At 32.0% G+C, this 57671-nt stretch carries 65 protein-coding genes and 1 riboswitch (1 of these 66 cut by a window edge); of the genes, 10 read left to right on the forward strand and 55 right to left on the reverse strand.

The window, feature by feature from the left end:
- Nucleotides 1-59: 59 nt before the first annotated feature.
- The 7 genes from LQ679_RS01095 to LQ679_RS01125 all read right to left on the reverse strand — a co-directional run bounded on the left by LQ679_RS01095 (nt 60) and on the right by LQ679_RS01125 (nt 8020).
- Complete coding sequence (locus LQ679_RS01095) at nt 60-1334, reverse strand: dihydrolipoamide acetyltransferase family protein (protein ID WP_204252624.1); 1275 nt, start codon at nt 1332-1334, stop codon at nt 60-62.
- An 11-nt stretch (nt 1335-1345) separates the two neighbouring features.
- Nucleotides 1346-2329: an alpha-ketoacid dehydrogenase subunit beta gene (locus tag LQ679_RS01100; RefSeq protein ID WP_048539745.1), complete on the reverse strand. Its 984-nt coding sequence runs from the start codon at nt 2327-2329 to the stop codon at nt 1346-1348.
- Nucleotides 2322-3320, reverse strand: coding sequence for a thiamine pyrophosphate-dependent dehydrogenase E1 component subunit alpha (locus LQ679_RS01105; protein ID WP_239761952.1), 999 nt, complete (start codon nt 3318-3320; stop codon nt 2322-2324). Before LQ679_RS01105 ends, LQ679_RS01100 begins: the two co-directional genes overlap by 8 nt.
- A 14-nt stretch (nt 3321-3334) precedes the next feature.
- Entirely contained in the window at nt 3335-4747 is a 1413-nt protein-coding gene (gene lpdA, locus LQ679_RS01110; protein ID WP_239761953.1) for a dihydrolipoyl dehydrogenase, read from the reverse strand.
- Nucleotides 4748-4758: 11 nt separating this feature from the next.
- A complete protein-coding gene (buk, locus tag LQ679_RS01115) occupies nt 4759-5820 on the reverse strand; it encodes a butyrate kinase (RefSeq protein WP_239761954.1) in 1062 nt (353 codons plus the stop codon).
- Complete coding sequence (locus tag LQ679_RS01120) at nt 5820-6920, reverse strand: Glu/Leu/Phe/Val dehydrogenase dimerization domain-containing protein (RefSeq protein ID WP_025904931.1); 1101 nt, start codon at nt 6918-6920, stop codon at nt 5820-5822. Before LQ679_RS01120 ends, buk begins: the two co-directional genes overlap by 1 nt.
- A 209-nt stretch (nt 6921-7129) precedes the next feature.
- On the reverse strand, nt 7130-8020 hold the full coding sequence (locus LQ679_RS01125) for a phosphate acyltransferase (protein ID WP_239761956.1): 891 nt from the start codon (nt 8018-8020) through the stop codon (nt 7130-7132).
- Between the two features lie 120 nt (nt 8021-8140).
- On the opposite strand from LQ679_RS01125, the gene LQ679_RS01130 reads away from it, so the two are divergent.
- On the forward strand, nt 8141-8398 hold the full coding sequence (locus LQ679_RS01130) for a DUF2627 family protein (protein ID WP_025904933.1): 258 nt from the start codon (nt 8141-8143) through the stop codon (nt 8396-8398).
- A 2-nt stretch (nt 8399-8400) separates the two neighbouring features.
- Here LQ679_RS01130 and LQ679_RS01135 read toward each other — a convergent pair whose 3' ends face one another.
- The 13 genes from LQ679_RS01135 to LQ679_RS01195 form a co-directional block, all read right to left on the reverse strand.
- Entirely contained in the window at nt 8401-9105 is a 705-nt protein-coding gene (locus LQ679_RS01135; RefSeq protein WP_025904934.1) for a response regulator, read from the reverse strand.
- A 23-nt stretch (nt 9106-9128) separates the two neighbouring features.
- Nucleotides 9129-10805 (reverse strand): DNA repair protein RecN, encoded by a 1677-nt coding sequence (recN, locus tag LQ679_RS01140; protein ID WP_239761960.1) that lies wholly within the window; start codon nt 10803-10805, stop codon nt 9129-9131.
- Nucleotides 10806-10822: 17 nt separating this feature from the next.
- Entirely contained in the window at nt 10823-11275 is a 453-nt protein-coding gene (gene ahrC / locus LQ679_RS01145; RefSeq protein ID WP_025904936.1) for a transcriptional regulator AhrC/ArgR, read from the reverse strand.
- 148 nt (nt 11276-11423) lie between these two features.
- Nucleotides 11424-13292: a 1-deoxy-D-xylulose-5-phosphate synthase gene (gene dxs / locus LQ679_RS01150; RefSeq protein WP_239761963.1), complete on the reverse strand. Its 1869-nt coding sequence runs from the start codon at nt 13290-13292 to the stop codon at nt 11424-11426.
- 56 nt (nt 13293-13348) lie between these two features.
- A complete protein-coding gene (locus LQ679_RS01155; protein ID WP_126477500.1) occupies nt 13349-14227 on the reverse strand; it encodes a polyprenyl synthetase family protein in 879 nt (292 codons plus the stop codon).
- Complete coding sequence (gene xseB / locus LQ679_RS01160) at nt 14208-14399, reverse strand: exodeoxyribonuclease VII small subunit (protein ID WP_153653573.1); 192 nt, start codon at nt 14397-14399, stop codon at nt 14208-14210. Before xseB ends, LQ679_RS01155 begins: the two co-directional genes overlap by 20 nt.
- 32 nt (nt 14400-14431) lie before the next feature.
- Nucleotides 14432-15757: an exodeoxyribonuclease VII large subunit gene (gene xseA / locus LQ679_RS01165; RefSeq protein WP_239761967.1), complete on the reverse strand. Its 1326-nt coding sequence runs from the start codon at nt 15755-15757 to the stop codon at nt 14432-14434.
- Between the two features lie 12 nt (nt 15758-15769).
- Complete coding sequence (gene nusB / locus LQ679_RS01170; RefSeq protein ID WP_025904941.1) at nt 15770-16162, reverse strand: transcription antitermination factor NusB; 393 nt, start codon at nt 16160-16162, stop codon at nt 15770-15772.
- 56 nt (nt 16163-16218) lie between these two features.
- Nucleotides 16219-16578: an Asp23/Gls24 family envelope stress response protein gene (locus LQ679_RS01175; RefSeq protein ID WP_025904942.1), complete on the reverse strand. Its 360-nt coding sequence runs from the start codon at nt 16576-16578 to the stop codon at nt 16219-16221.
- A 12-nt stretch (nt 16579-16590) separates the two neighbouring features.
- On the reverse strand, nt 16591-17949 hold the full coding sequence (accC, locus tag LQ679_RS01180) for an acetyl-CoA carboxylase biotin carboxylase subunit (protein WP_025904943.1): 1359 nt from the start codon (nt 17947-17949) through the stop codon (nt 16591-16593).
- Between the two features lies 1 nt (nt 17950).
- Nucleotides 17951-18400 (reverse strand): acetyl-CoA carboxylase biotin carboxyl carrier protein, encoded by a 450-nt coding sequence (accB, locus tag LQ679_RS01185; RefSeq protein ID WP_037588238.1) that lies wholly within the window; start codon nt 18398-18400, stop codon nt 17951-17953.
- Between the two features lie 181 nt (nt 18401-18581).
- Nucleotides 18582-19139, reverse strand: a complete 558-nt coding sequence (gene efp / locus LQ679_RS01190) for an elongation factor P (protein ID WP_025904945.1) — start codon at nt 19137-19139, stop codon at nt 18582-18584.
- 25 nt (nt 19140-19164) lie between these two features.
- A complete protein-coding gene (locus LQ679_RS01195; protein WP_159315620.1) occupies nt 19165-20220 on the reverse strand; it encodes a M24 family metallopeptidase in 1056 nt (351 codons plus the stop codon).
- Nucleotides 20221-20319: 99 nt separating this feature from the next.
- Here LQ679_RS01195 and LQ679_RS01200 point away from each other — a divergent pair, with 99 nt between their 5' ends.
- Together LQ679_RS01200 and LQ679_RS01205 are read left to right on the forward strand one after the other, a co-directional pair.
- Nucleotides 20320-20910: a hypothetical protein gene (locus tag LQ679_RS01200; RefSeq protein ID WP_204255288.1), complete on the forward strand. Its 591-nt coding sequence runs from the start codon at nt 20320-20322 to the stop codon at nt 20908-20910.
- Between the two features lie 55 nt (nt 20911-20965).
- The gene (locus LQ679_RS01205) at nt 20966-21178 is read left to right on the forward strand and encodes an SA1362 family protein (protein WP_025904948.1); all 213 of its coding nucleotides are present in this window, start codon (nt 20966-20968) and stop codon (nt 21176-21178) included.
- A gap of 27 nt (nt 21179-21205) precedes the next feature.
- On the opposite strand, the gene LQ679_RS01210 is transcribed toward LQ679_RS01205, so the two are convergent.
- On the reverse strand, nt 21206-22036 hold the full coding sequence (locus tag LQ679_RS01210) for a lipoyl protein ligase domain-containing protein (protein WP_204255289.1): 831 nt from the start codon (nt 22034-22036) through the stop codon (nt 21206-21208).
- A gap of 120 nt (nt 22037-22156) precedes the next feature.
- Here LQ679_RS01210 and LQ679_RS01215 point away from each other — a divergent pair, with 120 nt between their 5' ends.
- Nucleotides 22157-22537: a rhodanese-like domain-containing protein gene (locus LQ679_RS01215; RefSeq protein ID WP_025904950.1), complete on the forward strand. Its 381-nt coding sequence runs from the start codon at nt 22157-22159 to the stop codon at nt 22535-22537.
- 239 nt (nt 22538-22776) lie between these two features.
- Here LQ679_RS01215 and gcvPB read toward each other — a convergent pair whose 3' ends face one another.
- The 10 genes from gcvPB to comGA form a co-directional block, all read right to left on the reverse strand.
- Nucleotides 22777-24252, reverse strand: coding sequence for an aminomethyl-transferring glycine dehydrogenase subunit GcvPB (gene gcvPB / locus LQ679_RS01220; RefSeq protein WP_037588250.1), 1476 nt, complete (start codon nt 24250-24252; stop codon nt 22777-22779).
- A complete protein-coding gene (gene gcvPA, locus LQ679_RS01225) occupies nt 24245-25588 on the reverse strand; it encodes an aminomethyl-transferring glycine dehydrogenase subunit GcvPA (RefSeq protein WP_191835608.1) in 1344 nt (447 codons plus the stop codon). The genes gcvPB and gcvPA overlap by 8 nt, the downstream gene beginning before the upstream one ends.
- Nucleotides 25589-25599: 11 nt before the next feature.
- Nucleotides 25600-26688, reverse strand: a complete 1089-nt coding sequence (gcvT, locus tag LQ679_RS01230) for a glycine cleavage system aminomethyltransferase GcvT (protein WP_196307540.1) — start codon at nt 26686-26688, stop codon at nt 25600-25602.
- Between the two features lie 80 nt (nt 26689-26768).
- A riboswitch (glycine riboswitch) is annotated at nt 26769-26864 on the reverse strand.
- A gap of 16 nt (nt 26865-26880) precedes the next feature.
- Nucleotides 26881-27369: a shikimate kinase gene (locus tag LQ679_RS01235; protein WP_037588260.1), complete on the reverse strand. Its 489-nt coding sequence runs from the start codon at nt 27367-27369 to the stop codon at nt 26881-26883.
- Between the two features lie 234 nt (nt 27370-27603).
- Nucleotides 27604-28038, reverse strand: a complete 435-nt coding sequence (locus tag LQ679_RS01240) for a competence type IV pilus minor pilin ComGF (protein ID WP_239761971.1) — start codon at nt 28036-28038, stop codon at nt 27604-27606.
- Nucleotides 28013-28294 (reverse strand): competence type IV pilus minor pilin ComGE, encoded by a 282-nt coding sequence (gene comGE, locus LQ679_RS01245; protein ID WP_037588271.1) that lies wholly within the window; start codon nt 28292-28294, stop codon nt 28013-28015. Before comGE ends, LQ679_RS01240 begins: the two co-directional genes overlap by 26 nt.
- A complete protein-coding gene (gene comGD, locus LQ679_RS01250) occupies nt 28278-28727 on the reverse strand; it encodes a competence type IV pilus minor pilin ComGD (RefSeq protein WP_204258647.1) in 450 nt (149 codons plus the stop codon). The genes comGE and comGD overlap by 17 nt, the downstream gene beginning before the upstream one ends.
- Nucleotides 28705-29022, reverse strand: a complete 318-nt coding sequence (comGC, locus tag LQ679_RS01255) for a competence type IV pilus major pilin ComGC (protein WP_037588275.1) — start codon at nt 29020-29022, stop codon at nt 28705-28707. Before comGC ends, comGD begins: the two co-directional genes overlap by 23 nt.
- A 15-nt stretch (nt 29023-29037) precedes the next feature.
- Entirely contained in the window at nt 29038-30078 is a 1041-nt protein-coding gene (gene comGB, locus LQ679_RS01260; protein ID WP_239761987.1) for a competence type IV pilus assembly protein ComGB, read from the reverse strand.
- Complete coding sequence (comGA, locus tag LQ679_RS01265) at nt 30068-30970, reverse strand: competence type IV pilus ATPase ComGA (protein WP_239761992.1); 903 nt, start codon at nt 30968-30970, stop codon at nt 30068-30070. Before comGA ends, comGB begins: the two co-directional genes overlap by 11 nt.
- Before the next feature lie 153 nt (nt 30971-31123).
- On the opposite strand from comGA, the gene LQ679_RS01270 reads away from it, so the two are divergent.
- The gene (locus tag LQ679_RS01270) at nt 31124-31372 is read left to right on the forward strand and encodes a DUF2626 family protein (RefSeq protein ID WP_025904960.1); all 249 of its coding nucleotides are present in this window, start codon (nt 31124-31126) and stop codon (nt 31370-31372) included.
- Nucleotides 31373-31407: 35 nt separating this feature from the next.
- Here LQ679_RS01270 and LQ679_RS01275 read toward each other — a convergent pair whose 3' ends face one another.
- Nucleotides 31408-32040 (reverse strand): MBL fold metallo-hydrolase, encoded by a 633-nt coding sequence (locus LQ679_RS01275; protein WP_037588281.1) that lies wholly within the window; start codon nt 32038-32040, stop codon nt 31408-31410.
- A gap of 97 nt (nt 32041-32137) precedes the next feature.
- Here LQ679_RS01275 and LQ679_RS01280 point away from each other — a divergent pair, with 97 nt between their 5' ends.
- Nucleotides 32138-32377 carry a DUF2759 domain-containing protein gene (locus tag LQ679_RS01280; protein ID WP_016911885.1) on the forward strand — a complete coding sequence of 80 codons (240 nt, stop codon included), beginning with the start codon at nt 32138-32140 and terminating at the stop codon, nt 32375-32377.
- A gap of 29 nt (nt 32378-32406) precedes the next feature.
- Here the strand turns inward: LQ679_RS01280 and LQ679_RS01285 are convergent, their stop codons facing one another.
- The 13 genes from LQ679_RS01285 to LQ679_RS01345 form a co-directional block, all read right to left on the reverse strand.
- Nucleotides 32407-32721: an MTH1187 family thiamine-binding protein gene (locus LQ679_RS01285; protein ID WP_048539720.1), complete on the reverse strand. Its 315-nt coding sequence runs from the start codon at nt 32719-32721 to the stop codon at nt 32407-32409.
- A complete protein-coding gene (locus LQ679_RS01290; protein WP_239761993.1) occupies nt 32721-33692 on the reverse strand; it encodes an ROK family glucokinase in 972 nt (323 codons plus the stop codon). Before LQ679_RS01290 ends, LQ679_RS01285 begins: the two co-directional genes overlap by 1 nt.
- Nucleotides 33689-33880 carry a YqgQ family protein gene (locus LQ679_RS01295; RefSeq protein WP_078099923.1) on the reverse strand — a complete coding sequence of 64 codons (192 nt, stop codon included), beginning with the start codon at nt 33878-33880 and terminating at the stop codon, nt 33689-33691. The genes LQ679_RS01290 and LQ679_RS01295 overlap by 4 nt, the downstream gene beginning before the upstream one ends.
- A gap of 4 nt (nt 33881-33884) precedes the next feature.
- Nucleotides 33885-35333, reverse strand: coding sequence for a rhomboid family protein (locus LQ679_RS01300; protein ID WP_239761994.1), 1449 nt, complete (start codon nt 35331-35333; stop codon nt 33885-33887).
- The gene (locus tag LQ679_RS01305; RefSeq protein ID WP_239761995.1) at nt 35334-35888 is read right to left on the reverse strand and encodes a 5-formyltetrahydrofolate cyclo-ligase; all 555 of its coding nucleotides are present in this window, start codon (nt 35886-35888) and stop codon (nt 35334-35336) included.
- 149 nt (nt 35889-36037) lie between these two features.
- A complete protein-coding gene (gene rpmG / locus LQ679_RS01310) occupies nt 36038-36187 on the reverse strand; it encodes a 50S ribosomal protein L33 (RefSeq protein WP_016911879.1) in 150 nt (49 codons plus the stop codon).
- 76 nt (nt 36188-36263) lie between these two features.
- Nucleotides 36264-36911 carry a phosphate signaling complex protein PhoU gene (gene phoU / locus LQ679_RS01315; RefSeq protein WP_239761996.1) on the reverse strand — a complete coding sequence of 216 codons (648 nt, stop codon included), beginning with the start codon at nt 36909-36911 and terminating at the stop codon, nt 36264-36266.
- A gap of 1 nt (nt 36912) precedes the next feature.
- Nucleotides 36913-37701, reverse strand: coding sequence for a phosphate ABC transporter ATP-binding protein PstB (gene pstB / locus LQ679_RS01320; protein ID WP_232174216.1), 789 nt, complete (start codon nt 37699-37701; stop codon nt 36913-36915).
- A 78-nt stretch (nt 37702-37779) separates the two neighbouring features.
- Complete coding sequence (gene pstA / locus LQ679_RS01325; protein ID WP_025904173.1) at nt 37780-38682, reverse strand: phosphate ABC transporter permease PstA; 903 nt, start codon at nt 38680-38682, stop codon at nt 37780-37782.
- Nucleotide 38683: 1 nt separating this feature from the next.
- Complete coding sequence (pstC, locus tag LQ679_RS01330) at nt 38684-39613, reverse strand: phosphate ABC transporter permease subunit PstC (protein WP_037588290.1); 930 nt, start codon at nt 39611-39613, stop codon at nt 38684-38686.
- 66 nt (nt 39614-39679) lie between these two features.
- Nucleotides 39680-40630, reverse strand: coding sequence for a PstS family phosphate ABC transporter substrate-binding protein (locus LQ679_RS01335; RefSeq protein WP_037588292.1), 951 nt, complete (start codon nt 40628-40630; stop codon nt 39680-39682).
- A 486-nt stretch (nt 40631-41116) separates the two neighbouring features.
- On the reverse strand, nt 41117-43162 hold the full coding sequence (locus LQ679_RS01340; RefSeq protein ID WP_037588294.1) for a peptidoglycan D,D-transpeptidase FtsI family protein: 2046 nt from the start codon (nt 43160-43162) through the stop codon (nt 41117-41119).
- A 190-nt stretch (nt 43163-43352) separates the two neighbouring features.
- Nucleotides 43353-43955 (reverse strand): superoxide dismutase, encoded by a 603-nt coding sequence (locus LQ679_RS01345; RefSeq protein ID WP_025904177.1) that lies wholly within the window; start codon nt 43953-43955, stop codon nt 43353-43355.
- Between the two features lie 164 nt (nt 43956-44119).
- Between LQ679_RS01345 and LQ679_RS01350 the strand changes: the two genes are divergently transcribed.
- Genes LQ679_RS01350 through LQ679_RS01360 form a run of 3 tightly spaced genes read left to right on the forward strand, consistent with a single transcriptional unit; the run spans nt 44120 to nt 46590 of the window.
- Nucleotides 44120-44875, forward strand: a complete 756-nt coding sequence (locus tag LQ679_RS01350) for a DUF1189 family protein (protein ID WP_239761997.1) — start codon at nt 44120-44122, stop codon at nt 44873-44875.
- Between the two features lie 41 nt (nt 44876-44916).
- On the forward strand, nt 44917-46008 hold the full coding sequence (ispG, locus tag LQ679_RS01355) for a flavodoxin-dependent (E)-4-hydroxy-3-methylbut-2-enyl-diphosphate synthase (protein WP_239762041.1): 1092 nt from the start codon (nt 44917-44919) through the stop codon (nt 46006-46008).
- Between the two features lie 18 nt (nt 46009-46026).
- On the forward strand, nt 46027-46590 hold the full coding sequence (locus tag LQ679_RS01360) for a 5' nucleotidase, NT5C type (RefSeq protein WP_025904179.1): 564 nt from the start codon (nt 46027-46029) through the stop codon (nt 46588-46590).
- Nucleotides 46591-46980: 390 nt separating this feature from the next.
- Here LQ679_RS01360 and LQ679_RS01365 read toward each other — a convergent pair whose 3' ends face one another.
- From LQ679_RS01365 to LQ679_RS01385, 5 genes are all read right to left on the reverse strand, one after another.
- Nucleotides 46981-47394, reverse strand: coding sequence for a Fur family transcriptional regulator (locus LQ679_RS01365; protein WP_037588307.1), 414 nt, complete (start codon nt 47392-47394; stop codon nt 46981-46983).
- Nucleotides 47357-48238 (reverse strand): metal ABC transporter permease, encoded by an 882-nt coding sequence (locus tag LQ679_RS01370; RefSeq protein WP_037588309.1) that lies wholly within the window; start codon nt 48236-48238, stop codon nt 47357-47359. The genes LQ679_RS01365 and LQ679_RS01370 overlap by 38 nt, the downstream gene beginning before the upstream one ends.
- A 100-nt stretch (nt 48239-48338) precedes the next feature.
- A complete protein-coding gene (locus LQ679_RS01375) occupies nt 48339-49145 on the reverse strand; it encodes a metal ABC transporter ATP-binding protein (protein ID WP_025904183.1) in 807 nt (268 codons plus the stop codon).
- 246 nt (nt 49146-49391) lie between these two features.
- The gene (locus LQ679_RS01380; RefSeq protein ID WP_239761998.1) at nt 49392-50282 is read right to left on the reverse strand and encodes a deoxyribonuclease IV; all 891 of its coding nucleotides are present in this window, start codon (nt 50280-50282) and stop codon (nt 49392-49394) included.
- 9 nt (nt 50283-50291) lie between these two features.
- Complete coding sequence (locus LQ679_RS01385; RefSeq protein ID WP_239761999.1) at nt 50292-51626, reverse strand: DEAD/DEAH box helicase; 1335 nt, start codon at nt 51624-51626, stop codon at nt 50292-50294.
- A gap of 149 nt (nt 51627-51775) precedes the next feature.
- Between LQ679_RS01385 and LQ679_RS01390 the strand changes: the two genes are divergently transcribed.
- Nucleotides 51776-52744, forward strand: coding sequence for a 4-hydroxy-3-methylbut-2-enyl diphosphate reductase (locus LQ679_RS01390; RefSeq protein WP_239762000.1), 969 nt, complete (start codon nt 51776-51778; stop codon nt 52742-52744).
- 29 nt (nt 52745-52773) lie between these two features.
- On the opposite strand, the gene LQ679_RS01395 is transcribed toward LQ679_RS01390, so the two are convergent.
- The 5 genes from LQ679_RS01395 to dnaG form a co-directional block, all read right to left on the reverse strand.
- The gene (locus LQ679_RS01395) at nt 52774-53865 is read right to left on the reverse strand and encodes a Nif3-like dinuclear metal center hexameric protein (protein WP_239762001.1); all 1092 of its coding nucleotides are present in this window, start codon (nt 53863-53865) and stop codon (nt 52774-52776) included.
- On the reverse strand, nt 53865-54530 hold the full coding sequence (locus tag LQ679_RS01400) for a tRNA (adenine(22)-N(1))-methyltransferase (RefSeq protein WP_196307524.1): 666 nt from the start codon (nt 54528-54530) through the stop codon (nt 53865-53867). The genes LQ679_RS01395 and LQ679_RS01400 overlap by 1 nt, the downstream gene beginning before the upstream one ends.
- 54 nt (nt 54531-54584) lie before the next feature.
- Nucleotides 54585-54938: a c-type cytochrome gene (locus LQ679_RS01405; RefSeq protein ID WP_025904189.1), complete on the reverse strand. Its 354-nt coding sequence runs from the start codon at nt 54936-54938 to the stop codon at nt 54585-54587.
- Nucleotides 54939-55038: 100 nt separating this feature from the next.
- Entirely contained in the window at nt 55039-56148 is a 1110-nt protein-coding gene (rpoD, locus tag LQ679_RS01410) for an RNA polymerase sigma factor RpoD (protein WP_025904190.1), read from the reverse strand.
- 26 nt (nt 56149-56174) lie between these two features.
- Nucleotides 56175-57671: the 3' portion of a DNA primase gene (dnaG, locus tag LQ679_RS01415; protein WP_025904191.1), read on the reverse strand. Its footprint extends 276 nt past the window's final position; 1497 of the gene's 1773 nt are visible here — the last part of the coding sequence; its start codon lies off the right edge, out of view — the gene reads right to left on this strand; the stop codon is at nt 56175-56177.

Here is a 57671-nt window from a genome sequence, read left to right on the forward strand (position 1 = left end):
TAATAATAGATAAGTCTATTTTACAGGAGATTTAAGGGTAAAACAATGACAAGGTTTTATTAATATATAGATGTGTTCTCGATTGTCATGCTTTGTAATCTTTCTTTTACATATTTTAAGAATTCACCGGCCATTAAACCATCTAATATTCTATGATCAATGGATAATGATAAATTAACCATATCACGAATACCGATCATATCATTGACAACTACAGGTCGTTTCACAATAGATTCTACTTGTAGAATAGCAGCTTGTGGATGATTGATAATACCCATTGATGATACTGAGCCAAATGAACCTGTATTATTGACTGTGAATGTACCACCTTGCATATCTTGAGAAGTTAATTTATGCTTTCTTCCTCTAGTTGCAAGATCATTAATTTCACGAGCGATACCTTTGATTGATTTATCATCAGCATTTTTAATAACAGGTACATATAATTTATCTTCACTTGCTACTGCGATTGAAATATTAATATCTTTATGAATTTTAATTTCATCGCCTGCCCAAGTACTATTTAACATCGGATATTTCTTCAATCCTTCTGCAACAGCTTTTACGAAAAATGCGAAGAATGTTAAGTTATATCCTTCATTTTGTTTGAAAGATGATTTATGATGCTGTCTTGTTTTAACAAGATCTGTAGCATCAACTTCGACCATCATCCAAGCATGTGGAATTTCATGAACACTTTGCAACATTTTATTCGCAATTGCTCTTCTTACACCATTGACTGGAATTGAATCACCAGGTAAAGAAGACGTTTCTGGTTGAACAGTATTTTCAGCAATTTCTTGAGTTGGTGCTTCTACTTGTTTAGATGATGTATCTTCAGTTGGAACACCATTTTCAATTGCATTTAAAATATCTTTTTTAGTCACTCTTCCTAAATTACCAGTACCTTTAACTTTATTTAAATCAATATTATTTTCACTTGCTAATTTAAATACAACAGGTGAATATTGACCGTTATTCATTGGACCTTCTTGTGGTTCATTAGAAACAGGTGTTTCAGCTTTTGCAGGTTGGTCTTCTTTAGTTACGTCTGGTTCAGTTTGTTCATCAGCACTATTATTGTTATCCTCTGATGTTTCACCTTCAACTTCCATAGTACAAATAACTGTTCCAACATCTACTGTTTCACCAGCTTCGACAACAATTTCTTTAATTGTTCCATTAAATGTTGAAGGGACTTCAGCTGTTACTTTATCTGTTATCACTTCGCACAGTGCATCGTACTCTTCAATTGTGTCACCTGGTTTAACGAGCCATTGTTCGATTGTACCTTCATGAACACTTTCTCCAAGTTTCGGCATCTTTACGTCCATAATTTAACCTCCTAAAATTCAGCTAACGTTCTCATTTTTTCTTCTATTTTCACAGGATTCATCATAAAGAAATCTTCCATAGGTGGTGAAAATGGCATAGCTGGTACGTCTGGACCTGCAAGTCTTGCAATTGGTGCGTCTAAATCAAATAAGCAATTTTCAGCTATTATGGCAGATACTTCACTCATGACACTACCTTCTAAATTATCTTCAGTTACAACCAATACTTTGCCAGTCTTTTTCGCACAATTAATAATTGTTTCTTTATCTAGTGGATATAATGAACGTAAATCTACTATTTCTGCATCTATACCTTCAGTTGATAATATTTCAGCTGCTTGAAGTGCGTAATTTACACATAATCCATAAGTGAATACTGTAATATCTGAACCTTCTCGTTTAACATCTGCTTTATCGATTGGTACAGTATAATATTCTTCAGGAACTTCTTCTTTTAATAGTCTGTATGCTTTTTTATGTTCAAAGTATAGTACAGGATCATTATCTTCAATTGCCGCAAGAAGTAATCCTTTAGCATCATATGGTGTTGATGGAATGACAACTCTTAAGCCTGGTGTTGAACAGAATATACTCTCAATACTTTGTGAATGATATAATGCGCCATGAATTCCGCCACCAAATGGACTTCTAATTGTTAAAGGACAATCCCAATCATTATTAGAACGGTATCTTATTTTAGCTGCTTCATTGATGATTTGATTTGTTGCCGGAACGATATACTCTGCAAATTGAATTTCAGATACCGGTCTTTTACCCATCATAGCTGCACCAATTGAAGCACCCACTATATTTGATTCTGCTAATGGTGAATCGATCACGCGTCCTTCACCATATTTGTTGTATAAATTTTTAGTTGCGCCAAATACGCCGCCTTTTAGACCAACATCTTCGCCGATAACAAATACATTATTGTCTTTTTCCATCGCTTGGTCCATTGCTTGATTAATCGCGTCAAGATAGGATAACTTAGGCATTCTTTTCGCCTCCTTGATCATATACATGTGTTAAAGCTTCTTCCGGTAATGGATAAGGTGCTTTTTCTGCATTTTTAGTAGCAGTATTGATTTCTTGTTTAATTTCATCTTCAATTTGGCTGAACCATTCATCGTTTGTAACTTGATGTTCAACTAAATATTCTTTGAATTTAATCATACAATCACTGTCTTTTACTTCTTTCATTTCTTCTGCCGGACGATAATTATCATCATCATCTGAAGAATGAGGTGTTAAACGACTACATAATGCTTCAATAAGTGTTGGTCCTTCACCATTTATTGCACGTTCTCTTGCACGTTTAACTGCTTCATAAACAGCTATAGGATCATTACCATCCACTTGTTCACCAAATGCACCGTAACCTGCAGCTCTAGATGATAAATCATCTGTTGCGTACTGTAAGTGACTTGGTACCGAAATGGCATATTTATTGTTTTCGATAATACAAATAAATGGCAACTTATGAACACCAGCAAAGTTCATTGCTTCGTGGAAATCACCTTGACTCGTACTACCTTCACCTAAAGTAGCAAGTGCAATCGCTTCTTTGCCATCCATTTTAAGTGATAAACTTGCGCCAACTGCATGTAACACTTGAGTTGTTACACAAGAACCTTGCGTTAAAATAGATAAATCTTTTTTACTAAAATGAGATGGCATTTGCTTACCACCACTTGAAGTATCACCTTGTTTTGCAAATGCAGCTAACATAGATTCTTCTGCAGAAATACCACGAGCTGTAACTAAAGCTAAATCTCTATAGTAAGGTGCTAATACGTCTTCGTCTTTTAGTGCATAATATGTGCCAATTTGTGTTGCTTCTTGACCTTGACAACTAATAACAAACGGTAGTTTACCTGCTCGGTTAAGTAGCCACATTCTTTCGTCAATTTTTCTACCTAATAACATCCATTTATAAATTTCTTTTAAGTCTTCATGCGTTAATCCGACAGTCTTATAATCTAACATCTAATCTCTCCTCTTTAGACGTGAATAGCACGATTCTCAGATTTTAACCCTAGTTCCATGAGCACTTCTCCAATTGAAGGATGTGCATGTACAGTAGTTGCTAGTTCTTCAGTAGAGCCATTCATAAATGTAAATAGAGCTGCTTCATTAATTAATTCAGTCACTTTTGCACCAATCATATGAATGCCAAGCACTTTTTCATTGTCTATATCTTTAATTAATATACATTCACCAAGTCCATTATTTTCGATGACGGATTTGCCAATCGCTTTAAATGGTACTTTAAATTTTTTGAAATTAATATTTTGCGCTTTTGCATCTTGTTCAGTCATCCCTATCGATGCAATTTCAGGATTTGTATATATACATCTTGGTACTGTTAAGTAATCTAATGTGATAGGATTTTGATCAAACATATGCTCTACTGCAATTGTGCCTTCTTTAGTTGCAACATGTGCTAATTGATAATTGCCGATGACATCTCCAACCGCATAAATATGTTTATCATCTGTTTGATAAACATCATTTGTTAGTATATAGCCTTTTTCATCGGTCTTTATTTTTGTGTTGTTCAATCCTAAATCTTCAGTATTCGGTGTTCTACCAACTGCGACTAATACTTTTTCAAAAGTTTGTTGCTCATTTTGAAGTGTGACATCTACATGTTTATCATGTATGTTGACATCTTGTTCGGATAAAGGACATTTCTCATGAATGGTTATGCCATTTTCTTCAAAGCTACGTTTAATCGTTTTACTGATTTCTCGTTGTTCGTTAGGGATAATGGATTGCCCAGCTTCAACAACTGTTACTTTTACACCTAAATCATTTAGTAAAGATGCAAACTCAAGTCCAATTACACCGCCACCGATAATTAACATGCTTTCAGGCAACGTTTCTAATTGCATCATATCATCACTTGAAATGATGGTTTGATGGTTAAACTTTAAGAATGGTAATTCAATTGGTCTTGACCCTGTTGCAATTAATACATGTTGATTAACGAGTAGTTCTGATTCGCCATTTTCAAATTCAACAGATACTGTTCCAGCTTGAGGCGAGAACAATGAAGGTCCGAGAATTCTCCCATTACCTTCGTAAATGTCAATTTTGTATTTTTTCATCAAACTTTGTACACCATTGTACATCGTAGTAACTGTTTCATCTTTCTTAGCAACAACATCCGTCATTTCAAAATCAGCTGAAGCAGTTTTAATACCATATTCGTTTGAATGTTGTATGTATCTTAAAATTTCTGCAGTTTTTAAATATGATTTTGTAGGTATACAACCTTTATGTAAACAAGTTCCACCTAACTTAAATTTCTCTACAATTGCGACTTTTTTTCCTAGTTGTGAAGCACGAATTGCTGATACATAGCCTGCCGTACCGCCACCTAGAACGACTAAATCATATTCTTTAGACATAGTATTACTCCTTATTCATATGACTTGGTACTAATTTTACCGTGTAAGAGGTCCATTACGCCAATATTTAAGGCGTGCATTTCTTTTTCTCCTTTATATATAGTAACATTTTGTAGCCAAGATACATATTGTTTTACTTTATTTGTGATATATTTTGAATAACTTAATCCGCCAGTTATGATAATTTGATCGATTTGACCTTCTAAAACGACCGCGCAAGACCCTATTGATTTAGCAATTTGATAACACATAGCATCTAAGACAAGTTTAGCAGTTTTATCGCCATTTTCCATCATTTGTTCTACTTTTAAACAATCATTTGTACCAAAATATGATAATAACCCAGAATTTTTACTTAATTCATTATTAGCTTCTTTAGCATTTAAATCGTGATCAATAACCCATTTAATTAACGCATCATTTGGAATGGAGCCAGCTCTTTCAGGACTAAATGGACCCTCGCCTAACAAGCCGTCATTAACTTCGATGACTCTTCCTTTTCTATGAGCACCTACACTTATACCGCCTCCAAGATGTGCGACGATGACATTAATATCTTCATATGCTTTGTTCATATCAGCTGCATATTGTTTAGCGACTGATTTCTGGTTTAATGCATGGAAGATACTGCGTCTTTCAATACCTTTAATGCCAGTAATTCTTGCTTCTGGTATTAATTCATCTACGACGACTGGATCAACAATATAAGCCTGTATATTTAATTCTTTAGCAAATGTATAGCCGATAATACCACTTAAATTTGAGGCATGAAATCCATATTTAAAAGATTTCAAGTCTTGATACATGATGTTATTAACAAGATATGTTCCACCTTGTATAGGCTTTAAAACACCACCCCTACAAGCAATAGCATCTATTGCTTGTAGTGAGATATGATGTTGGTTTAATGAGTTCTTGATACTTTCAAGTCTAAATGGGACTTGATCAATTAATGGAAGATTAGTTTGATCGATATCATGTCTGATAACATCCTCAAATAACATATCATAGTTATTAAATACTGCAACTTTAGATGATGTGCTTCCTAAATTAAGTACAAGAATTTTTTTCATTATTTTTTACCTCTAGAAATGATAGATCTTTCAGTTTTTAAGAAATTACTTCTAACATTCATAAGTTGTTCAATGCGTTCTTCAGCTAAAATTTCAGCTGCACGTGCAGTAGTAATTTGATCTCGCTTACTAATTTCAAACACTTTATCCATTTGGTCATAGATTTTTTCAATGTTTGAGATAGCACGTACTTCATTGTATCCATCTAATTCATCCGCAACGTTGATAACACCACCAGAGTTAGCAACGAAGTCAGGCGCATATACAATACCTTTATCTTCTAATTGAGCACCGTGTACATCTATGTCTTGTAATTGGTTGTTTGCACTACCACATACGACTTTAACTTTTAAACGTGCGATAGTATCATCATTTAATACGCCACCTAAAGCACAAGGTGCAAAGATATCAGCATCTACATCATATATATCATTAATACCGACACTTTGAGCGTTGAAGTCATTTACAACTCTATCTACAGCTTCTTGGTTAATATCCGTTACAACTAATTGAGCACCTGCTTCATGTAAATAACGACATAGTTCGTAAGCAACGTGTCCAACACCTTGAACAGCAACTGTTTTCCCGTTTAAATCATCTGTTCCAAATGCTTCTTTAGCTGCGCGTTTCATAGAAACAAATACACCTAATGAAGTTTTAGGACTTGGGTTACCACTAGATTGGTGACTTTCAGATAAACCAACTACGTAATCAGTCTCTTCAAAGATAATATCCATATCGTCTTCAGTTGTTCCTACATCTTCAGCAGTGATATAACGACCATTTAAACTTTCTACATATCTACCTAAAGCTCTAAATAAAGCTTCTGATTTATCTTTTTTAGGATCGCCGATAATAACTGTTTTACCGCCACCTAAGTTTAAACCAGCTGCAGCATTTTTATATGTCATACCTCTTGATAAGCGTAATGCGTCATTAATAGCTTCTTCTTCACTTTCATATGGCCACATTCTACAACCGCCAAGTGCTGGTCCTAATGTTGTATCATGAATCGCAATGATTGCTTTTAATCCTGAACTTTTATCGTGACAAAATACTATTTGCTCATAGTCATATTTTTCTATCGTTTCAAATAACATAATAATCCCCTTTTCAACTTTAATATAATAACTTCATTTCTAATTTTACATGAAATGTTTTATTTATCAAATAAATTGACGAAAAATGATAGCGCTTACAAAAAGTAAAAATTTTTAGAAAATTCAATCTTTATTGATATAAAAGCATTGTAAGCTCTTTCAATACTTTGAAATAAAGAGTATAGTTATTAATTTGTTATTATAATATACTAAATAAGCATTAACGCACTACAAATAGAATGAAATTTATCTTGTGATGAATCTGATCTAGAAGTTAAAATTATGGGTATTTTTGCCCCAATTATAACAGATGCTACATCAGCGTTCGATAAATAAACGAGTGATTTATATAAAATATTGCCACTTTCAATTTGAGGGACGATTAAACCATCAACATTACCTGATATTTTTGAATCTATTTTTTTAATAATGGATGCTTTTTTATTAATTGCAGCATCAAACGCAATTGGACCTTCTATTTCAAGGTCTGGTTTTTCTTGAGTGAAATAAGATACGACTTCTTTCGCATCAACCGACGACTGCATTTTCGGATTTACATTTTCAATTGCAGAAAGTACCCCTATTTTTGGTGAGTCGATACCAATTTTTTTGAGCGAATAAACTAAATTCGATGTGATTTCAATTTTTTGTTCGATATTTGGTGTAATGTTCATTGCAACATCTGATACGGTTAACATCTTGTGATACTCAGGTATATTAAATATCGCGATATGGCTCATTCTATAGTTGGTCTTCAAGTTATATTTATCTTTTAAAACTTCTTTCAATAATTCTGAAGTTGAAATTAGCCCTTTCATTATTAAGTCTGCTTTTCCATCTGCTACAGCTTGTACACATTGAGATACAGTATGTTCTTCGTTAAGTGTTTGAATAATTTCTATTCTATTTAATTCTTCATGTGTTAAATTAAATGACCTGATCAACTCATCTTGTGGTCGTTCATCAAACAACATGAATCTAGCTTTTGTATGTTTAATCGCTTTAACAATTGCTTTAATGACACCTTCATCATTTGATTTACATACAGCAATTGTAGCTGATATATTTTGGCCGTTTTTTATCATATCTTTAAAAAGCATTTAATCCCCTCCTATTACTATCATAATCAAATTGTACCGTTTATTCCATTTTTTCAATGTTTACTTTTACTCATTATCTCATATATAATATAAGTTATTAATTAATAGGAGTTTTAACTTATGCAAAAGTATATTGCATTACTCATTTTGGTCATACCAGGTATCATTGCAGGACTAGGTATTAAATGGATGAGAGATGCTGTTTTTGGACAACTTGTTCCACAATTACATTTTATTTGGTTACAGTTTTTATTAGGCTTTATCTTCTTTGTATTTGGTGTAGTGTTCATTGGGGGTTATATACTGCATCGTGAAAAGAAAAATAAACGCGCACAAGAACATTTTATGAAGAAACAAAATGCCAAAAAAAGAGACTAGGCTTACCTAGTCTCTTTTTTAAACTTTTCATATAGATGTAATAAAAACTCACCATTTGTAGGTCGTACATACAATTTTTCGCTGTTATACCAATAGGACTTTAATTCTTTATCCCAAGCTAATTTAATAGCATGTCTGATAGACCTTTCCACATTATTCGCTTGAATATTATAATTTTGAGAAATTAAAGGATATAGTTCTTTAGTTAACGGCATCTTACGATTATATTGAAGCATAAGGTGTACACCATACTTAATATATTCGTACCCGTTTAAATTTGATGAAAATCCGATTTTCTCTAGTAATAAATCTAAAGCGTCCATTTCTTCTATATTAGAATCTGTTGTTGTTAATACACGTTGTATCGTATCTAACAAGACATCAAACTCAACAGGTTTAATTAAGAAGTAATCTACTCCTAATGAAACAGATTCTTTTAAGACATCATCACTTACAAAAGCACTCATACATATCACTTTAAATTGCTTATTTTGTTTTATATATTTTTTAAGCAAAGTCATGCCATCTATATGTGGCAAGATTAAGTCTAATAGAAGAACATCGAAAACTTCTCCATTTAAAATGTCGAGTGCCTCTTTACCGTTGTATCCAATATTAACAATTTCAATATCGTGTTTCTTTAAATATTGTGCCATTTCACTAACATATGCTTTCGAGTCTTCTATTATTGCTACCTTAATTACCATGCTTAACACCCTAACGAATCATTCTATTTTAAATTTTTGTTTTGTATAATCATTTCTTTAGCGTGTTGTCGTGTTAATTCTGTAACTTCAACACCTGATATCATTCTTGCTATTTCATCTATCTTATCTTCACCATCTAATTGTTTTATAGAAGTCGTCGTTCTATCATTTACGGTTTCTTTAGCAATATACAAATGATTATCACTAATTGCTGCAACTTGAGGTAAATGCGAAATACATATCACTTGAAGTATTTGCGCAATTTGATGCATTTTTTCAGCCATTTTTTGTGCGACTCTACCAGATACACCCGTATCTACTTCATCGAATAAAATTGCTGTTTGTCCTTTTGAAGAAACAAATATACTTTTCAACGCAAGCATTATTCTCGATAGTTCACCACCAGAAGCTATTTTATTTAAGCTTTTTAATGGTTCGCCTTTATTTGGGCTGATTAAGAATTCTACTTCTTCTAAGCCATATTGAGTAGGCTTTGTTTTAGTAAATGTAATTTCAATATTCGCATCTTGCATGTGTAAATTCTGTACTTCTTCAACTAATCTATCTCTCAGGTTCAACGCAACTTGTCTTCTTTTAGCTGATAGTGCTTCTCCATATTTTACAACGTTTGTATAAAGATCATTAATTTCTTCACGTAATTGAGAAGTACTTTGTTCGTAGTTCTCAATTTTATAAATTTCATCGTCAATTTTATCTCTATATTTGATTAATTCAGGTATGCTTTTGCCATATTTACGATTGAGGTCTGTGAGTACATTTAATCTAGACTCATACTCATTTAGTAAAGATTCATCAAAGTCATTAGACGTTAACTCATTATATAGTTCATGTTTGTAGTCTTCTAAAGTGTAATACATTTGATCTAATTCTTCACTAAAAGCAGTGTATTTATCCGGAATAATATCGTTTATATGTTGAATTTCTTGATTAAGCTCATAAATTTTATCAGTAATGTTTTCTTCACTACTCAATAACATATGCGCTTTATTAAGACTTTCGTTTATTTTTTCGTGATTTTGAAGTTTCTTAATTTCTTGATTTAAAAAATCAATTTCGTCTTCTTTTAAATTCGCATCTTGTAATTCATCTCGTTGGAATTTTATTAAATCTAATCTTTGTAATAATGCTTGGTCTTGAGATTCTAACTTTTCAAGTTCTTGTTTCTTTAAGCGATAAGATTGAAAGGTCTCGTCGTATTGATCAATTTCAGCTTGATAAGTACCATCAGCATAATCATCTAACAATGATAAATGATATTTAGGTTTAAGTAATATTTGTGTTTCATGTTGCCCATGAATATCAAGTAATTCTTGCATGACAATTTTTAAATCAGATAGCGTTACATTCTGATTGTTTAATTTACATATGCTTTTCCCTGAAGCAAAGATTTCTCTTTTTACAAACAAGAAATCTTCGTCAAAGTCGATATCTAACTCACTTAAAATCTTATTGACGTTAGGTACATTATCAATATCAAATACGCCTTCAATTATCGCCTTCTGTTCGCCATGTCTCACGAAACTTTGTGAGGCTCTTGCACCTACTAACTGACCAATAGCATCTATAATAATAGATTTACCAGCACCAGTTTCACCGCTTAAAACAGTTAGTCCACCTGAAAAATTAATTTCTAAAGATTCAATTATAGCGAATTGTTTAATTGTAAGTGCTTGTAACATTGTATATTAAATCTCCTTTAAAGCATATTAAAAATTCTATCCGTAATCACTTCAGCTGCTTCAGTATCTTTACAAATAATTAAGCATGTGTCATCACCGCATATCGTCCCAATTACTTCTGTCCAATCGATTTGGTCAATAATTGCACCAATTGATTGCGCATTACCTGGTAATGTTTTAAGGACTAATAAATTATCTGCTCCGTCAATTTTTACAAATGAATCCATTAAATATCTACCTAATTTATCAATCGGGTGATATTTACGGTCTCTAGGTAAACTATAGATATACTGACCAGAAGGTGCTGGAACTTTAATTAATTGAAGTTCTTTAATATCACGAGATATAGTAGCTTGTGTGATATTCAAATCATATTCATTTAGTCTTTTGACTAATTCTTCTTGTGTTTCAATTTGTTCGTTAGAAATTATTTCTCTTATCTTAATCTGACGCATTGTTTTGTTCGCCATTACATACACCTCTGTTAATGAATATTTATACACTTATAATAGCATAAAATTGAAAAAAATAGTAATGTAAGCGCTATAAACATTTAAATGACGCTTTAGATATACTAAAGCGTCTTTTTCAACATAAATATTCATATATTTCTCTTAACTACTTAATTAAAGATTTGACGGTAGATATAATATTTGATTTAGAGATACCAATATCTTCTAATAATAAACCTACATCACCGTGCTCAATGTACGTGTCATTTATACCTATTCTACGCATAGTATTATGATAATCATTGTCATTCATAAAAGTAGCAATTTGACTTCCTAAACCACCAGTCAACATAGCTTCTTCAACTGTCAGGATCGGTTTAGACGCTTTACCGAGATTATGAAGCATGTCATAGTCCATAGGTTTTATAAACCGAGCATTAACAATATTGATATGGATGTCTTCTTTTAATAGTTCGTCTGCTACATCTGTTACAAGTGATACTGTTGGCCCATAACTTATAATTGTTAAATCATCACCATTTCTTTCAACATTCCAAGATCCTATTTTTAGTCGTTCACTATTTTTATAATCATCAAGTAATGGCGCATTCCCTCTTGGATATCTGATCGCCATTGGACCATGGTCAGTTTCAAATGCAGTTTTGATCATATTTTTCGCTTCATTACCGTCTTTAGGCATCATGATTGTAAAATTAGGAAATTGACTTAAAAAGCCAACATCAAATACACCTTGGTGTGTCTCTCCATCAGCTCCAACAAGTCCTGCTCGATCAACGCCAAATAATACGTTTAAGTTTTGACGATCTACATCATGTAACAACTGATCGTAAGCACGTTGCATAAAAGTTGAATAGATTGCGACATATGGTTTCATGCCTTGTGTTGCTAGTCCTGCTGCCATCGTAACAGCATGCTGTTCAGCAATACCTACATCAAAAAATTGTTCGGGTAACATTTGTTGAAATTTAGTTAATTTTGATCCAACAGGCATTGCTGGCGTAATTGCAACAATTCGTTTATCTTGTTGCGCATAAGCTAATACTTCATCACTCATTAAAGCACTCCATGCAGGACCTTCAGCATTTCCTTTTATCACTTCACCAGTTTCAAGCTTATATGGTCCTAAACCATGCCAAGTCCCAATTATATCTTTCTCAGCAGGTTTATAACCTTTCCCTTTCTTAGTCACAACGTGTATGAGAACAGGTTTGTCCATTTGTTTAGAAACGGTGATCGCTTCATCTAATGCTTTAAAATTATGTCCATCTACAGGACCAATATATTTAATGCCGAGTTCTTCAAAGAAAATGCCATCTACGACTAAATATTTTAAACTGTCTTTAATTTTATCCGCAGAGTCTTTTAACAAATCTCCACCAGGCAATCTGTTAATCAAACTTTCAGCATCAAATTTAAAGCGATTATAATTTTGGTTTGATCGTATTCTTGCAAACATATTGTGCATTGCACCGACATTTGGTGCGATACTCATTTCGTTATCATTTAAAATAATCGTTAAATTTGTTTTGTCATGGCCTATGTGGTTTAACGCTTCTAGTGCCATACCACCTGTTAAAGCACCATCACCAATTACAGGTACAACATGATGATCTTGTCCTAATATATCTCTTGCTTTTGCCATCCCCACAGCAGCAGATAAAGAAGTTGAACTATGTCCAGCTTCCCACACATCATGTTCGGATTCTTTCATTTTAGGAAAACCACATAATCCTTTATATTGTCGCAAAGAATTAAATTCGTGGCCTCTTCCGGTTAATATTTTATGAATGTATGTTTGATGTCCAACATCCCATAATATCTTATCTACAGGGCTATTAAAATGTTTATGTAGACTCAATGTTAATTCAACCACACCTAAATTTGCCCCAATATGTCCGCCAGTTACTGAACAAGTTTCAATTAAAAATTTCCTAATGTCACTGCTCAGTTGTTCAAGTTCTTGATGAGATAAATCTTTGAGGAAGGATGGGTTTTTTATTTTTGAAACATCCATTTTTTAACCACCTTTAGCCCGATTCTTGTGACCAGTCATCTTAATTATTAGATAGATTAATTTTCTCTATTTGCAAATAATTTTGTGAGAGACTTGAGTTCTTCAGTGTTATATTGATCTTCTAATTGTTCAAGTAAATATAACGCTTGATTCACATGTTGTTCTAAAGCAACTTTAGTATTCGTCTTACCTAATAGTGACACATAAGTACTCTTATGATTCGCAACGTCACTACCAACTGACTTACCTATTTTATCGAAATCCCCTTCAATATCTAGTAAATCGTCTTTAATTTGGAATATTAATCCTAATTCTTGGCTAAATGAATCAAGTAATAAGAATGTCTTACTATTAACTTTAGCGATTGTGCAAGCTGCAACAACAGAAAAACGGATCAGTGCACCAGTTTTATATCTATGGATTTTGCGTAATGTATCTAGCGAAATTTCTTTGTTTTCACTTTCCATATCTAACACTTGTCCACCTACCATACCTTGATGGCCTGCTGATTCAGAAAGCAATCTGATTAATTTCACTTTGTCGTCAGCTTCTATATATGTATCTTTAGTTATCAGTTCAAAAGCTTTTGTTAATAGTGCATCACCAGCTAAGATTGCAGTCGCATCACCATAGATTTTATGATTCGTTTTCATTCCACGTCTATAATCATCGTTATCCATAGCTGGTAAATCATCATGTATAAGGGAATATGTATGTATCATTTCAAGTGCTTTTGCAGTTTCCATTCCTTTATTAATATCTGTCTTTAACATCGATAAAGTCATTAATAATAGTACAGGACGAATACGTTTACCACCTGCTAATAAAGAATAGCGCATACTTTCTTCTAATTGTGTATTTACAACTGAATCTAGTTTCGTTTGATTAAGTGATTCAGTGAACTTGTCTACATAACTATTCATGATTTGACTCATCTGAATCACCTTCTTTTTGAACAAGTTTATTTACTTTATCTTCAGCTGCTTTAAGTTTCGTTTCACATTTACTACTTAATTCAATACCTCTTTGATAAAGTTCAATTGATTCCTCAAGAGAAATATTTTCTTCGTCTAATTTACCGACGACTTTTTCTAATTCTTCCATCATTTCTTCAAAAGTTTGTTCTTTAGCCACATTTGTCACCTAATTTCCTTAACATTAGCATTTATTTTACCATCTTTTAAATTGATTGTAATATCATCGTCAATTTTTAAATCATTTTTGCTTGTAATGATTTTATCATCTTTTTCGATAATTGAATAACCTCTTAACATGATTTGAGTCGGACTTAACGCATCTAATTGCGCTAACTTGCTTGTCAGAGCTTGTCTTTTTTGACTGATAATACGATTAACGAGTTGAGTTTGAAGCATATTTAAACGATCAAAATCTTGTCTAAATTGAAAAGTCTTATTATAAATTGGTGTGATTCGCAATTTATTTTGTAAGATATCTAACTTATGATTATTACGCGTAACAGTTTGTTCTAAATTTCTAGATAATTGTTTTTGTAATTCATCTAACTTCTGAGTTTCTTGATCATATAATAACGAAGGCGTCTTCAATTTATAATATGATGAAAGTTGTTTTAATTTATGTTTATCTTGCTGTATAGATTGCGTGATATGTTTTGTTAAATACTGTCTAGCATTTGAAATCAGTTGATACAGCGCATTAATATCTGGTGTCGCAATAACTGCAGCTTGTGTTGGTGTTGCAGCTCTTACATCACTGACAAAATCACTTAATGTCGTATCCGTTTCATGACCAACTGCTGAAATAACAGGCGTCTTACAATGATAAATGGCTTCTACAACTTCTCTTTCATTGAAGCTCCATAAATCTTCAATAGATCCACCACCACGACCAACGATAATAACATCAACGCCCATGGAATCAGCTTCTTTGATGTTGTTAATGATATTATCCTTAGCTCCTTTACCTTGAACTAACGTGCTCATTAACACTTGTTCTGCAAGTGGATATCGCTTATCTAAAGTAGAACATATATCTCTTATTGCAGCGCCAGTCGATGCTGTCAACACAGCGATTTTCTTAGGATATTTAGGTATGCTTAATTTATGATCTTGGTCAAAGTAACCTTTTTCTGCTAATTCTTTTTTGAGTGCTTCGAATTTTTCATACAGAAGACCAACACCATCTAATTGCATAGATTGAACATAAATTTGGTAAGCACCTCTTGATTCATAAACCCCAATTCTACCTTCAACAAGTACTTGGTCACCTTCTTTAGGATTAAACGACAATTGGTTTGCGCTCGATTTAAACATCATTGCACTGAGTACACCTTTATCGTCTTTTAAGGCAAAGTAAAGATGACCACTTGAATGTCTTTTAAAGTTTGATATTTCACCTTTAATAAAGACATTAAGTAGATGTGGATCTTGATCAAATTTATATTTGATATATTTAGTTATTGCTGTAACTGATAAATACTTATCCATTTATATCACTCTTTAACTTTTTGATAAACTGCTTAATACACCATTAATAAATTTATAGTGATCATCATCACTGTATACTTTCGCAATTTCTACTGCTTCATTAAATATAACTTTCTCTGGTGTATCTGTATATTTTAATTCATAAGTTGCCATTCTCAAGATGATTCTATCAGTCTTAAGTAAACGGTCTAATGTCCAGTTTTTTAAATGTGGACTTACAATTTCATCTAATTCGTCTTTTTTCTCTATCACTTCTTTAACAAAGTTCTTCACGTATAAATATTGTTCACCTTTAAAATCTTCTACTAAATATTGAATCGCTTCTTCTACTGTTAAATCAGTTTTGTTATTTTCTAATTGATATAGTGATTTAAAGACAATCTCTCTTAGTTCTGTTCTTTTCATATTCTTCTCCTTCAAAGAATAAGAGGATGCACGCATCCTCTTAATTAATCATTTTATTATTGGAAATGTATATTAACGATATGTACATTAACTTCTTTTGGTGTTAATGCCGTCATCGTATTTAATGCTTGTTTAATTTCTGATTGTACTTTACGTGCTGTTTCAGAAATTTTTGTACCGTAGTCAAATGTACAGTAGACATTAATGTAGATGCCGTCTTCTTTAATATCGACTTTAATACCTTTACCAAAATTCTTTTTCCCGAATTTTTCTAAGGAATTCTTATTAAAAACGGATTGCATATGAGATACACCTTTAATGTCAGTAGTCGCAATGCTCGCAATGACCTCAATAACTTCTGGCGCAATCTCTATTTTACCTAAAGAAGGCTTTTTATTTTCAATTGTTTTAGCCATTTGAATCCCTCCCTATTTGTCTTCATTATTTATAATATCATGAATCTCTAGGAAATTGGTATTAAAATCACCTGATTCAAATACATCATTTTCTAACAATCTTAAATGGAATGGGATCGTTGTATCTATGCCAGCAACTAAAAATTCTGATAAAGCTCTTTTACCGATTTGAATTGCATCTGTTCTATCTTTACCATGAACAATAAGCTTCGCAACCATTGAATCGTAATAAGGCGGAATCGTATATCCTGTATAACAAGCTGAATCAATACGCACACCAAATCCACCTGGTGTTAAATATTGATTAATTTTACCTGGTGATGGCATGAAATTCTTAAATGGACTTTCTGCGTTGATTCTAAATTCAATCGCATGTCCACTCAAGTCAACTTCTTCTTGTGTAACTGGTAAAGTTTCACCACTTGCCACTTTAAGTTGAAGTTTAACTAAATCCATTCCAGTTACCATCTCAGTAACAGGATGTTCTACTTGAATACGCGTATTCATTTCCATGAAATAGAACGTTTCAGCATCTAAATCATAAATAAATTCAATTGTACCAGCATTTTCATAATTAACGGCTTTAGCTGCTCTAATAGCCGCTTCACCCATTTCTTTACGCATTTCTTCAGAAAGGACTGGTGATGGCGATTCTTCTACTAATTTTTGCATACGTCTTTGGATCGTACAATCACGTTCACCAAGATGTATAACATTACCTTCTGAATCACCCATTACTTGAATTTCAATATGTCTAAAGTTTTCGATGAACTTTTCTAAATACAAACCTTTATTTCCGAATGCTGTTTCAGCTTCTTGTTGTGTCATTCTAAATCCTGTTACAAGCTCTTCTTCATTACGTGCAATTCGGATACCTTTACCGCCACCACCGGCAGTAGCTTTAATAATAACGGGGTAACCAATTTTCTTCGCACATTTCTTTGCAATTCTTACTGTATCTACTAAACCATCACTACCAGGCACAACAGGTACGTTCGCTTTGATCATTTCTTCTTTCGCAACGTCTTTAATACCCATCTTCTGGATAGATTGATAACTAGGTCCAATAAATTTAATTTGGCATGCTTCACACATTTCAGCAAAATCACTATTTTCGGCTAAGAAACCATATCCAGGATGGATACCGTCACAACCTGTTGATTTTGCAATTGAAATAATATTAGGAACGTGAAGGTATGAATCTTTAGATTGTGTCGGTCCAACACAATAAGCTTCATCTGCTATTTGAGTATGTAATGCATCTTTATCAGCTTCTGAATAAATTGCGACCGTTTGTATGTCTAATTCTCTACAAGCTCTAATGATTCTTACTGCAATTTCCCCTCTATTTGCAATTAATACTTTTTTCATATTACTTCACCTTGAATAACGGTTGGCCATACTCTACCATTTGTCCGTCTTCAACTAATATTTCAGTGATTTCACCAGAAACTTCTGCTTGAATTTCATTAAATAATTTCATTGCTTCTAAAATACATACAGTTGTATCAGCTTCTACACGTGAACCTACTTGAACATATGGACCTTCATCAGGAGATGGTGATTTATAGAATGTACCAACCATTGGTGCATTAATCGTTAAACCACTTGGTGCTTCTTGTTCAACATTTTGTTGTGGTGCTGATTGAGTTGCTTGTTGTGGTTGTTCTGCTACAACATTTGTTGCCCCTTGGCTATAAATGATTTCTTGTTTAATATCTTTTTTTAAAGTTAGTTTAAAATCTTTATCATTAATATCAATTTCAGTTAAAGAAGAATTATCTAACACATCAACTAGTTCTTTAATTTGTTTTAAGTTCATTTGAAAAACTCCTTTTAAATTCTAATACGTTACACTTCATACATTTTACTTTAGTGGTCATACCAATTCAAGAGATTTTAATATTTAATTATAAATGTAAATAAGATACATTCCTAATTTAACTAAAATGATTGAGGCCAGGACACAAGTTACTGTCCCGGCCTCATTTTAATGTTTAATATTAACCTCTTGATACGTAGCTTCCGTCAGTAGTATTAATGACAAGTAAATCACCTTCATTAACAAATAACGGTACGTTTAAACTATAACCTGTTTCAACTGTAGCTTGTTTAGTTGCACCAGTTGCTGTATCACCTTTAATACCAGGTTCAGTTTCTGTTACTTGAAGTGTAACTGTATTTGGTAATTCAATACCAATTGTTTCACCTTCGTAAGATTGGATTTGAACTTCCATGTTTTCTTTAATAAATTTAAGTTCATATTCTAGTTTATCACCAGGTAACTCTAGTTGATCGTAAGTTTCGTTATCCATGAACACATGGCTATCACCATTAGCATATAGATATTGCATACGACGATTATCGATTTGAGCTTTTTCAACTTTTTCACCGGCTCTAAAAGTTTTCTCTTGGATTGCACCAGTTCTTAAGTTTCTTAATTTAGAACGAACGAATGCCGCACCTTTACCTGGTTTTACATGTTGGAAGTCCATAACTTTCCAAATGCCATTATCAACTTTAATTGTTAAACCTGTTTTAAAATCATTAACTGAAATCATTCATTTTCCTCCTATTTATACCTTCTTATAAAATAATAAGGTCTTTTGAAGATTTAGTAAAGCGCTGTAAGCCATTTTTTGTAACTAATACGTCATCTTCTATTCTAACGCCACCTAAACCATCTACATAAATACCTGGTTCTAATGTGATACACATATTTTCTTCAAGTACGATATCTGATTTTTGAGATAGTGCTGGACCTTCATGTACTTCTAACCCAATGCCGTGTCCTAATGAATGACCAAATTGTTCACCGTAGCCATAACTTTTAATAACATCTCTTGCAATTGTATCTGCTTCTTTACCTGTCATACCCGGTTTAATTTGTTCTAAAGCTGCTAATTGTGCTTCTAAAACAATATTATAGATTTTCTTCATTTCTTCTTTAGGTTCACCAATAGCAAATGTTCTCGTAACATCACTAACGTATCCTTCATATAGTGCACCGAAGTCTAATGTAATCATGTCTCCTTCTTCGATAACTTTATTACTTGCTACACCATGCGGTAATGCACCACGGTGGCCAGAAGCAACAATCGTATCAAATGAAGAACATGTTGCACCTTTACTTCTCATGAACATTTCCATTTCATTATTGACTTCATTTTCAGTCATGCCTGGTTTAACCCATTTTAAAATGTGTTCATATGTTTCATCTACAATGTCAGCTGCTTTTTGAATTTGTTTAATTTCAAATTCGTCTTTAATCATTCTGATTGTTTCAATAACACCTTCAATAGAAGAAAGTTCAACTGCATCTGTATTTAATGCTTGATATTCATTATAAGTAATTAAATGTGTTTCAACGCCAACTTTTTTATATTGACCTTCTTTTATCAGTTCATTAATCTTACCTAGCATTGGTCCTTCTTGATTAATAACTTCAAAATCTTGAGCTTGATCATTCGCTTGTTGAATGTATCTAAAGTCCGTAATTAAAAGGGATTTATCTTGTGTAATTAGTAGACTACCACTTGTCCCTGTAAATCCAGAAAGATATCTTCTGTTATACGGTGATAGAATTACAACTGCTTCAAGACCTTTTTCATTCATGACTTCTCTTAATTTATTAATTTTCATAATTATCCCCTTTCTATTTGTACAATAAATCTATATACATTAAAATAATATCATACATATCGAAATTTTTTCACAGTAAAACATTGGGAGTAAATAAACATGAGAAAAACAATTATAACAATCATGGCAAGTACAGTTGTCTTATCTGCGTGTGGAAATGATAAAGTTCAACAACTTGAAGAAAAGAAGTCTTTATTAAAAAGTGATAATCGAAAATTAAAACAAGAAGTATTAGACTTAGAAGATAAAAACAAAACATATAAACAAAAAGAAAATAGTGTTAAAAGCAAAATTAAAAAAAATGAACAAGAGTCGTCTAGCCAGTTTACAACTCAATATTTAAAGTCATCTACAAAATTTGTAAATGAAACTAAAACGAATATAGCGAGTTATAACAAAATCAAGAAAAATGTAACTTCAAAATTCGATGACGAACATACTAAAAATGAATTAGAAAATATTTATCATAATCAAGAAAATATTACAGATAGATATAAAGATGAAATGGAAGGTAAATCTATTCCTAAAGATTATAAATCTCTTCATAAAAGCATGTTAAAGCTATCAACAAGTTTTGAAAAAGTGTTTAAAGATTTAAATGATGCATACAATAAAAAGGATAAAAAAGATGTTCAAAAAGCAATTGATGAACTTCATGGACTAGACAAAGAGATAGGTCAAATTGAGTGAGATTATACATAAAATGTGCTATATTAAATAGACTAATAATTTAAGGTGAGATTTTATGAAAAATGTTTTATTCTATTTAATTATTGCTATAGCAGTTTTTGGATTAATTATGAATCTTGATTTCTTTATCATGGGCTTCATTCGTATGATTGTCTCATTTATCATATTCGGATTAATCATCTATCTAATTTACTATTTCTTCTTTTTAACGCCAGATCAACGAAAATATAAAAAAGCCATGCGCAAACAAAAGCGTAGAAATAGATAAAAAAGAGACTTCAATAGTCTCTTTTTTTTACTTTCTATAAGTCCATTCTTCTGATTTATATTTTTCTTCTAATTGTTTAATTTCAGCAAGCTGCTCTTCGGTAAATTCAAGTGGTTTATATTCAATATCTAAACCTTTCTTGAATCCTTCAAAAAATGCTGTTTCCATTTCTTCTAAAGTGATGTATTTATCTGATAAATCATTGATAGCAACTGCTTTATCTGTAAATGCAGCTTTCATTTTATCTTTTAGTCGATCGTTTCTATATATAAACATATCGAACAATTCATCAACATCTATATCTTGTAAAATTGAACCGTGTTGCAAGATAACGCCTTTTTGACGTGTTTGGGCACTGCCTGCTATTTTTCTATCTTCTACAACAAGTTCATACCAACTTGGCGCATCAAAACAAACTGAACTTCGTGGTGTCTTAAGTTTATCTCTTTCTTCTTTTGTCTTTGGAATTGAAAAGTATGCATCAAACCCTAACGACTTGAATCCTTCTAACAATCCTTCTGAAATGACTCTATAAGCCTCAGTTACCGTTTTAGGCATATTGGGATGCGATTCTGGAACGATGACGCTATAAGTTAACTCTTTATCGTGTAAGACACCTCTACCTCCTGTAGCACGTCTTACAAGTCCAAAACCTTTTTCTTTTACTTTTTCAATATCAATTTCTTTAGTTAGTTTTTGAAAATATCCAATTGATAACGTAGCTGGATCCCATGTGTAAAATCTAATAACCGGATCGATTTCTCCTCTACTCACAAAATTCATAAGTGCTTCATCAACTGCCATATTATAATATGGATTATTCGATTTCGTGTTTATAAAGTGCCAAGTTTCTTTCACAATTAAAACTCCTATTCAATTAATTCTTATGTACTTTTCTATTTTAGCAAAAAAATTTTGATAAATCTCACAAGAAATCTTATAATAAGGGTATCGACTTGAATTGGGAGGAATCAGACCATGAATTATTGGTATATCGCGCTCATAGTCCTAGTCTTGATTATCATTTATATGGCAATTAACTATTCATTAAATAAGCGCGCAGTAAAAGAATTAGATCAAAATGAATTCCATAAGGGATTAAGAAAGGCACAAGTTATAGACTTGCGTGAAAAGGCTGATTTTGACTATGGTCATATTATCGGGGCAAGAAATATACCGATGAGTGTATTTCGTACAAGATATCAAGGTTTACGTAAAGACCAACCTATATATTTTTGCGACGCAAATGGCGTAGCAAGTTATAGAGCTGCTAGAATGATGAAGAAAAAAGGTTACACTGAATTATTCATGCTTAAAGGCGGCTATAAAAAATGGACTGGTAAAGTTAAATCTAAATAATATTAAAGCGTCTTGGTCGTTAAATGCGACCAAGACGCTTTTTAATTTATAAAAGACTAATCTAGTGAGTTAATATGATATTTAACTCACATGTTTCCCAATCTAATGTTGCTTTTAACTCACATCTTGTCTAACCATCTAAAATTTTCAAATAAAAAAACATCTCATTACCCTATTTGAATATAAGGAATGAGATGTTATTTACTTTAATTTAGAAATTACGGTAAAGACGCTTTTTATTATGCTTTTTCTTCTTTTAGTAATTCAAATTTAAGTACTGGTTTTCTTGCTGCTTGTGTTTCATCTAATCGACCAATGACAGTAGTATGTGGTGCTTCTAATACAACTTCTGGTGTTTCTTCTGCTTCTTTTGCAATTTGAATAAGCGTATCACAGAATGCATCTAAAGTTTCTTTAGATTCTGTTTCTGTTGGCTCAATCATCATACATTCTTCCACATTGATTGGGAAGTAAATTGTTGGTGGATGGAAGTTAAAGTCTAAGAGACGTTTAGCAATATCCAATGTTCTTACACCAAGTTTTTTCTGTCTTGAACCACTGATTACGAATTCGTGTTTACAGTGTTGTGTATATGGTGTATCAAAGTGATCTTGTAGTCTTCTCAACATGTAATTAGCGTTTAATACAGCTGTTTCTGAAACTGCTTTTAATCCATCTGGTCCCATCGTTCTAATATAAGTATAAGCTCTTAAATAGATACCGAAGTTACCGAAGAATGGTTTAACTCTTCCGATAGATTGTGGCATATCATGTTCGAATTTAAATGTATCATTTTCTTTAACTACTGTTGGTTTAGGTAAAAATGGTACTAAATCTGCTTTAACACCAACTGGTCCTGAACCAGGTCCACCGCCTCCATGAGGTCCTGTGAATGTTTTGTGTAAGTTTAAGTGAACAGCGTCAAATCCCATATCACCAGGTCTAACTTTACTCATAATTGCATTTAAGTTAGCACCATCGTAATACAGTTTACCACCTGCTTGGTGTACGATTTCTCTGATTTCTAAAATATCTTCTTCGAATAAACCTAATGTGTTAGGGTTTGTTAACATGATAGCAGCTGTGTCATCTCCAACTACACGTTTTAAGTCTTCGATATCAACTAATCCTTTTTCATTAGATTTTACAGTTACTGTATCGAAACCTGCTACTTTTGCAGAAGCTGGATTCGTACCGTGAGCTGAGTCTGGAACAATAACTTTCGTTCTATTGAAATCGCCATTTGCTTCGTGGAAAGCTTTAATCATTAATAATGCTGTCCATTCACCGTGCGCACCTGCTGCAGGTTGAAGTGTTACTTCATCCATACCCGTAATTTCTTTTAAATGTTCTTGTAAATCATAAATGATTTCTAGTGAACCTTGTACAGTTGAAACATCTTGTAATGGATGTGCGTTTGCAAAGCCTGACATTCTAGCGACTTTTTCATTAATTTTAGGATTGTATTTCATCGTACATGAACCTAAAGGATAGAATCCAGTATCTACACCATGGTTTTTATTAGATAATTCAGTGTAGTGACGCATTAAATCTAATTCACTAACTTCTGGTAATTCTGCTTTTTGTTTTCTTGTAAATTTATCTCCTAAAAGATCTTGAACATCTTGTGTTTCAACATCTTTTTCAGGTAAAGAATATGCAAATCTATCTTTTCTAGATCTTTCAAATATTAATTCGCTTGATGGTTTACGCACTGTATTCACCTACTTTTTTGATAAATGTGTCGATTTCTTCTTTTGTTCTTAATTCTGTTACTGCAATTAACATATGATTGTTGAATGCTTCGTCGATGAAACCTAAGTCAAATCCACCAATAATACCTTCTTCAAGTAATTCAGCGTTGATTTCACTTATCGGTTTGTTAAATTTAACAACAAATTCGTTGAATGAAATACCTTCTAACACATCAAATCCAGCTTCTTGCATTTTTTGCTTCATATAAGTTGTCTTTTCCATGTTAAGTTTAGCCATTTCAAACACACCATTTTTACCTAATGCACTCATACAAACTGATGCTGCTAATGCATTTAGAGCTTGGTTAGAACAAATATTTGATGTCGCTTTATCTCTTCTAATATGTTGTTCACGTGCTTGTAGCGTAAGAACAAAGCCTCTATTGCCATCTTCATCTTGAGTTTGACCAACTAAACGTCCTGGTAGTTTTCTCATAAGTTTCTTGGTAGATGCAAAATAACCACAGTGAGGTCCACCATATTGTGCTGGAATACCGAATACTTGTGCATCACCAACAACAATATCAGCACCGAATTCACCAGGAGGTGTAATTAATCCAAGTGATAAAGGATTGCTTGATACGATAAATAAAGCTTTTTTATCTTCAATTAATTGTTTAATTGCCTCTAAGTCTTCTAAAGAACCAAAGAAGTTAGGATATTGAACACATACTGCTGCTGTATCGTCATCGATAACTGCTTTTAACTTTTCTAAGTCCGTAACAGTTCCGTCTAAATCAACTTCAACTACTTCAATGTCTTGAGCTTTTGTATAAGTTTTAAGTACTTCTATAGATTGATAATGTACAGATTTAGATACAATTACTTTTGATTTCTTAGTATGACCTGCTGCAAGAACAGCAGCCTCAGCAAAAGCAGTTCCACCATCATACATAGATGAATTGGCTACATCCATACCAGTTAATTCGCAAATTAAAGTTTGAAATTCAAAAATAGCTTGTAATTCACCTTGTGAAATTTCTGGTTGATAAGGTGTGTAAGCAGTATAAAATTCTGAACGAGATATAACATGATCGACAACAGTTGGAATATAGTGATCATAAACACCTGCACCTAAAAATGAAGCATGTGTTTCACTTGTAATATTTTTGTTAGCAATTTGAGATAGTTCACGTAATAAAGGCGTTTCAGCTTTCTTTTCTTTAATATTTAACGGTTTATTAAACCTTACAGATTCAGGTATATCCGTAAATAATTCATCTACAGATTGAATACCAATGACATCTAACATTTCAGATTTATCTTTTTCAGTTAAAGGTATATAGCGGTGACCCATTTTATTCACTCCTATGATTTAAATGATGATTTTTTAACAATTTTAGCTTTTACTTGTCTTTTTCTAACTTGTATTAAAATTTCTTTATCTAATTCAAATGCACCCTTCTCAATTAATCCCATAGCAATTGATTTGCCAGTTGATGGAGACTGAGTTCCAGAAGTTACATAACCGATTTCATTACCATCAGTATCTAGAATTGCATAATCTGTTCTCGGTATGCCTTTATCAATCATTTCTATACCGATTGATTTTCTTGGCGCACCATTTTCTTTTTGAGCTTTCAATACATCTTTGCCAATAAAGTCATCTTCAATTAATGGTTTAACTGCAAAGCCAATGCCAGCTTCATATGGTGTGATTTGTTCAGATAAATCTTGACCATGTAATGGTAAAGCAGCTTCAAGTCTTAAAGTATCACGTGCACCAAGACCACATGGAACAACATTTTCGTTTATAAATCCATCCCAAATTGCTTTAGTGTCTGCAGCATCACAATAAACTTCGAATCCATCTTCACCTGTGTAACCAGATTGAGATAATATAACTTCTTTCCCGAATAGTGTTACATTTTGTTTAAACTCAAACATCTTCATTTCTGATACATCATCACTTACTAATTTTTGAATTAGTTCGCGTGCTTCTGGACCTTGGATTGCTAATTGGCCATATTCAGAAGATTTATTTTCAACATTTACATTAAAATCTTTAATTGATTTTAACCATTCGAAGTCTTTATCTGTATTACCTGCATTGACAACTAAGAAATAAACTTTGTCGTCTAATTTATAAACAACTAAATCATCAATTACACCGCCATCTTGGTTACATAGCGTTGTATATTGAGCTTTACTATCCGTTAATAATGTTGAATCATTCGTTAAAGTGTATTGAATAAACTGATCCGCTTCTTCACCTGTAACGAGAATTTCACCCATGTGACTTACATCAAATATACCAACATGATTTCTTACTGCATTGTGTTCCTCTTTAATACTTGAAAATTGGACTGGTAAAGCCCATCCAGAAAAATCAATTACTTTAGCACCTTGATCTATATAAGTTTGATACAAAGGTGTTTGTTTTAAATCTGTCGTCATCATAACTCTCCCCTTCTGAATATGTATAATAAAAAAACAGGGTAGCTTTCGCTACCCTGTTGAAGTGCTCTTCAGGAATGCGTCACAAAGTTATCCTTTTGCCTGAGAGATTCACTCAAATCTGGCTTGCTCCTTCGGCGATGAATATATCATTCATTCTCTCTAACTTTGATCATTCGCAAATATTTAAGCTTATAGAGATTCAATAATCTCACTTGCAACTACTTCTCTAGGTCTGTTAGCATCAATATGCTTGAATGCGATTTCATTATAACTTAATTCTCGTTTTGAATACAAGGTTTTTAATTCATTTAATGACTTTCCGTTAGCATTCGGTCTGTTATTATCATGATTAATTCTATTAAATAGAATTTCGACATCACATTTTAACCAAAAAGTATTGTCATTTTGTTTTAATAATTCTTTGCATAACTCTGATTCTACAATACCGCCACCAGTTGAAATAATCACATCTTGGTCAATCCATTTTTTTAAAGCTTGATACTCTAAATCTCTAAAATGTTTTTCACCATATTTTTCAAAAATTTGTGGGATTGGTAATTGAGTTGTTTCAACGATATAAGTATCTATATCTACTAAACTTTTATCATAATGTTCGCTCAACAAATTTCCGATAGTTGTTTTGCCAACACCCATAAATCCAATTAATACGATTGACATTAAATCTACTCCTCAGTTGTTTCATTTCAACTTAAACTTTATTCTATCTCATTATTCAGAAAATAAAAAGCTTAAAATTATTTATTTATCATTATTTTTATTTCACGTATATAGTATTGTTCTAAATTGTGATAAGTATTAAGCTTAAAGCTATATTGTACTAAGTAAAATGACAAAAAGGAACTATAAATAAATAATATCCCAAGTAATAACGGTAAAATAAAACCAGCATCGTTAGATATAAATTTCTTCATGTAATTCTTTATCGCCTTTTCTTATAATAATAAATACTTTAAATGATTCGTTAGATATTTTATCTACTTGAAAAGTCTTCACATTATTAACCAAAGTGATGTTACCTCGGCCATTTATAGTTTTTATTATCTTTCCATTTAATAATGTGAATTCTGTAGAACGTGTTTCATTTATGAATTTAATCCTGTTATGAGCATTGTCTAATTTTATAGTACTTTCTTTTATTTCATCGGAGAATTCTTTTCTGAACATCATCAATTCAAAATGCGTATGATCCATTGCATTATCTTTAAACAAATAAAGACTCTTAATGAGCAATGGAATTAATGCCAATATAATTAATAAAAATGATAACGACAGTAGCATTTCTATCATCGTAAAGCCTTTACTATTTTTCAATACATATTTTTTCATTTTTCAATTCATCTTTCATACAAACTTTTGTATTAAACTCTAAATATTTATATCTCTTTACATCATATTTTGGTTCGTTAGATTTTGATTGTACTGTTTGATAAAGCATTTGATAAAGCTTTATTCTATCGTGTTCACGAGTGATATTTTCATTTAATGTTGTAACTAAAGGCAGTAATGTCCCACTCAATAGCATTATGATAAAAATAGACAACATAAAATCTATAAACACATACCCATCATGTCGTTTCAACAATTCTATATCTCCCTTTCTCGATGCGAAAAATAACATGATACCTTCTTTCATTAAATTCCACTTTTAAAGTACCAAATTGATTAATATTCCCCTCTCCATCAAAAACTAATGTCGTAAACTCATTATTTTTAGAAATACGACCTTTATAGAGCGATATGGTTTGAATCTGATTCTTCTCAATTTGATAAAATATTTTATCTGAATTGGGTTTAAACCAAACTAATATAGGTTGCTTTTGAGATAGAGATTTCGTTTCTAAAAACTCTAGCTTCGTTTCAAAATCATCTATGCCATTATTTAATCCACTACTTGCCAATGCGTTTACAGATAAATACATTGTCACCATAAAGATAATACTGATGATCGATAGAACAATAATCATTTCCACCAGCGTAAAACCTTTATTATCATTAATGTGCAACAACTTCACCATTTTCAAGTGTAATTGTCTCACCTGATTTACATGTCAGTTGCTTTTGATTAATATAACCATCACTTACTAAATCATTTATAGAATTTGGTTTAGCGTCGTGCTTCAATGTATAAGCTTCTACTTGACCAGCAACCATTTTAACTTGAGCTTGGCATCCAGTACTTTTTACCGTCTCTGATTGCTTGCTAATGTTTGGTATGATGATCACCAATAATATACTTATGATTAAAAGGACAATTAGCATTTCAACCAATGTAAATCCTTCTTTTTTACTTAAAAATTTAAATCTTTTCATTTTAAAACATTCCTTTCACTTTATACCTTCTACCATTTGCAGCATCGGTAGAATGATTATTAAATATAGCGTTACGATTAATAAAGCTAGAACACCAAATACTACTGGTTGTATCCATTTGAGATGTTTTAAGAAAGTCTTCTCTAATGTGTCCAGCATAAAAAGACTGTAATAATAAAGTTCTAAATCTAATTTAGATTTATTTTCTCCGTGATTGATATAGTGTATGAAATTAGATTCAAAGCACCCTAACTTTTTAATTGAATTTGGAAATGTCATACCAGAAACCAAAGATTGATTGATGGAATGTCCAATATATTTCAAAAAGTCATCTTTAGTTTGCAACATATATATTTCAATTATTTTAGTAAGGGTAATACCATTTTGAATAAAAAAAGAAAAATCTCTAGATATACGATATGAGTTATACATCGTAATGTAACGATTGATGATTGGAATTTTCTTATATATAGCTAATTTACGAGCCATTTCTTTATCCATAAAATTCATATAACTGATAAGATAAACGAGGAATAAAATGAGGACTAAAGAAAAAATAGTAGTTGGTAAATATGAAAATATTGTCGTGATAATACGTAACGAAGTGGAAATTTCTACGTTCATTGAAGCATAAATTTCTGTGAATTGAGGAATAATGGTTTGATTTACAACAGCGAGTAACATAAAAAAGATGCTGAATAATAAAGCGGGATATTGAATTGTTTTTATAAATCTTTGTTTAACTTGTTCAATCTTTTTTAAATATAGAATAGTGTGTTCTAACGTTTCATTCAAATTACCATATTGTTCACCAAAGTATATTTGGGTAATAATGACTTGCGGATAATTAAACAGTTTAAGTATTTCATGTAATTGACCAGTCTCTTTAACAATTTCACAAGCAGTCGTATTTAAATTATGCTTTTTAAGTTGCATGAATTGATCAGACAGTAATTGAATAGCTTCTAGTAAAGTGAAGCCTTGTTTCAACATATCTAACAGTCGTGTTAAATATAATACTTGGTCTTTTTTTAATACATTTTTCTTACGTTTCATAATCATTCTCCATATATTTAATAATGTCATCTTTAAAAATATATGACATATTTAAAGTTCTTGTTTCATCATTTTTCTTCACAAGACGTTGGTTCGTAATACATGAAATACCTTGTTTAATTTGTTCGACTGTTACACCTAGCTCAATTAGTCGGTGGATTGCCCCGATTGTATCACTCGCATGCATAGTGGAAAGCACTAAATGACCACTTAAACTTGCCTGAATAACTTGCTTAGCAGTAACATCATCTCTTATCTCACCAATCATAATAACGTCAGGATCACATCTTAAAATTGCTTTAAAAGATTGTTGATAAGTTATGTTAGCTTTTTCATTGACTGAAACTTGGACAATGCCATTTAATGTTTGTTCTACAGGATCTTCAATTGTAATAATATGTTTATTCTTCTTTCTCTTTAATGCGTACATCAATTCATACATTAATGTCGTCTTACCTGATCCTGTTGGCCCCGTAAATAGAAATAACCCCTCTGATTGATACATTCTATTTTGTAGAACGTTATAAAATTGATCTTCTGATTTCCTATGTGATTGATTAAAATGTTGAGGGGTTATTCTAATGGAACTAGATTCTATTCCTAAACTGATTGGTATTGTAGAAATTCTTAAGTAGTAATGAATGTCATGTTCATATAAATATTGCCCGCTTTGTGCTTTATTACGTTCACTTACATCAAGATGCGCGATAAATTTCATATAAATGAGTAGCCTACTATACAATTTAAAGTCTAAATCTAAATCATAAGGTGTATTATCGCCATTTATCCTCATTTGAACAAAGACTTTATCATCATTTAAAGGTACAAAATGAATATCACTCGCATTAGAATTTACAGCGTCGTTAATAATTGACTTAAATAATTTCTCCATAATCTCCTCCTAATATATATAAACGCTTCCAATTACCTAAATTACTTGTTTAATGCTTATGAATTTGCGTTAAAATGCTATTTACTTTTGAATAGAGTAACTTTATAATTAAATATGAATAAGAAAGTAAACACAGAGGGGGTTCTTAAGAAGATGGATAAAGTTTATAAAACTCTAGGCTTCTGGACTGCTATTTTTGCTACGATGTTTTATGTCGGTGGTATGGACATGATGGCATATTTCTTCTTAGCACAAACTGGATTTTTCGTATTGTTGGGATACTTAAAATTAACAGAAAGAATGTATATGTATATATTCGCAATTTATTTAGTATTATGTTTTGTTGGATTTACATATTATTCTACATTCTTATTAGAGCCAAGTTTTGGAGCACATCATTAAAAGAAGCATTACACGTTTGTGTAATGCTTCTTTTTTTAATTAAATCCATTTAAATACGGATTTGTCATTTCTTCATCTGCAATTGTTGTCTCCGGTCCGTGACCTGGGAAAATAGTTGTATTTGGATCTAGTTCTAACAACTTATCTTCAATTGAATTCAATAATGTTTTTGTATCACCTTTATATAAATCCGTTCTGCCAATTCCACCTTTAAATAAAGTATCACCTACTATCGCAAAGTCGCCAAACACAAATGATAAACTACCCGGTGAATGTCCTGGTGTATGGATCGCTTCAAATTTAAATTCACCAATCTCATATTCTCCAGGTTCCATTATTTGTGGAACAGTATGTTGAACCACTTGTGGTAATTGATACATTGCAAATTTTTTAGAACCATTTTTCTCTGTATCTGTTAGCCACGATTTTTCTTCAGGATGTACATATACTTTCACATCAAATTCATTTGCGACATCATCTACTGCACCTATATGATCAAAATGAGCGTGTGTTAATAATACAGCACTCACCTTTTTATGATATTGTTTAATTTGTTTATTTAAAAACTCGCCATTATCTCCTGGATCTATCACGAGTAATTCGTTTTCACCTTCTAGAATATAACAATTTGTTTCTACAATTCCTAATGAAAAACTATGTACTTGCATTTTATTTCCTCCTCTTTTAAAAAGTATCTCGACAAAACCACATATTAATTATACAATTAATATGATAATAAAAGAAATTTGTATTGGGGGTATTGGAATGCCATTTATCGACACAGGGGAACTATTTGAGTTATTCGGAGTAAAAATCCATATCGGTGTTAATATTTTCTCATTATTAATGCTAGCTGTTTTTATTCTAGCCATATTTGGTTTAATTTCAGCATTCAAAAACAAAAATATTTTGGGCATTCTTTTTGGTGCAATAACTGTAGTATCTTTTGGGTTCTTCTCATTAGCTACAATCTTTACATACGGTTATCCAATTTTACATCATTAAATAAAAGACGAGTTTACACTCGTCTTTTTTTATTTGTTCAAATGTTTATTAACAGAATCTAATTTATCGTTCATTTTTCTAGATTTATCTCTTCTATCGTCAATTCGAATATTTGTACATACTCTGTCTAATCCTTTATTGAATGGACTTTCATGAATTTCTTGTATAATCTCAAGTAAATCTTTTAAATCACCTTCAATAAGTGTATTCATTGGTGTTAATTGATAATCAATTGTACCTGCCTCTTTATGCTTTTCTAAGATCAATTGAATATCTGCAATATATTCACTTACACTAGGTCCTTCTGTTCCTACTGGTATTACGACTACGTCAACTATTGCCATTATTCATTCTCCTTTTCTATTACATATGTCTTAATTAGACCAGCTGCACCGATGATACCTGCGTCGTTACCTAGTTGTGCAACTACGATGTTTGTACCATCTTGTGCAGGTTTAAATGTCATTTTTTCATAATGCTTTTTAATATATTGGATAAGAATATCGCCGGCTTTACTAACGCCACCACCAATTATAATATATTTAGGGTTTGTCATGACGCTAACAACACTTGCAGCATAAGCTATGTAACCAGCAACTTTATCAATGATAAATAAACTAAATTCATCACCTGATTTTGCAGCATCAAATACGTCTTTAGCTGTAACATTTTTACCAGTTATTAAGTCATGAATACTTGATTTCATATTGATATTTGGATAATAATGATGTACTAAATTAATGACACCTGTAGCAGAAGCAACCGTTTCAAGACAGCCCTTCATACCACAATTACATTGAAATCTTTTCTTTTGATCCACTAAGAAATGACCTATTTCAGCGCCTGAACCATTATGACCATGAATTAATTCGCCATTTGAAACAATGCCGCCGCCTACACCTGTTCCTAGCGTCATACAAACAACATCACTTTCATTTTGGCCAGCGCCTTTAAATTTTTCTCCTAAAGTTGCCACATTCGCATCATTATCTACGTATATTGGGCCATCAAAATATTGTTGCATATGTTTTCTAACTTCAATGTTACCAGTCCAATTTAAATTCACTGCACCGTTGACGATACCATTTTCAAAATCAATTGGGCCAGGTACACCGATTCCCATACCGATAATGTTCTTGATATCGATATCTTTTCTATTCAGATGTACAACGAAAGAATCATATATATTCTCTAATATGCCTTCCCCTGTTTTATTCGTTGAAATTTCCCATTTCTCTTCGATATTTAGTGAACGATCAAAAATACCTAATTTACAAGTCGTACCACCAATATCAGCTGATAAAATATGTGTCATTTTTTCTCAATCCTTCTCTGATTTATAATAAGTCTTGCTTGTAAAAATGTTTCTTTATCAATAAGCATAGATTGATACATAGCTTTTATTTCTTGTTCCATCATTTCTAGTTGATCTTCTTCATCTTTAAAATAAATGATATAACCAAACTTTTTAAGTAATTGTTGTACGTCATATAAATTATTCATAAAATTAACTCCTAAACGCATCAATTTCATCTTTTAATGCTGCATAATGTTTATTCTTTTTATCAAGCTTTATGGCCTTATTAATAAACTTATTTGCTTTATCATAGTCATCTTTTGCTCTATAACCTAAAGCTAATTGGTAATTTAATTTAGCTGAATTAGGAAAAACTTTTAAGCCTCTTTCCCATTCTAGTATCGCTTCATTCAAAGATGTATTATTCGCTACGATTAAGCCACTTAAAATATATGTCTCATCCGACTCGAAGTTCTTTTCTTTAATTTGCTTTACCATAGTTTCTGCTCTATCAAAATCACCGTTATTCATAGCATCTTTCGTTAATTCATCATATATATAATGTTGTTGTCTGTTAAAGATGATAACGATCAAAATGATGATGATCACTATAAAGGCAGCAATATAATAAAGTTTGAATTTATCATGTTCCATCCATTTGTACATGATAAACATTAAGATTACCCCGCCAACAAATCCACCTAAATGAGCGAAGTGGTTCACATTATTAATAAACAATGCTAATAACGAAATAATCACAATACCGATAAATGTTTGTAATACAAATTGTTTATTAATATTTTTACGTGTAAATAAGTACGCAATAAATGCACCAATTAATCCGAAAATGGCACCACTTGCACCAATTGAAATAGATTGTGTATCTATACTAAGCGATACAATACCTGCAAATAGACCTGATATGAAATAAATGGTGAACATTTTAAGGGAGCCTAATGCACCTTCAATCAGTTTACCGAATATAATAAGCGAAAATACATTCATCATTAAGTGTGTAAAATTCGCGTGTATAAACATGGACGTTAATAAACGGTACCATTCACCGTGAACAACATTGAAATGCACAAGTCCACCGTAATCGACTAAATTAATTTGGCCAAAATGATTAAAAATTAAAACTAAAGACAGCCAAACAATTACATTAGCAGCTACTAAAAAGTATGTGACAGGTGAAAACTTAAGCATAAAGCTATCAATAAAGCTCGCATTCAATAATTTGTTTTTATATGTCGTAACAGGATTTGTTCTATTACGTTTAATTTGATGTTTCGTTACAAAGTGATGAGATACTTTCTCGAAATCACTAAGCTCATATAAAGCATGATACCTAATTTTAGGTCGTTTAGTATGATTAAATTCAGTGAAATCTATCTCTTTATCAGTAATATAAAAAACATCTAATTGTTCAAAACTAAACCCTATACTATCAATTAAGTCACCTAAATGGTCAATGATTTTTTCTAAGTCAAAATCAACTTCTTGATGTGTAGGTGTCTTATGTATAAACCTTTTGACTATTTTTTTAGATTCATGGGTCAACCATATTTCTGCTTCTTCTTCATCAATCGATATTATTTTATAGCCTTCAGTGTAGACTAAATAATATATCGACTTCCACATTTGTTTTGTTTTATCCATCTATTCTTCTCCATATATATCATTTGGTGTCAACATTTCATCAACTGGTATATCATGTGATTCAGCATCAAAGTTTCTTATCTGAAAAGGATATAACAAACTTATTGTATGTCCATTATAACGAGATAAATATTTATCATAATACCCTCCACCATAGCCTATTCGATAACCAGCTTGATTAAATACAACACCAGGTACAATAATTAAATCAATATCATCACTAATTTCAGTTTCTTGATTAACATACTTAATGCCTTTTTGATCAATTGCAATGGAATTCAAATCAAGTATTCGCTGAAATTCCATTTGTTTCGTTTCGTAATTGGTTCTCGGTACGAATACTTTCTTACCTATATTTAAAAGATGTTCAATAATAGGTATCGTATTGACTTCATGATCCATACTCATAACGATAGCAATTGAATTGGCTTGCTTAAAATTGTTATGTTCAAATAATTGTTCTTTTAAATTTAAATCATATTGTTCTTTTTGAGATATGTCTTGATTTCTCATTAAATTCAATATTTCTTTTCTTAAATTTTTCTTGTTTGACATGAATTTAACACTTCCAAATATTGATTAAATTTTTATCAGTTACACATAGTATGATAACACAAGAATTATTGTGATAGGTAGTCGTACAACCTTTAAAGGTATTAAAAAAACACATTCCCGTATAATGGAATGTGTTTTTATTCGTTTTATTATTTTGTTTCTCTATGAAGAGTGTGTTTACCGTCACGAGCACAATATTTTTTCATTTCAATACGCTCTGGGTTGTTACGTTTATTCTTTTTAGAGATGTAGTTTCTTTCACCACAATCAGTACATGCTAAAGTTACATTTACGCGCATGATGAACCCTCCTATTCTTATTTCAATTAATATACGACCTTATTATAATACCATCTATGCTTATATAATTCCAGTACTATTTTTCAATAGGTTCATAGTGTTTACCAGTTATATAATAATAGCAACTTTCACTGATATTCGTGATATGGTCTCCAATTCTTTCTAAGTATCTTGCAGCAAGATGTGCTTGACCAGAAATAAATGGATCGTTATCGATTAAATATGTCGTGTTATTAATCTCACGATATAAATCATCAATATCATTGTCGCGATCAATAATTTCTTTTATCAACAAGATATCTTTATCATTTACTGCTACTTCTAAATCTTTTAACATTAACATTGCTAATTTACCCATTGTTTTTAATCTCGTTAGTATAAAGTAATCTGTTATTTTAACTCTTTTTCTGATCTGAGCAATATTAGTAGAATTGTCTGCCATTCTCTCTAATTCAGAAGCTATTTTTAAACCTGAGATCATAACACGAAGGTCTGTCGCTATAGGTTGTTGCTTTGTAATTAGCATAACTACTTTTTCATTAATGTCATATTCCATTTGGTTAATTTTTTTATCGTATTTGATTAAATTACGAGCATTGTTTCTATCTTCATCACTCAATACAGATATTGATTGTTCTATCATAAAGTATACTTCTTTACCCAACACAAATAAATCATTAATGAGTGAATTTAATTCATCTTCATATTTTTCTCTAATAACCATATTATCCAAATCTCCCAGAAATATAGTCTTCTGTTTTCTTATCTGTTGGGTTAGAGAAGATTTTATCTGTTTGATCGAACTCATTTACATAACCGTTTAAGAAGAACGCTGTTTTATCAGAAATTCTAGCTGCTTGCTGCATGTTATGTGTCACGATAATGATTGAGTATTTAGTTTTTAATTCTTGCACTAATTCTTCAACTTTTAATGTTGAAATAGGATCAAGTGCTGAAGTTGGCTCATCCATTAAAATAACATCTGGTTCAATTGCTAAACATCTTGCAATACAAATTCTTTGCTGTTGACCACCAGATAAACCATATGCATTCTTATCTAGTCTATCTTTACATTCATCCCAGATTGCTGCACCTTTTAATGAACGTTCAACGATTTCATCTAGTACCTTTTTATCTGTAATACCATGAATTCTAGGTCCATAAGTAATATTGTCATAGATTGATTTCGGGAATGGGTTTGGTTTTTGGAACACCATACCAACATTCGTTCTTAATTCTTCAACACTATATTTTTTGTCGAAAATATTTTTATCTCTATAAATGATCTCACCAGATGTTTTAACACTTGGAATTAATTCAATCATTCTATTTAATGTTTTAATGTAAGTTGATTTACCACAACCAGATGGTCCAATAATTGCCGTCACTTCATTTTCTGCAATATCTAAATTTATATTTTTAAGCGCATGAAAATCTCCATACCATAAATCTAAATTATTCGTTTTATAAACAATATTTTTATCTTCTACTGCTATTTGTTGATTTGCTGTCATTTCATTTGAAGGTATATTTTGAGATAAATCTCTAATTTTTACGTCTGTCATAGTCATGACCCCTCTTCATTTTGATTATTATAATTTTCTTTGATATTTATTTCTAATATAGATTGCGATTGAGTTCATAAGAATTAAAATTACGAGTAATACGATAATTGCTGCTGATGAAACAAACTGAAATTCTGCTTGTGGCAACTTAGCCCAATTGTATATTTGCATTGGTAATGCTTGGAAAGATTCGAATATACTGTTAGGTGTTTTCATCAATATTGCAGGAATACCGATTACAACAAGTGGAGCTGTTTCTCCAAGTGCTCTTGATAGTGCAAGAATTGTCCCTGTTAAAATACCAGGTATTGAAGCTGGTAATACGATGTTTTTAATCGTTTGCCATTTAGTACCACCTAATCCTAATGAAGCTTCTCTAATAGATGATGGAACAGCTTTAATTGCTTCCTGACTTGCTACGATAATAATTGGTAAAATCATTAGTGACATCGTTAATGCTGCTGCTATAACAGTCTTACCTAGAGATAAGTTTTCAATACCTGCACCACGTACAAATATTGTTAATCCTAATAAACCAAATACTACTGATGGCACACCTGCTAAATTTGAAATATTAACTCTTATAAATTTCGTAAACCAGTTTTCTTTTGCATATTCAACCATGTAAATCGCTGTACCAACACCAAGAATGATAGATATAGGTGCTATTGTCATCATGAGCCAAAGTGTCCCAATTAAAGCACCTTTAATACCTGCACGTTCAGGTGATGTTGATGAGAAGTTTGTGAAGAAATCTGTACTTAGATAAGGAATACCTTTTCTAAATATGTCAAATAGCAAAATAGCTAATACGATTAAGCCAATTAATGTACAAACGAAAAATATTGATTTTATGACTTTATTTTTCATTAGTCTTGTCGGTAGCTTTTTACGAACGACGGTTTGATCAACTAAATTAACTTCTGACATATTAATACTCCTCTCTAAATCGTTTTGTAATCCATTGTGAAATGATATTCATAATAAATGTGAATATAAACAATGTGAAACCTACAGCATAAATACTGTAATAAATATCAGATCCGTAAGTCGCATCTCCAGTTGCAACTTGGACAATGAATCCTGTCATTGTTTGGATAGATCCTATTAAACTAAAGCTTGAATCTGGTGTACTACCTGCCGCTAAAGATACGATCATTGTTTCACCAATAGCTCTTGAAATCGCTAATACAACAGATGCGATGATACCAGATAAAGCCGCTGGAAATACGATTTTAGTTGCAAGTTCAAACTTTGTTGCACCTAATCCCAGTGCGCCTTCTTTAATTGAATCAGGTACCGAACTCATTGCGTCTTCACTCATACTCGTAATCATCGGTATAATCATGACCCCCACGACTAAACCTGGACTAATAGAGTTAAAGCTTCCTAAATCAGGGAATATACCTCTTAAAATTGGTGTTACAAAAGTTAGAGCGAAAAATCCGTAAACAATTGTTGGTATACCTGCTAATATTTCAAGAATGGGTTTAATAATTCTTCTTGATCTATCAGAAGCATACTCACTCAAGTATAGTGCTGCACCTAATCCAACTGGAACAGCAAAGATTGTCGCTACTGCTGTAACTTTCAACGTTCCTAAAATCAGTGCGAAAATACCGTATTTAGGATCAGATGAAAATGGTGCCCAGTCTTTCGTAAATAAAAATTCAAATGGATTCACTCTCGTGAAAAATGTTGCTGTTTCAGTTACAAGTGTGAATAATATCCCGATTGTTGTAAGTACAGAAACTGAAGCGATTAACAATAAAATAATGGGAACAGCTTTATCCGCAAAAACTTTACCTTTATTATTGCTATTTTGCTTAATCAATTCTTGTACTGAAGTTTGTTGTTTCATAAAAATAACTCCTTCATTTTGAAAAAGGGCGATTACTGACCGCCCTCTGCTTAAATTTATTAATGATTATTTTTTAAATTTTTCTAACGTTTCTTTATCTTCTTTATACTCATCATCTTTCAACGGAACATAACCAGCATCTTTAGCAGCATCAGCTGAGTTATCAATTACATATTCCATAAATCCGTAAAACGCATCATTATCTTCTAGTGATTTATTTTTCGCATATACGAATAATGGTCTACTTAAAGGATAGCTACCATCATTTACTGTTTTATCTGTAGGTTCTATTGCTTTTCCATCATCTTTAATCTTCACAGCTTTAAGTGAATCTTTATTTTCTTGATAGAAGTTATATCCAAAGAATCCGATCGAATCTTTATTATCTTGGACAGATTTAACGATGACATTCGTGTCAGCATTTTTCTCAGATTGTAAATCTTTTTCATCTAATACTTCTTCACTAAAGAAGTCGTAAGTACCATGTGATTGGTCTGGTGAAAATGCTTTGATCTTTTTATCTGGGAATTTTGAATTAACATCTTTCCACGTTTTTGCTTTACCGCTATAAATTTTTGCTAATTCATCCATACTCAACTCATCAACAAAGTCATTATCTTTGTTAACAGCTACTGTTAAGCCGTCTTGAGCAACTTTAAACTCAGTGTATTCTATTTTAGCTTTTTTCAATTTTTCTTTTTCTTCATCTTTAATATCTCTAGAAGCATTTGAAAAGTCTGTTTCTCCCGCTATGAACTTTTCAAATCCACCACCAGTTCCTGATACACCAATTGAAACTGAAACATCAGGTTGCTCGGCTGAGAAGTCTTCGTTTATTTTTTCCATAACTGGTGCAACAGTTGATGAACCATCACCTTTAACTTCACCACTTAATTTTTTATCATCTGAAGATTTAGTATCCCCGGAACTAGATTTTTCAGCTGCCCCACCACAAGCTCCTAATAAAAGTACAGAACTTAAAGCTGTTGTTGATCCGATTAATTGCCACTTTTTCATGTTAAATCCTCCTAATTAATATCGCCTTAATCTTTATTACATCTTCACTTTACAATTTCTTTATTAAGTACAAATAAATTGAATGTAAATTTTGTGTTAACTTCTTATGAAAACGTTTTAAAATGTAAAAAAGTAAGCGAATGGTGTTTTAATATGGGTACAGTAGTTACAAAAGTCCGGAGAACTGTTACTATGGGCTGCCTTAATTACAAAACTCGGCCGAATTGTTAATATAGACCCCCTTAGTTACAAAAGACCGGAGAACTGTAATTACTCATAACTATAAATCGATTTTGTGAAGTGCTGACGCCTGAGGGAATCGTATGAGCGAGAGAATACAGGCTCGAGCCATACCCTAGGCAAGCATGCACACACAAAATCGTAATCTACTCGAAAAATAAATTCGCAAACAAAAAAATAACATCTCATTTCCACTGAATTAATCAGTAAAATGAGATGTTATATTGATTCAATCTTTATATTAAGTTATTTTCTATCTTTAAAGTAATAGTTAATAATATCTCGACCTAAATCCCCACCTGGTAACCATGGTTCTGGTACGGGTTGGTTTGTATATGTGATAGAGAATGATAATTCAGGATTTTTAGCAGGTGCATATCCAATATATGTCGAGTTTACTTTCGGTTTACCATCTTTGAATACTTCTGCTGTACCTGTTTTACCAGCTGATCTTACGACCGTTTTATTAAAACTAGAATAACCTGTTCCTTCTGGCTTATTAAATGCCATATCGAAACCTTTTTGTACTTGTTTTATTTCTGCATCACTATTATTAACCTTATTCATCACTTCACCTTTAAAAGTCTTTTTAATAGGTCCAAGTGAATCTTCATTTGTAGAGCTTCTGATTTCTTTTGCTAAATGTGGTTTCAATCTATAGCCATCGTTCGCAATTGTTGCGACATATTGTGATAACTGTATAGGTGTATAAGTATCGAATTGTCCAATTGCTAAATCAATGTAGTTACCTGGGTTATCTTTAATTGGTTCAATTTGACCTGCTGATTCATTTGGTAAATCGATACCTGTTTTAACACCTAAACCAACTTGATTTAAACCTTTACGTAATTTGATACCTGCTTGTTCTACATCAGATGGTAATGACATACCACTACTGTACGGAGATCCAGCTAATAACAATGCTGTCTTATACATAAATACGTTTGATGAATGCATTAAAGCTTCAGCATCTGTAATTGTTTTTCTGCCATTTTGGTTAAAGTATGATCGTTTTGTTAAACCACCACTAAATTTTAATGGTTCATCGACCATAGTATCGCCAACATTTAATACGCCGTTTTGGTAACCAGTAAGTAATGTAGCACCTTTAACAGATGAACCCACTGTATATTGACTTGTGAAGTTACCGATATGGTTATCCGTAATCTTGCCATTTTTGTCAATATCACGTCCGGCCATTGCTAATACATCACCATTTCTAGGATCTTGGACAACAACCATAACTCTGTCCATATCTGTAGCGCCTTTACTTCTTAATGATTCAATGTGTTTATCAATATATTCTTCAACTTTTTTCTGTAAATCTATATCGATTGTTAACACTAAATCGTTACCACGTGAACCTTGTGAAATAACTTCAGAACTTGTTATTTTCCCAGATTTATCAGTGACATATTTCATTTTCTTCTTAGAGCCTTTTAAAATATCTTCATATTGATATTCTAAGTAAGATTTACCAACTCTATCATTTCTAGAATATCCTTTCGCGAGATAGTCATTCACTAACTCTTTAGGCAAACCTTCTTCTTTACTTGAAACATTTCCAAATAAAGTTCTTAAAGTGTCACCATATGGATAACGTCTTTCCCAGTCCATTGTTGTATTAACGCCAGGCAGTTCAGATAAATGTTGAGATACAGCTGCATACTCATCATTTTTAACACCTTCATTTTTTATAACAACAGGACTCAGCTGAGATCCAGAATTCATTTCTCTAAATATCGCAAGGATTTGTAAATCCTTTTTGGATAATTTATCTGTATATTTAGATGTTACTTTGTCGTATAACGCTTTATCATAATCATCTTGACTAATATTGCCATCAGAGAATAAAGCTTGTTCATCTTTCATTAACTTATGAACTTCATCTTGATTTCTTAATATCCAAAAATCTTGCTTATCACGTTCTGTAATCTTTGAAGTATCCATCTTCATTAAGTGAGATAGTTTTTCAGCGATTTTTAAAATATCATCTTGGCTCGTTCTTCTATCTCTCGTGTATGTAATTGCCTTTTTAGACTCATTGTCTACTAATACTTTACCGTTTCTATCATATATACGGCCTCTAGGCACCGATTCATTAACTGTAATAGATTCTGTACTATCTATCGCACGCTTGTATTCTCCGCCTTTTACAATTTGTAAATAACCTAACCGCATAATGAGCACAGAGAATAAAATGACGACTACTGCCAATATAAGGCTTACGCGTTTATTCATTAATAGGCGAAATGCTTCTTCTTTTGATTTCTTTTTTACTCGTTTCAACAACTAAACCTACCTTTTTAACTCTATTATAATAATTTCATCATATATTATTATGACTTACATTGCTATTGATATAGGTAAATTTTTATAAAAAAAGAGTGGAGCTGAAATCTCGTTTAAATAAAAAGATTTCATTGCTCCACCCCATCAGGATGATTGTTTTATTAATCAGTCATCCAAATTTAAAGTCGAATTATTTTGCAGCTTGGTATAATTCGTTTACTTTATCCCAATTTACAACGTTCCAGAATGCATTAATGTAATCTGGGCGTCTGTTTTGGTAGTTTAAGTAGTAAGCATGTTCCCAAACATCTAAACCTAAGATTGGAAGTTTACCTTCTGAAATTGGGTTATCTTGGTTTGGAGTTGAAACAATCGCTAATTCGCCATTATCTACAACTAACCATGCCCATCCTGAACCAAAACGGCCAGCTGCTGCAGCTGCAAATTCTTCTTTGAATTTGTCTAATGAACCAAATGTAGAACTAATTGCATCTACAACTTCTCCTGAAGGCTCAGAAGCATTTGGAGTTAATAGTTCCCAGAATAATGAATGATTATAATGTCCGCCACCATTGTTTTGAACTGCAGTACGGATATCATCAGGAACAGAATTTAAGTTTTTAACAATATCTTCAATAGATTTGCTTTCTAAATCTGTACCTTTCACTGCATCATTTAATTTTGTTACATAAGTGTTATGGTGTTTCGTATGATGAATCTCCATAGTTTCTTTATCGATGTGTGGTTCTAATGCATCATACGCATATGGTAATTTTGGTAATTCAAAAGCCATAAAAAATCATCCTCCTCATTTGTTTTACATACCTATCTTATCAAGATTAAAGTTTTATAACAAATAATTTGTTTAATAAATAATCAAAAAATTTTTAATTCTTATGTATCGCCTTGCAACAGGTGTTTTTTAACATTATTATTAAGTGAAGAAGAGGTGAATTTATGCAGTATATAAAAGAGCTTAAAAGGTTATTTAAGCATCCTAGTAAGTATCCAATGTTTAGAATTACGAAGTTAAGATACATATTCCTTCATATATTATTATTAAGTTTGATATTAATCATACCTAATTCTATTCAATACATACAAATCACTCAAAATTTATCAACGTTAGTCAATGATGAAGTGACAGAAATTCCTGATTTTGAAATCGATCAGAACAAAATGATTTTATCACAAGATAAATCTATCCAATTAAATCATCATCAAACGGTAGAATTTACTCAATCTAATGATTTCGAGATGAAAGATCATCATTTAATCGTGTTTAAACCTAATCATATTGAGATATCAAATTATAGTGACTACACAGAAATTAGTTATGGTTCCCTATCTTCCCTTGTTACCAATCAAGACGATTTAATTAAGTTTATTGAAACGATAAATGATTCTAAATATTTTTACTTAAGTTTGATTGTTGTCTTTCTATTATTTATTCAATTTTTAAGCTTATCTATCAAAATTGGTATTCTAGCATTTGCTGGACATTTATTGGGAATGATGTTAAGAAGAAAGTCTCGCTTTATGACTTGGTTCAAAATGATGACATTTGTGATAACGCTTCCGACTTTAGTCCTATTATTAGGAATGATTACAGTGATTCCTTTATTAATAATTGCTTCATGGTGTATAATCATTTTAAGCATTGTTATGATTGCTATGTATTTACCTAAAGGAAAAAGACCTGCTAAAGTGTAAAGATTAGCAAATTTAAACAAAGGAGTCTTATCATGTCAGAAATCATTCATCGCACGAAAACGAGACCTGTTAAAGTTGGGGATTTAACGATTGGCGGTTCAGATGAAGTTATCATTCAAAGTATGACGACTAAAAAAACATATGATGTTGACGCAACTGTAGCTGAAATCAAACGATTAGAAGAAGCTGGTTGCCAAATTGTTAGAGTAGCTTGTCCAAATGAAGAAGACGCATATGCAATTAAAGATATTAAAGCGCAAATCAATATACCTTTAGTTGTAGATATTCATTTCAATTACAAATTAGCTTTAATTGCAATTGAAAATGGCGCAGATAAGATTCGAATCAATCCAGGAAACATTGGTAGACGTGAAAAAGTTGAAGCAGTTGTCAAAGCATGTAAAGAAAAAGGTATTCCTATTCGTATTGGTGTTAATGCAGGATCATTAGAAAAACATATTATTAAAAAATATGGCTACCCTACTGCTGATGGTATGGTTGAAAGTGCATTACATCATATTAAAATACTCGAAGATTTAGATTTTCATGACATTATCGTATCAATGAAAGCAAGTGACGTAAATTTAGCTATTGAAGCATATACGAAAGCAGCTCAAGCTTTTGACTACCCATTACATTTAGGAATAACTGAAAGTGGCACATTATTTAATGGAACGGTTAAATCGTCTGCAGGATTAGGCGCTATACTAAGCTTAGGGATTGGAAATACGTGTAGAATTTCTTTATCAGCTGATCCAGTCGAAGAAGTTAAAGTAGCGAAATCTTTACTTAAAGCATTTGGTTTAGCGAGTAATGCTGCTACATTAATTGCTTGCCCTACATGTGGACGAATTGAAATTGATTTAATATCGATAGCTAATGAAGTAGAAGAATATATTTCAAACCTACAAGTCCCATTAAAAGTAGCTGTACTTGGTTGTGCAGTTAACGGTCCGGGTGAAGCAAGAGAAGCTGATATCGGCATTGCTGGTGCACGTGGTGAAGGATTACTGTTTATGAAAGGTAAAACCGTTCGTAAAGTACCTGAAAAAACAATGGTTGAAGAATTAAAAAAAGAAATAGATAAATTAGCAATTGAAATGGAACAAAATAAAGAAACTCAAAAAGCATAAAGTAAAAGGTGAATTTTTATGAATCAAAAGCCAAGATTAGGTATAGATATTGACGGCACAGTTACATGTCCAAAAACATTTGTACCCTATTTACAAAGAGATTTTAATCAACAACTTAAATATGAAGATATTACAGAATACAATTTAGCAAATGTCTTAAACTGTAAAGAAGAAGAAATGTTGAGTTGGTTTAAAAATAATGAATCACATATATATCAACACTCCCCTGTTGCAGAAGGTGCAAGAGACATTTTGAATCAACTAAAAGATGACTACGAACTTTATTATATAAGTGCAAGACATCATTATTTAGAAGATATTACGAAAGAATGGTTTCAATCACATCATATACCATTTGATCAAATTACATTAACAGGTAGTCATAATAAATTAGAAGTGACAAAAGAACAGAATATCGATATTTTCTTTGAAGATAAATTAGATAACGCAGAAGATATCAATCATTATTTAAATATCCCTGTTTTCTTGTTTGACACACCTTATAACCAGAAAGATTTACAAAATGGTATATATAGAATTAAAAATTGGCATGAAGTATCAACGTTACTTAATAGAATATAGTTAAAAACCTGGCCCATATATGAGATGGACCAGGTTTTTTCATGTATTGTGTAATTAAATGGTCGGCTAACGATCTTGTTTTCGAGTCTTGATCGTTAGCGTACATAATTTTTTATTTTTAGCATATAAAGTGTCGGCTAACGATCTTGTTTTGTTTTCTTGAACGTTAGAATTTCTAACGATCTTGTTTTCGAGTCTTGATCGTTAGCGTACATAATTTTTTATTTTTTGCGTATAAAGTGTCGGCTAACGATCTTGTTTCATTTTCTTGAACGTTAGAATTTCTAACGTTCTTGTTTTTGAGTCTTGATCGTTAGCGCATATTCAATTCTACCTGTTTCCCTCCAAATAAAAAAAATGGTAGCTCCTCAAGCTACCATTTTTCTCTTATTATACTGTTTTGCATTGCTCACATTTACCGTATACTTCTAATTTATGTGATGCTATTTCTACATTTGGTAATTGTTGTTTTATTGAATCCATTGGGCAAAAGTCTATTACTTTTGTTGTACCACATGATTCACAAATAAAATGATGATGATGGTGACTTTGACATGCAATTCTAAATTTCATTTCACCGTCTATTTCAGTACTTTCAATAATATTCAAGTCTTTAAATAAGTATAAATTACGATAAATTGTGTCAAAAGATAATCCATTATAATCATCTTTCAATGCTTCTTGAATATATTTTGCTGTGATGTATTTATCTTCATTTACAAACAATGAGATGATATCACGGCGTTTATTAGTGTACTTATGTCCATCATTTTTCAATATTTGAATGGCTTCCTCTACTTTCAAGATGATAGCCTCCTTTTTTAATCAATACTTTACTATACGCAATACTAGCAAGTAATTCTATAATCAATAATCCTACTATAATACCTCCTGGTGAAATATTCAAATAGAAGGATAATATCAATCCTAGTACTACTGAGATTTCACCGAATAAAATACTTAATGCGATTAACTGTTTAAACCCTTTTGCTAATCTCATACTTGTAGCGACTGGCAATGTCATTAAACTACTCACTAACAAGATACCAACGACTCTCATTGAAGCTGAGATAACAAGTGCAACAATGACAATAAATAATAATTGTATCCATTTTGGCATGCCAATAACTTTTGAGTACTCTTCATCGAATGATAATACAAATAATGACTTGTACAATAACATAACAAAGATTAAAACAATTACTGTAATAACGATAATTGTAAATAAATCACTTAAATTTACGGCACTAATTGAACCAAATAAATATCCAAATAAATCTTGATTAAATCCATTTGCTAAAGAAATGAATATAACACTAATTCCAATACCACCGCTCATAATAATGGGTATCGCGATTTCTTGGTAATGTTTATATTCAGTTCTTAATTGTTCTATTAATAGCGCACCTGCTATTGAAAAAATAATACCAAACCATATCGGATTTATAGTAGCAAACAATGGACTAACACTCATTAAAAACAGTCCCATTGATATACCACCTAGCGTCACATGGCTTAAAGCATCAGCAATGAGCGATAGCCTTCTAACTACAATAAATGCCCCTATTAAAGGTGCAATCAATCCTACTAAGATACCACTTATAAATGAATATCTTATAAAATCAAAATTTAAAAACGCATCAATCACGATATAACACTCCTTCATTCAGGAGCATAAATCTATCTCTCGTTTCAACTGACATATCCAATCTCCTTATTTAAAATCTATATATTTATTATGCTCGACGTTAACTTTGTACTAATTCTTCAACTTCTTCATGTGCACAACAGTCACGATCATGTTGATGATCGACAAATTGTACGGGATGTCCATAGATTTTAGATATTGAGACTTCATCTAATGATTTAAATGACTCACTTGTACCATGGAAATGTATATGTTGATTTAAGCAAGCTACTTTACTTGCTGTATCAGCTACAACACCAATATCATGCGTTACAAGAATGATTGTAATCCCTTCTTGCTTTAATTGCGTCAGTAATTGATAAAATTCTGAAACGTGTCTCGCATCAATACCTACAGTAGGTTCATCTAATATTAAAATACTTGGTTTAGAAATTAAGGCTCTAGCAATAAACGTTCTTTGCTGCTGACCACCTGATAACTGAGCAATATTTTCATTCTTAAGATCACTTATGTTTAATCGTTCTAATATGGCATCTACTTGTGCAGCATCTTCTTTATTAAACCATTTAAAAAGACTTTTATTTTTAGTTAAGCCACTCATAACAACTTCTTTCACTGTCGCTGGAAAGCCAGAACTAAAAGCATTAGATTTTTGTGATACGTAACTAATTTTTTCCCAAGATTTATATTGATTAATTTTTTTACCACTTATTAAGATATCACCTTTTTGTAAAGGTAATAACCCTAATATCAGTTTCAGTAAAGTCGATTTCCCAGAGCCATTTGGGCCAACTATTGCCAAGAAATCTCCTTTATAAATTTGTATATTAATATGGCTAAGTGCCAATTTATTTGGATAGCTATAACTGATATCTTTTAACTCGAAAATCGGTGTTTCTTTTTCCATCTTCATCACCTCGTCTATAGAATACTATACAATGAATATGAAAGAATGTAAATAGTAATGTTTACGAACAAAAAAGAGTCTGGGACATAATGTAATGTCTCAGACTTTTCTAGTATCTTGGCAGTAGATGTCTGAATTGAAAATGCGCTTGTACCAAGCTTTTTTCAACTCTAGTCATCCTTGCCGGGGCGGGACTACGAAATCTTTTTATACAAATTAGATTTCTGTCCCGCTCCCTGAATAATGTTATTGATTAAAGATTTTTTCTTTTAAATCTGGATCGAATGTACCATTTTTAATCATTTCGATTTCATATTTATATGGTGGTTTTTTATTCTTTTTGTCATCACCAACATATGGTGTTTCTAAAATTTTAGGTACTTCTTTAAATGCATCATGATTAACGATATAGTGCAATGCATCATAACCTATTGATCCAAAGCCAATATTTTCATGTCTATCTTTTCTTGCACCTTGTGGATTCTTACTGTCGTTGACGTGAAGTACTTTAATACGGTCGATACCAACGATTTTATCAAACTCATTTAATACGCCATCAAAGTCTTCTTTAACGTTGTAACCAGCATCATTTGTATGACAAGTATCGAAACATACAGATAATCTTTCATTATGGTTAACACCATCAATGATTTGTGCAAGTTCTTCGAATGTTTTACCACATTCAGAGCCTTTGCCTGCCATTGTTTCCAATGCGATACGTACATCATTATTATTTGTTAATACTTCATTTAAACCTTCAATAATTTTTTGAATACCTTTTTCTTCACCAGCACCAACATGAGCACCTGGATGAAGCACGATGTCTTTAGCACCTAATGCTTCAGTACGTTCAATTTCTGATTGTAAGAATTCAACACCTAAATTAAATACTTCTGGTTTAGTTGTATTTGCAATATTGATGATATATGGTGCATGCACAACAATGTTAGATAAACCATATTCTTTCATTGCTGCTTTACCATTTTCAATATTTAAACCTTCAATTTTTTTACGTCTTGTGTTTTGTGGAGCACCTGTATAAATCATAAATGTAGAAGCATTATAACTTGCCGCTTCTTCTGCTGCTTGTAATAGCATCTTCTTACCACTCATTGAAACGTGTGATCCAATTAACATATTTGACACCTATCCTTTTCTACTTTGTCTTTTTGTTCTCTTAGAATGAGCTTTCTTCTCTTTAAATTTCAACTCATCTAATTCTCGTTTAAATTTCTTCTTATAGCCAGGTTTTACTTTATTTTTATTGTTTCTTTTAATTTTTTGTTTTAGTGATTTTTCAATATTATCTTCTTTTTTAACACGTTTCGTACGATTTTGACGATCTTTAATTTCTACAAATTCATCGTTTTTAATATCGACATGTTTAAACTTGTAATTATGCTTCTCAATTTGTGTAATTAAATCATCTTCATCTGGTGTATATAATGTAATAGCGATACCTTTATAATCACCACGACCTGTACGACCAACTCTATGTGTAAAGAAGTCTATTTCTTTAGGTAAATCATAGTTGATAACGTGACTTACGCCTTCAATATCAATACCACGTGATGCTAAATCACTTGCGACAACAAATTCAAAGTCTAATTGTTTAATACGTTTCATTTGTTGTGTTCTTTCTCTAGGTGACAAACCACCATGGATAACCCCAACTTTATAGCCTTCTTCTGATAAATACGCAACTAATTCATCGGCTCTATCACGGCTATTAGCAAATATGATTGCTAAATAAGGATTAATCACATTCATAACTTTTAAGACTTTTTCTTTTTTCTCAACACCTTTAGTTGGTATTAAGTAAAAGTCGATATTGTCTTTGTTAGATGATGCTGTTTCAATTTCAACAAATTCAGGATTACTTAAATATTTATTTAAGAATGGATGTAATGCTTTAGGAATCGTCGCACTAAATACTGAAATTTGTGCGTTTTCATCTAATCTACTCGCAATACTATCTACTTTAGGCATAAATCCTAAATCAATCATTAAATCTGCTTCATCTACAACTACTGACTTCGCTAGATGTAAATCTAAAGCACGCTCTACAGCCATATCATCAATTCTATTCGGTGTACCTACAACAACATGTGGTGTATTTTTAGATTTATCGATATCTCTTGATTTATCTGTTCCACCAATGTATAGGCTAACTTTTACACCTTTTTTAAATTGAGTTAAATGTGAAGCTGCATCATATAATTGCTTTGCTAATTCTCTTGTTGGTGCCAAAATAATCACTTGTGGTTCTTTTATATCGACGTCAATTTTATCAAATAATGGTAGTAGAAATGCGTGTGATTTCCCTGTACCAGTTTGAGATTGTCCTATTATATTAGATCCTTTTTTAATTTTGGGTATAACTCTTCGCTGTATTTCTGTTGGCTGGTTAAAATGTAAATCTTTAACGGCCTCTACTAATTCATTTTCTATTTGAAAATGTTCAAACGGATGCTTAGACATAAGCGACCCTCCTCGTTTCTTTTTCACTTCATACATTATATAGTAAATGCGCACTTTATGATAGGCTAAAAGATTTATTTTGAATTTTTATTTCGTTTCTTTAAGACTTGTGTGTTTGTTATAATAGACATTAATAAGGAGGGCAATTTATGGAAATTATAAAGATTACCCCTAGAGGCTATTGTTACGGTGTTGTAGACGCTATGGTTATTGCTAGAAATGCATCTTTAGATAAGTCACTTCCGAGACCCATTTATATACTTGGCATGATTGTTCATAATAAACATGTGACTGATGCCTTTGAATCTGATGGCATTATTACGTTAGATGGTCCGAACAGATTAAAGATTTTAGAACAAATTAATGAAGGTACCGTTATATTTACTGCGCATGGCGTATCACCTGAAGTCAAAAGACGTGCTAAAGAAAAAGGACTCGTTTGTATAGATGCGACATGCCCAGATGTAGATAATACACATCAGTTAATACGTGACGTTAAATCAAATGGCTATCACGTTATTTATATTGGTAAAAAAGGACACCCAGAACCTGAAGGCGCAGTTGGTGTAGCACCTGATATCGTACATCTCGTTCAAACTTTAGAAGATATCAATGCCTTGCCAGAAGCATTAATGAACCAAAAACTCATCGTAACGAATCAAACAACTATGTCACAATGGGATGTTAAACACCTTATTGATGAATTAAAAGTTAAATATCCTCATATTGAAGTACATGAAGAAATTTGTTTAGCAACACAAGTTAGACAAAAAGCTGTTGCCACACAAGCAGATCAAGCAGATTTACTCATTGTCGTTGGTGATCCTAAAAGTAATAATTCAAATAGATTAGCCCAAGTATCTAAAGAAATCGCACATACAAACGCATATCGAATCGCTGATTTGAGTGAATTAAAATTAGAATGGCTACAAGACATCGAAAGTGTAGCTGTAACGGCAGGTGCTTCAACACCAACACCTATCGTTAAAGAAGTCATTGATTATATTAAAAATTATGATCCGACAGAAGTACAAGACGTAAACTTAACAAGTAATGTACCTGTTGAAAAAATATTACCTAAAATTAAAAAGCCTAAACCTGTAAAAATAATGGACTAAAAAAACTGCCGAATTGACTCGGCAGTTTTTTACATATATTGATAAGGATCTGTATTAATAGAAGATGTTAACACTTTAATCGTTCCATTTGTCCATTCTTCTAATAATGACTTTAATCCTTCTTTCATAACATACTCACTATAATGATTAACATCTAAAACATTTATATCATCCATTAGTGCATCTAATGCTTCGTGATGTTTAACGTCTCCAGTAATAAATAAATCAGCTTGTTGTGCTTTAGCTAAATTTGCATATTCAATACCCGCACCACCAACAATTGCGACGCGTTTTATTTGCGCTGATTGGTCTCCTATAAATCTAACTGCTGGTATAGCGAGCTTTTCTTTATAGTTTTGCACAAATTCATTTACTGATTGCGTTACATTTAATTCTCCGATAATTCCTAAGCCTACAGAAGATGTTCTCGACATTTTGATGAAATCATAAACGGGTTCTTCATATGGATGCGTTTGAATAATGAGTTCTTTAGCAAGTGCTAAATCTTTCTCATCAACCATTAATTCTAGTTTCGTTTCATAAACCGTTTCAGTCTTATCTGCTTGTCCAAGATGTGGATTAGCTGTTGCACTAGGTTTAAATTGGCCTTTACCTTGTGACTGGAAAAATACTTCACTGTATTCTTCTGTTTGAGCTAAATGATGTTCATTAAATGCAGTTTTCATTGCTTCAACGTCTTGATCAGGTAAGAAAATTTGTACTTTATAATATGATTCTTGTTGTTCTTCTAATACTTTCATATTACTTAATCCTATTTGTTGTCCAATCATGTAACTAACGCCTTTAGGATGTACATCAAGATTTGTATGAAGTGCTATCAAATTGATATCATTTTGAATCAGTTTACGAATAATAGGACCATAGCTTTTATCCGTAATATTTTTAACACCTTTAAAAATAAGTGGATGATGTGCAATGATCGTATTGATATTGTTTTGAATGGCTTCTTCTACAACTTCTGACGTACAATCTAATGTTGTTAATACACCGTTCACTTCACTTTTTTCTGTACCAATTAATAAACCAACATTATCCCAAGATTCACTCGTTGAAAATGGAACTTGTTTATCAATTTCGTGTAATAGCTCTTGAATAATCATTAAAGCACCTCTTTTATTTGAAGTATTTGTTGATTAATTTCATTATACCTATTTTTATCCTCATGATGTTCTAATTGTTTACTAATTTTATTAAGTGATTCTAATTCTCTTTGCCATTTTTCATGGAATAAATCATTTTTCTTGGCTAATAATTTAGGACCAAATTTTAATTCTAATTCATTTAGGTCCATCTCACCTTTTTTAGCCACTATGATTTCATATATATGTTTTTTATCTTTTATGAGTTGTTCATCAACGATTTGATAACCAATGCTTTGTAATACTTTTCTAATTGGTAACGCATGAATATTAGCTTGTAAAATTAAATCAGGATACCCTGATAACTTATGCTTTCCTTCTTCAATAATTTGAGCAATTAATGGACCACCCATGCCACAAATTGTAATCGCATCAATTGATTCATCTACTACTTCTAAACCGTCGCCCAGTTTAACTTCAATAAGTTCATTCATACCATATAATTTAGTATTCTTTTGAGCAGCAAGAAAAGGTCCTTTGACAACTTCTCCAGCAATCGCTTCTTTAATTAATCCATTTTGAATTGCGTATATAGGTAAATATGCATGATCGGAACCGATATCTGCTAATTTATGATGATTTAAATATTCACTTACCTTCATTAAACGTTTATTTATTTGGATCATTATTTTTCCCTTTCATTAAAAAAATCTTTTGCAATAGCAAAAGATTTTTTTGTGTTATTTAGCGCCATCTTTTAAGTACTTGACAAGTGTGTCTAAATCTTTATTTGAAATAGTAGCTTCGTCATGTGCAGGCATTGAACCTTTACCTTCACGAATGATTTTTTTCATTTCATCGGCACCTTTTTTGCTTCCAGCTAATTTAGGTCCCATTCCACCTTCAAGATTTTGTCCATGACAACTTGTACAATTGTCCTTAGCGAATGTAGCTGCATCAAACTTTTCAGTTTTAGCACCGCCACCGCCTTCTTTTTCTTCCTCTTTGTTAGCACCATGTGCTGACATGAAGAATATTAATCCTACACCGAGTAGTAAAATCAGAATAAACGGGATAACAGGATTACGATTCATTCATACAACCTCCCTTTTGTTAAACCTTCATACAATTATATTTTATATTAAAACAAGGCATTGTCAAAGGCTTTTTGGGATTAATATAAACTTTTCATGTTTAATCCATAAAATCTTTCAAACGCTTACTTCTAGATGGATGTCTTAACTTGCGTAATGCCTTCGCTTCTATTTGACGAATACGTTCTCTTGTAACACCAAATACTTTACCAACTTCTTCAAGAGTTCTTGTTCTACCATCATCAAGACCAAATCTTAATCTTAATACATTTTCTTCTCTGTCAGTTAATGTATCTAATACATCTTCTAATTGCTCTTTAAGTAATTCATATGCAGCGTGATCAGATGGACTTTGTGCATCTTGGTCTTCAATAAAGTCGCCTAAGTGACTGTCATCTTCTTCACCAATAGGCGTTTCTAATGACACTGGTTCTTGAGCAATTTTCAGAATTTCACGAACTTTTTCTGGTGGTAAGTCCATTTCTTCACCAATTTCTTCAGGAGATGGATCTCTGCCTAAATCTTGTAGTAATTGACGTTGAACACGAATCAATTTATTGATTGTTTCAACCATATGAACTGGGATACGGATTGTACGTGCTTGGTCAGCAATCGCTCTTGTAATTGCTTGACGAATCCACCATGTTGCATATGTTGAAAATTTAAAACCTTTGTTAAAGTCGAATTTTTCTACGGCTTTGATTAGACCCATATTACCTTCTTGAATAAGGTCTAGGAATAACATACCTCTACCTACATAACGTTTCGCGATACTTACAACAAGTCTTAAGTTCGCTTCAGCAAGACGTGATTTCGCAACTTCGTCACCTTGCTCGATACGTTTAGCTAATTCGATTTCTTCTTGTGCAGTTAATAAATTGACGCGTCCGATTTCTTTTAAGTACATTCTTACTGGGTCGTTTATTTTAACACCTGGAGGAGCACTTAAGTCATTTAAATTTAGTTTGTCATTTGTATCACTTGAATCTTTTTCATTAATAAGATTGATTTCATTCTCATTAATTAAATCAAAGAAATCATCCATTTGATCTGGATCCATCTCGAAGTTTTGCAATTTATCTGCAATTTCTTCGTGACTCAAATGTCCTGCTTTTTTACCTTGTTCAATTAATTGGTGCTTAACTTGTTCAATTGTAAGCACTTCTTCATTATTAGCGCTATTAATTTTGTTTAATTCTTTATCAGACATGAATAGGCCTCCCGGGTTATTAACTCTTACATTCTATTCCGATTATATTGTACAATTTGTTCTAAATACTGCCTTTGCAGTGCGATATCGCCTGCTTGCATTGCTTTATTCAATTGTTGATTCAAATATTCTATGGAATTTTCTTTGTGTTCGTTAGGACTGATAATCCTAATGTAGTCTTCGATTTCTTCTGTCTCTGGTTCATCATTGATTAGCAATGAATCTAGATACATAACCGTTTCAATGATTTGATGTTCTTCAATGTAACTTGAAAAATCACTTATGTTAAAAACATCGTTATTCTTATAATACCCATTTAAACGTGAAAAAATCACTCTATTATTCAATGAAGTGAAGTCTTCTTGATTAATCCTAGAATGATATTCTAAAAATAGCTGTTTATGATTCATAAAATGTTTTAACAACGCTTGCTCTGCTCTACCGACTTTATCAAGTTTTTTTTCCTTCATTTCAGGAACGAAATTATTATAATCGGTATAATTTTGAACAATATTAGGCGAAAGTCGATTTTTTAGACTGTTAACATCTACTTTATACAAATCTGCTACTTGTTGCAATACTTTTTTTCTTAAAAATTCCGATTGAATCAGATTGATGTCATGAATCAACTCTTCAATATGTTGTTCATGTTTTAAATCATTATTTTCGTTGGCATAATATAATTGTTGCGCTTTAAATGCAACATATGATTGTTTTTGCCCTTCAACAAATGATTTGAAAGCATCACTTCCGTATTCTGTAATATAATCATCAGGGTCCATCGTTTTTGGTAAATTGACAACAAAGACATTTAATCCTTCATTTAATAAGTCTTTACCAACATTTATGGCAGCTTCTTTTCCTGCGAAATCTCCATCATACAGTAAAGTTACATTAGATGCCAGTTTTTTGACCATCGTAACATGTTCTCTAGATAATGCCGTACCCATTGTTGCTACAACTTGTTTAATATCCGCTTCAAACGACTTTATGACATCCATAAATCCTTCTAACAGAATAACTTCATCATTTTGTCTTATAAATTTCCTTGCTCGATCAATGTTGTATAACATTTTTCTTTTTTGGAAAATAGGTGTTTCTGGACTGTTTAAATATTTCGGCGATTGATCGGTATACGTTCGACCAGAGAAACCAACTGTCTTACCTTGGAAATTTAACAATGGAAAGATGATTCTGTCTCTGAATCGGTCAAAGTAATCAAACGTTTCATCATTTCGGCTTAACAAACCTGCTTCATAAGCAAGTACAGCATCATAACCATTTTTCTCTAAAAAGTCATGCGTGAATTTCGAATGGTTTGGTGCATATCCAATCTTTCTATCATTAATCAATTCTTCCGTGAAACCTCTAGATTTCAAATAGTTTAAAGCTGCCTCACCTTCTTCAGTATGCTTCAATATATAATGGTAGTTATTTGCCATTAACTCATGCATTTCAATCATTTTGATATGATCATCCACAATACCTTCAGTTGGTGCTGTTTCTTGCTTTTCAATATGAAT

Source organism: Mammaliicoccus sp. I-M35 (assembly GCF_022386455.1).
Classification (GTDB): Bacteria; Bacillota; Bacilli; order Staphylococcales; family Staphylococcaceae; genus Mammaliicoccus; species Mammaliicoccus sciuri_A.

What these genes read in the sequence shown, in the direction of transcription:
- LQ679_RS01290 (WP_239761993.1), bottom strand. Translation starts at nt 33,692, where the DNA reads ATGACACATATTTTATCAGCTGATATTGGTGGTACGACTTGTAAATTA.
- rpoD (WP_025904190.1), bottom strand. Translation starts at nt 56,148, where the DNA reads ATGTCTGATAAAGAATTAAACAAAATTAATAGCGCTAATAATGAAGAA.
- pstA (WP_025904173.1), bottom strand. Translation starts at nt 38,682, where the DNA reads ATGTCAGAAGTTAATTTAGTTGATCAAACCGTCGTTCGTAAAAAGCTA.
- comGB (WP_239761987.1), bottom strand. Translation starts at nt 30,078, where the DNA reads ATGAAACGTAAGAAAAATGTATTAAAAAAAGACCAAGTATTATATTTA.
- efp (WP_025904945.1), bottom strand. Translation starts at nt 19,139, where the DNA reads ATGATTTCAGTTAATGATTTTAAAACAGGTTTAACAATTAAAGTTGAT.
- LQ679_RS01105 (WP_239761952.1), bottom strand. Translation starts at nt 3,320, where the DNA reads ATGTTAGATTATAAGACTGTCGGATTAACGCATGAAGACTTAAAAGAA.
- LQ679_RS01120 (WP_025904931.1), bottom strand. Translation starts at nt 6,920, where the DNA reads ATGTTATTTGAAACGATAGAAAAATATGACTATGAGCAAATAGTATTT.
- LQ679_RS01195 (WP_159315620.1), bottom strand. Translation starts at nt 20,220, where the DNA reads ATGAAAATTAATAAATTAAGAGAAGTCATGAATGAAAAAGGTCTTGAA.
- LQ679_RS01345 (WP_025904177.1), bottom strand. Translation starts at nt 43,955, where the DNA reads ATGGCTTTTGAATTACCAAAATTACCATATGCGTATGATGCATTAGAA.
- phoU (WP_239761996.1), bottom strand. Translation starts at nt 36,911, where the DNA reads ATGGTTATTAGAGAAAAATATGAAGATGAATTAAATTCACTCATTAAT.
- LQ679_RS01200 (WP_204255288.1), top strand. Translation starts at nt 20,320, where the DNA reads ATGAGAAAAACAATTATAACAATCATGGCAAGTACAGTTGTCTTATCT.
- LQ679_RS01390 (WP_239762000.1), top strand. Translation starts at nt 51,776, where the DNA reads ATGGAAATTATAAAGATTACCCCTAGAGGCTATTGTTACGGTGTTGTA.
- LQ679_RS01405 (WP_025904189.1), bottom strand. Translation starts at nt 54,938, where the DNA reads ATGAATCGTAATCCTGTTATCCCGTTTATTCTGATTTTACTACTCGGT.
- LQ679_RS01275 (WP_037588281.1), bottom strand. Translation starts at nt 32,040, where the DNA reads ATGCAAGTACATAGTTTTTCATTAGGAATTGTAGAAACAAATTGTTAT.
- LQ679_RS01385 (WP_239761999.1), bottom strand. Translation starts at nt 51,626, where the DNA reads ATGTCTAAGCATCCGTTTGAACATTTTCAAATAGAAAATGAATTAGTA.
- dxs (WP_239761963.1), bottom strand. Translation starts at nt 13,292, where the DNA reads ATGGATGTTTCAAAAATAAAAAACCCATCCTTCCTCAAAGATTTATCT.
- LQ679_RS01395 (WP_239762001.1), bottom strand. Translation starts at nt 53,865, where the DNA reads ATGATTATTCAAGAGCTATTACACGAAATTGATAAACAAGTTCCATTT.
- LQ679_RS01360 (WP_025904179.1), top strand. Translation starts at nt 46,027, where the DNA reads ATGAATCAAAAGCCAAGATTAGGTATAGATATTGACGGCACAGTTACA.
- accB (WP_037588238.1), bottom strand. Translation starts at nt 18,400, where the DNA reads ATGAACTTAAAACAAATTAAAGAACTAGTTGATGTGTTAGATAATTCT.
- LQ679_RS01215 (WP_025904950.1), top strand. Translation starts at nt 22,157, where the DNA reads ATGAATTATTGGTATATCGCGCTCATAGTCCTAGTCTTGATTATCATT.
- accC (WP_025904943.1), bottom strand. Translation starts at nt 17,949, where the DNA reads ATGAAAAAAGTATTAATTGCAAATAGAGGGGAAATTGCAGTAAGAATC.
- LQ679_RS01240 (WP_239761971.1), bottom strand. Translation starts at nt 28,038, where the DNA reads ATGAAAAAATATGTATTGAAAAATAGTAAAGGCTTTACGATGATAGAA.
- gcvT (WP_196307540.1), bottom strand. Translation starts at nt 26,688, where the DNA reads ATGACGACAGATTTAAAACAAACACCTTTGTATCAAACTTATATAGAT.
- LQ679_RS01095 (WP_204252624.1), bottom strand. Translation starts at nt 1,334, where the DNA reads ATGGACGTAAAGATGCCGAAACTTGGAGAAAGTGTTCATGAAGGTACA.
- LQ679_RS01300 (WP_239761994.1), bottom strand. Translation starts at nt 35,333, where the DNA reads ATGGATAAAACAAAACAAATGTGGAAGTCGATATATTATTTAGTCTAC.
- comGA (WP_239761992.1), bottom strand. Translation starts at nt 30,970, where the DNA reads ATGGAGAAATTATTTAAGTCAATTATTAACGACGCTGTAAATTCTAAT.
- LQ679_RS01305 (WP_239761995.1), bottom strand. Translation starts at nt 35,888, where the DNA reads ATGTCAAACAAGAAAAATTTAAGAAAAGAAATATTGAATTTAATGAGA.
- LQ679_RS01175 (WP_025904942.1), bottom strand. Translation starts at nt 16,578, where the DNA reads ATGGCTAAAACAATTGAAAATAAAAAGCCTTCTTTAGGTAAAATAGAG.
- pstB (WP_232174216.1), bottom strand. Translation starts at nt 37,701, where the DNA reads ATGACAGCAAATCAACAAATAGCAGTAGAAGATAAAAATATTGTTTAT.
- LQ679_RS01235 (WP_037588260.1), bottom strand. Translation starts at nt 27,369, where the DNA reads ATGTCAATCGTATTAATTGGATTTATGGGTGTTGGCAAAACAACTATC.
- LQ679_RS01375 (WP_025904183.1), bottom strand. Translation starts at nt 49,145, where the DNA reads ATGGAAAAAGAAACACCGATTTTCGAGTTAAAAGATATCAGTTATAGC.
- gcvPA (WP_191835608.1), bottom strand. Translation starts at nt 25,588, where the DNA reads ATGGGTCACCGCTATATACCTTTAACTGAAAAAGATAAATCTGAAATG.
- rpmG (WP_016911879.1), bottom strand. Translation starts at nt 36,187, where the DNA reads ATGCGCGTAAATGTAACTTTAGCATGTACTGATTGTGGTGAAAGAAAC.
- comGC (WP_037588275.1), bottom strand. Translation starts at nt 29,022, where the DNA reads ATGAAAAGATTTAAATTTTTAAGTAAAAAAGAAGGATTTACATTGGTT.
- lpdA (WP_239761953.1), bottom strand. Translation starts at nt 4,747, where the DNA reads ATGTCTAAAGAATATGATTTAGTCGTTCTAGGTGGCGGTACGGCAGGC.
- LQ679_RS01400 (WP_196307524.1), bottom strand. Translation starts at nt 54,530, where the DNA reads ATGATCCAAATAAATAAACGTTTAATGAAGGTAAGTGAATATTTAAAT.
- xseA (WP_239761967.1), bottom strand. Translation starts at nt 15,757, where the DNA reads ATGGATAAGTATTTATCAGTTACAGCAATAACTAAATATATCAAATAT.
- LQ679_RS01350 (WP_239761997.1), top strand. Translation starts at nt 44,120, where the DNA reads ATGCAGTATATAAAAGAGCTTAAAAGGTTATTTAAGCATCCTAGTAAG.
- buk (WP_239761954.1), bottom strand. Translation starts at nt 5,820, where the DNA reads ATGAAAAAAATTCTTGTACTTAATTTAGGAAGCACATCATCTAAAGTT.
- recN (WP_239761960.1), bottom strand. Translation starts at nt 10,805, where the DNA reads ATGTTACAAGCACTTACAATTAAACAATTCGCTATAATTGAATCTTTA.
- LQ679_RS01295 (WP_078099923.1), bottom strand. Translation starts at nt 33,880, where the DNA reads ATGAATAATTTATATGACGTACAACAATTACTTAAAAAGTTTGGTTAT.
- LQ679_RS01380 (WP_239761998.1), bottom strand. Translation starts at nt 50,282, where the DNA reads ATGTTAATTGGATCACACGTTTCAATGAGTGGTAAGAAGATGCTATTA.
- LQ679_RS01130 (WP_025904933.1), top strand. Translation starts at nt 8,141, where the DNA reads ATGCAAAAGTATATTGCATTACTCATTTTGGTCATACCAGGTATCATT.
- LQ679_RS01205 (WP_025904948.1), top strand. Translation starts at nt 20,966, where the DNA reads ATGAAAAATGTTTTATTCTATTTAATTATTGCTATAGCAGTTTTTGGA.
- pstC (WP_037588290.1), bottom strand. Translation starts at nt 39,613, where the DNA reads ATGAAACAACAAACTTCAGTACAAGAATTGATTAAGCAAAATAGCAAT.
- xseB (WP_153653573.1), bottom strand. Translation starts at nt 14,399, where the DNA reads ATGATGGAAGAATTAGAAAAAGTCGTCGGTAAATTAGACGAAGAAAAT.
- LQ679_RS01335 (WP_037588292.1), bottom strand. Translation starts at nt 40,630, where the DNA reads ATGAAAAAGTGGCAATTAATCGGATCAACAACAGCTTTAAGTTCTGTA.
- LQ679_RS01280 (WP_016911885.1), top strand. Translation starts at nt 32,138, where the DNA reads ATGCCATTTATCGACACAGGGGAACTATTTGAGTTATTCGGAGTAAAA.
- LQ679_RS01285 (WP_048539720.1), bottom strand. Translation starts at nt 32,721, where the DNA reads ATGGCAATAGTTGACGTAGTCGTAATACCAGTAGGAACAGAAGGACCT.
- LQ679_RS01135 (WP_025904934.1), bottom strand. Translation starts at nt 9,105, where the DNA reads ATGGTAATTAAGGTAGCAATAATAGAAGACTCGAAAGCATATGTTAGT.
- LQ679_RS01155 (WP_126477500.1), bottom strand. Translation starts at nt 14,227, where the DNA reads ATGAGTCAAATCATGAATAGTTATGTAGACAAGTTCACTGAATCACTT.
- LQ679_RS01100 (WP_048539745.1), bottom strand. Translation starts at nt 2,329, where the DNA reads ATGCCTAAGTTATCCTATCTTGACGCGATTAATCAAGCAATGGACCAA.
- comGD (WP_204258647.1), bottom strand. Translation starts at nt 28,727, where the DNA reads ATGGTGAAGTTGTTGCACATTAATGATAATAAAGGTTTTACGCTGGTG.
- ahrC (WP_025904936.1), bottom strand. Translation starts at nt 11,275, where the DNA reads ATGGCGAACAAAACAATGCGTCAGATTAAGATAAGAGAAATAATTTCT.
- nusB (WP_025904941.1), bottom strand. Translation starts at nt 16,162, where the DNA reads ATGAAAAGAACAGAACTAAGAGAGATTGTCTTTAAATCACTATATCAA.
- LQ679_RS01270 (WP_025904960.1), top strand. Translation starts at nt 31,124, where the DNA reads ATGGATAAAGTTTATAAAACTCTAGGCTTCTGGACTGCTATTTTTGCT.
- LQ679_RS01125 (WP_239761956.1), bottom strand. Translation starts at nt 8,020, where the DNA reads ATGCTTTTTAAAGATATGATAAAAAACGGCCAAAATATATCAGCTACA.